The sequence below is a fragment of the Streptomyces gamaensis genome (assembly GCF_042656465.1).
Taxonomy (GTDB): Bacteria; Actinomycetota; Actinomycetes; order Streptomycetales; family Streptomycetaceae; genus Streptomyces; species Streptomyces gamaensis.
The window spans coordinates 1-41,180 of sequence record NZ_JBHSPB010000036.1; the positions used below are offsets into that span (position 1 = coordinate 1).

39 protein-coding genes and 1 pseudogene are annotated in these 41,180 nt (G+C 73.4%); 21 read left to right on the forward strand and 19 right to left on the reverse strand.

Translation table 11 applies throughout. From position 1 onward, the window contains the following. The 4 genes and pseudogenes from ACFP1Z_RS32180 to ACFP1Z_RS32195 form a co-directional block, all read left to right on the forward strand. Positions 1-269 (forward strand): annotated as a pseudogene (locus ACFP1Z_RS32180) (hypothetical protein); the annotation flags it as partial. 83 nt (positions 270-352) lie between these two features. After that, entirely contained in the window at positions 353-1,372 is a 1,020-nt protein-coding gene (locus tag ACFP1Z_RS32185; protein WP_390321332.1) for a segregation and condensation protein A, read from the forward strand. A 269-nt stretch (positions 1,373-1,641) separates the two neighbouring features. Next, positions 1,642-2,208: an SMC-Scp complex subunit ScpB gene (scpB, locus tag ACFP1Z_RS32190; RefSeq protein ID WP_390321415.1), complete on the forward strand. Its 567-nt coding sequence runs from the start codon at positions 1,642-1,644 to the stop codon at positions 2,206-2,208. After that, on the forward strand, positions 2,208-3,377 hold the full coding sequence (locus tag ACFP1Z_RS32195) for a pseudouridine synthase (RefSeq protein ID WP_390321335.1): 1,170 nt from the start codon (positions 2,208-2,210) through the stop codon (positions 3,375-3,377). Before scpB ends, ACFP1Z_RS32195 begins: the two co-directional genes overlap by 1 nt. Before the next feature lie 40 nt (positions 3,378-3,417). On the opposite strand, the gene ACFP1Z_RS32200 is transcribed toward ACFP1Z_RS32195, so the two are convergent. After that, positions 3,418-3,780 (reverse strand): DUF952 domain-containing protein, encoded by a 363-nt coding sequence (locus ACFP1Z_RS32200; protein WP_390321337.1) that lies wholly within the window; start codon positions 3,778-3,780, stop codon positions 3,418-3,420. A gap of 132 nt (positions 3,781-3,912) precedes the next feature. On the opposite strand from ACFP1Z_RS32200, the gene ACFP1Z_RS32205 reads away from it, so the two are divergent. The 4 genes from ACFP1Z_RS32205 (at position 3,913) to der (ending at position 7,993) form a co-directional block, all read left to right on the forward strand. After that, positions 3,913-4,998 carry a prephenate dehydrogenase gene (locus ACFP1Z_RS32205; protein ID WP_390321340.1) on the forward strand — a complete coding sequence of 362 codons (1,086 nt, stop codon included), beginning with the start codon at positions 3,913-3,915 and terminating at the stop codon, positions 4,996-4,998. Positions 4,999-5,110: 112 nt separating this feature from the next. Then, positions 5,111-5,821 carry a (d)CMP kinase gene (gene cmk / locus ACFP1Z_RS32210; RefSeq protein WP_390321342.1) on the forward strand — a complete coding sequence of 237 codons (711 nt, stop codon included), beginning with the start codon at positions 5,111-5,113 and terminating at the stop codon, positions 5,819-5,821. Next, on the forward strand, positions 5,782-6,474 hold the full coding sequence (locus ACFP1Z_RS32215; RefSeq protein WP_390321344.1) for a lysophospholipid acyltransferase family protein: 693 nt from the start codon (positions 5,782-5,784) through the stop codon (positions 6,472-6,474). Before cmk ends, ACFP1Z_RS32215 begins: the two co-directional genes overlap by 40 nt. A gap of 58 nt (positions 6,475-6,532) precedes the next feature. After that, a complete protein-coding gene (gene der / locus ACFP1Z_RS32220; protein WP_390321346.1) occupies positions 6,533-7,993 on the forward strand; it encodes a ribosome biogenesis GTPase Der in 1,461 nt (486 codons plus the stop codon). Positions 7,994-8,000: 7 nt separating this feature from the next. On the opposite strand, the gene ACFP1Z_RS32225 is transcribed toward der, so the two are convergent. Both ACFP1Z_RS32225 and ACFP1Z_RS32230 read right to left on the reverse strand, forming a co-directional pair. Continuing rightward, the gene (locus ACFP1Z_RS32225) at positions 8,001-8,333 is read right to left on the reverse strand and encodes a hypothetical protein (protein WP_390321348.1); all 333 of its coding nucleotides are present in this window, start codon (positions 8,331-8,333) and stop codon (positions 8,001-8,003) included. Between the two features lie 170 nt (positions 8,334-8,503). Further along, complete coding sequence (locus tag ACFP1Z_RS32230; RefSeq protein WP_390321418.1) at positions 8,504-9,310, reverse strand: hypothetical protein; 807 nt, start codon at positions 9,308-9,310, stop codon at positions 8,504-8,506. Positions 9,311-9,554: 244 nt separating this feature from the next. Here ACFP1Z_RS32230 and ACFP1Z_RS32235 point away from each other — a divergent pair, with 244 nt between their 5' ends. Continuing rightward, on the forward strand, positions 9,555-10,805 hold the full coding sequence (locus ACFP1Z_RS32235) for a glycosyltransferase family 4 protein (protein ID WP_390321350.1): 1,251 nt from the start codon (positions 9,555-9,557) through the stop codon (positions 10,803-10,805). Beyond that, positions 10,802-11,749 carry a hypothetical protein gene (locus tag ACFP1Z_RS32240; protein WP_390321352.1) on the forward strand — a complete coding sequence of 316 codons (948 nt, stop codon included), beginning with the start codon at positions 10,802-10,804 and terminating at the stop codon, positions 11,747-11,749. Before ACFP1Z_RS32235 ends, ACFP1Z_RS32240 begins: the two co-directional genes overlap by 4 nt. Positions 11,750-11,834: 85 nt before the next feature. Here ACFP1Z_RS32240 and ctaD read toward each other — a convergent pair whose 3' ends face one another. Next, a complete protein-coding gene (gene ctaD, locus ACFP1Z_RS32245; RefSeq protein WP_390321354.1) occupies positions 11,835-13,520 on the reverse strand; it encodes an aa3-type cytochrome oxidase subunit I in 1,686 nt (561 codons plus the stop codon). A 527-nt stretch (positions 13,521-14,047) separates the two neighbouring features. Here ctaD and ACFP1Z_RS32250 point away from each other — a divergent pair. Beyond that, entirely contained in the window at positions 14,048-14,263 is a 216-nt protein-coding gene (locus ACFP1Z_RS32250) for an I78 family peptidase inhibitor (RefSeq protein ID WP_390321357.1), read from the forward strand. Between the two features lie 70 nt (positions 14,264-14,333). Here the strand turns inward: ACFP1Z_RS32250 and ACFP1Z_RS32255 are convergent, their stop codons facing one another. Both ACFP1Z_RS32255 and ACFP1Z_RS32260 read right to left on the reverse strand, forming a co-directional pair. Beyond that, positions 14,334-15,332, reverse strand: a complete 999-nt coding sequence (locus ACFP1Z_RS32255) for a phosphatase PAP2 family protein (RefSeq protein ID WP_390321360.1) — start codon at positions 15,330-15,332, stop codon at positions 14,334-14,336. A gap of 282 nt (positions 15,333-15,614) precedes the next feature. Continuing rightward, positions 15,615-16,802, reverse strand: a complete 1,188-nt coding sequence (locus tag ACFP1Z_RS32260) for a hypothetical protein (RefSeq protein WP_390321363.1) — start codon at positions 16,800-16,802, stop codon at positions 15,615-15,617. 198 nt (positions 16,803-17,000) lie between these two features. On the opposite strand from ACFP1Z_RS32260, the gene ACFP1Z_RS32265 reads away from it, so the two are divergent. Beyond that, positions 17,001-18,794, forward strand: coding sequence for an MFS transporter (locus ACFP1Z_RS32265; RefSeq protein ID WP_390321365.1), 1,794 nt, complete (start codon positions 17,001-17,003; stop codon positions 18,792-18,794). Positions 18,795-18,840: 46 nt separating this feature from the next. Next, complete coding sequence (locus ACFP1Z_RS32270; RefSeq protein WP_390321367.1) at positions 18,841-20,028, forward strand: acyl-CoA dehydrogenase family protein; 1,188 nt, start codon at positions 18,841-18,843, stop codon at positions 20,026-20,028. A gap of 16 nt (positions 20,029-20,044) precedes the next feature. On the opposite strand, the gene ACFP1Z_RS32275 is transcribed toward ACFP1Z_RS32270, so the two are convergent. Further along, positions 20,045-20,482, reverse strand: a complete 438-nt coding sequence (locus ACFP1Z_RS32275) for a cell division protein SepF (RefSeq protein ID WP_390321369.1) — start codon at positions 20,480-20,482, stop codon at positions 20,045-20,047. Positions 20,483-20,855: 373 nt separating this feature from the next. Here ACFP1Z_RS32275 and ACFP1Z_RS32280 point away from each other — a divergent pair, with 373 nt between their 5' ends. Both ACFP1Z_RS32280 and ACFP1Z_RS32285 read left to right on the forward strand, forming a co-directional pair. Beyond that, the gene (locus tag ACFP1Z_RS32280) at positions 20,856-21,323 is read left to right on the forward strand and encodes a hypothetical protein (protein WP_390321371.1); all 468 of its coding nucleotides are present in this window, start codon (positions 20,856-20,858) and stop codon (positions 21,321-21,323) included. Positions 21,324-21,424: 101 nt separating this feature from the next. After that, positions 21,425-21,643 (forward strand): DUF1684 domain-containing protein, encoded by a 219-nt coding sequence (locus ACFP1Z_RS32285; protein ID WP_390321373.1) that lies wholly within the window; start codon positions 21,425-21,427, stop codon positions 21,641-21,643. On the opposite strand, the gene ACFP1Z_RS32290 is transcribed toward ACFP1Z_RS32285, so the two are convergent. The 9 genes from ACFP1Z_RS32290 to ACFP1Z_RS32330 form a co-directional block, all read right to left on the reverse strand. Further along, positions 21,609-22,667, reverse strand: coding sequence for a CinY protein (locus tag ACFP1Z_RS32290; protein WP_390321376.1), 1,059 nt, complete (start codon positions 22,665-22,667; stop codon positions 21,609-21,611). The genes ACFP1Z_RS32285 and ACFP1Z_RS32290 overlap by 35 nt on opposite strands. 46 nt (positions 22,668-22,713) lie before the next feature. Next, positions 22,714-23,613, reverse strand: a complete 900-nt coding sequence (locus ACFP1Z_RS32295) for an ABC transporter permease (protein ID WP_390321378.1) — start codon at positions 23,611-23,613, stop codon at positions 22,714-22,716. Further along, on the reverse strand, positions 23,613-24,575 hold the full coding sequence (locus ACFP1Z_RS32300) for an ABC transporter ATP-binding protein (RefSeq protein ID WP_390321380.1): 963 nt from the start codon (positions 24,573-24,575) through the stop codon (positions 23,613-23,615). Before ACFP1Z_RS32300 ends, ACFP1Z_RS32295 begins: the two co-directional genes overlap by 1 nt. Before the next feature lie 32 nt (positions 24,576-24,607). Further along, positions 24,608-25,516, reverse strand: a complete 909-nt coding sequence (locus ACFP1Z_RS32305; protein WP_390321382.1) for a Nif11-like leader peptide family natural product precursor — start codon at positions 25,514-25,516, stop codon at positions 24,608-24,610. Positions 25,517-25,562: 46 nt separating this feature from the next. After that, a complete protein-coding gene (locus ACFP1Z_RS32310) occupies positions 25,563-28,799 on the reverse strand; it encodes a type 2 lanthipeptide synthetase LanM family protein (protein WP_390321385.1) in 3,237 nt (1,078 codons plus the stop codon). Positions 28,800-28,905: 106 nt separating this feature from the next. Then, positions 28,906-29,145 (reverse strand): cinnamycin family lantibiotic, encoded by a 240-nt coding sequence (locus tag ACFP1Z_RS32315; protein ID WP_390321388.1) that lies wholly within the window; start codon positions 29,143-29,145, stop codon positions 28,906-28,908. Positions 29,146-29,183: 38 nt separating this feature from the next. Continuing rightward, a complete protein-coding gene (locus ACFP1Z_RS32320) occupies positions 29,184-29,594 on the reverse strand; it encodes a DurN family substrate-assisted peptide maturase (RefSeq protein WP_390321391.1) in 411 nt (136 codons plus the stop codon). A 166-nt stretch (positions 29,595-29,760) separates the two neighbouring features. Next, a complete protein-coding gene (locus tag ACFP1Z_RS32325; RefSeq protein WP_390321393.1) occupies positions 29,761-30,411 on the reverse strand; it encodes a response regulator transcription factor in 651 nt (216 codons plus the stop codon). Beyond that, positions 30,408-31,583 (reverse strand): sensor histidine kinase, encoded by a 1,176-nt coding sequence (locus ACFP1Z_RS32330; RefSeq protein ID WP_390321395.1) that lies wholly within the window; start codon positions 31,581-31,583, stop codon positions 30,408-30,410. The genes ACFP1Z_RS32325 and ACFP1Z_RS32330 overlap by 4 nt, the downstream gene beginning before the upstream one ends. A 173-nt stretch (positions 31,584-31,756) precedes the next feature. On the opposite strand from ACFP1Z_RS32330, the gene ACFP1Z_RS32335 reads away from it, so the two are divergent. The 3 genes from ACFP1Z_RS32335 to ACFP1Z_RS32345 are packed head-to-tail and all read left to right on the forward strand — an operon-like array spanning position 31,757 to position 33,502. Continuing rightward, positions 31,757-32,554, forward strand: coding sequence for a class I SAM-dependent methyltransferase (locus tag ACFP1Z_RS32335; RefSeq protein WP_390321397.1), 798 nt, complete (start codon positions 31,757-31,759; stop codon positions 32,552-32,554). Beyond that, positions 32,551-33,282: a DedA family protein gene (locus tag ACFP1Z_RS32340; protein WP_390321399.1), complete on the forward strand. Its 732-nt coding sequence runs from the start codon at positions 32,551-32,553 to the stop codon at positions 33,280-33,282. Before ACFP1Z_RS32335 ends, ACFP1Z_RS32340 begins: the two co-directional genes overlap by 4 nt. Then, a complete protein-coding gene (locus tag ACFP1Z_RS32345; protein WP_390321401.1) occupies positions 33,272-33,502 on the forward strand; it encodes a hypothetical protein in 231 nt (76 codons plus the stop codon). Before ACFP1Z_RS32340 ends, ACFP1Z_RS32345 begins: the two co-directional genes overlap by 11 nt. 119 nt (positions 33,503-33,621) lie before the next feature. Here ACFP1Z_RS32345 and ACFP1Z_RS32350 read toward each other — a convergent pair whose 3' ends face one another. Further along, positions 33,622-34,467, reverse strand: coding sequence for an AfsR/SARP family transcriptional regulator (locus ACFP1Z_RS32350; protein WP_390321403.1), 846 nt, complete (start codon positions 34,465-34,467; stop codon positions 33,622-33,624). A 329-nt stretch (positions 34,468-34,796) separates the two neighbouring features. Between ACFP1Z_RS32350 and ACFP1Z_RS32355 the strand changes: the two genes are divergently transcribed. From ACFP1Z_RS32355 to ACFP1Z_RS32365, 3 genes are all read left to right on the forward strand, one after another. Next, on the forward strand, positions 34,797-35,708 hold the full coding sequence (locus ACFP1Z_RS32355) for a S1 family peptidase (protein WP_390321405.1): 912 nt from the start codon (positions 34,797-34,799) through the stop codon (positions 35,706-35,708). Between the two features lie 172 nt (positions 35,709-35,880). Beyond that, positions 35,881-37,080, forward strand: a complete 1,200-nt coding sequence (locus ACFP1Z_RS32360) for an SPFH domain-containing protein (protein WP_390321407.1) — start codon at positions 35,881-35,883, stop codon at positions 37,078-37,080. A gap of 355 nt (positions 37,081-37,435) precedes the next feature. Next, positions 37,436-38,518, forward strand: coding sequence for a S1 family peptidase (locus tag ACFP1Z_RS32365; RefSeq protein WP_390321409.1), 1,083 nt, complete (start codon positions 37,436-37,438; stop codon positions 38,516-38,518). Between the two features lie 115 nt (positions 38,519-38,633). Here the strand turns inward: ACFP1Z_RS32365 and ACFP1Z_RS32370 are convergent, their stop codons facing one another. Next, positions 38,634-39,071: a subtilase-type protease inhibitor gene (locus tag ACFP1Z_RS32370; protein ID WP_390321411.1), complete on the reverse strand. Its 438-nt coding sequence runs from the start codon at positions 39,069-39,071 to the stop codon at positions 38,634-38,636. Positions 39,072-39,887: 816 nt separating this feature from the next. Beyond that, complete coding sequence (locus ACFP1Z_RS32375; protein ID WP_390321413.1) at positions 39,888-40,922, reverse strand: terpene synthase family protein; 1,035 nt, start codon at positions 40,920-40,922, stop codon at positions 39,888-39,890. Between the last annotated feature and the right edge of the window lie 258 nt (positions 40,923-41,180).

Sequence of the window (41,180 nt, forward strand, 5' to 3'; positions counted from 1 at the left end):
CCCGCGGCGAGCGACGCGGCGGCCGCGCCCCCGGCCGCGGGGCGGGCCGCCGGCCCACCGGCCGCGAGCGCCGCGACGAGAAGATCACCGTCTTCGTCTCCGCCGAGGAGCTCATGGACCTCGAACACGCCCGGCTGGTGCTCCGGGGCGAGCACGGACTCGCCGTGGACCGGGGCCGGATCGTCCGCGAAGCCGTCGCGGTCGTCCTCGCGGACCTGGAGTCGCGCGGCGACGCGAGCATCCTCGTGCGCCGCCTGCGCGGCCGCTGAGCGCCTTCGCCGGTAGCCTGCCCCGGGCGGGCCCGCGCGCCCGTACGCCCACCGCGCCACCGATTCCCTGGACCGTTCCCCGCATGCCCACACCCGTGCCCGCACCCGCGCCGAAACCGGCCCGCCGCCGGTCCCTGGGGCGCGGCCCCGGCGCGGTGGGGCCAGGGACGGCAGAGCCTTCCGCGGCTGCCGCCGCGGCGGACCCGGGACCGGACCCGGGCCCCGAAGGCGCCGCCCCCGCCGCCCCCGTCGGGACCGCCCCTGCCGGAACCGCCCCCGGCGACGGCCGGTTCACCGTGCGGCTCGACAACTTCGAGGGCCCCTTCGACCTGCTGCTGCAGCTCATCTCGAAGCACAAGCTCGACGTCACCGAGGTCGCCCTCTCCAAGGTCACCGACGAGTTCATGGCACACCTGCGGGCCATGGGACCGGACTGGGACCTGGACCAGACCACCGAGTTCCTGGTCGTCGCCGCGACCCTGCTCGATCTGAAGACGGCCCGGCTGCTGCCCGCCGCCGAGGTCGAGGACGAGGCCGACCTCGCCCTGCTGGAGGCCCGGGACCTGCTCTTCGCGCGGCTGCTGCAGTACCGGGCGTTCAAGAGGATCGCCGAGATCCTCGCCGGACGGCTGGCCGACGAGGAACTGCGCCACCCCCGCACGGTCGGCCTGGAGCCGCACCACGCCGAGCTGCTGCCCGAGGTCGTGCTCGGCATCGGCGCGCGCGGCCTCGCCGAACTCGCCGTCAAGGCCATGCAGCCCCGGCCCGAGCCGCAGGTCTACACCGAGCACATCCACGCCCCGCTCGTCAGCGTGCAGGAACAGGCCGCGCTCGTCGTGGGGCGGCTGCGGGCCGCCGGGACGGCGACCTTCGCCGAACTCACCGAGGACGCCGAGGGCACCCTCACCGTCGTGGCCCGCTTCCTGGCCCTGCTGGAGCTCTACCGCGAACGCGCCATCGCCCTCGACCAGGAGGAGGCGCTGGGCGCCCTGACAGTGCGCTGGACCGGCGGGGAGGGGGCGGCGCCGCTCGTCACGGACGAATTCGACCGGCAAGCGAAGAGCGCTGACGCGCAGGAGAACGAGGACAGCCAGTGCCAGTGAACGACACCGCCGCACAGTCCGCCGCCACCGCGGGCCCCGCCCGCGGTGGCGGGGAAGCCGCCGGGAGCGATGGGGAGCGCGCCGCGAGCCGTACGGAGGCCGCTGGGCGGGGGTCCGTCGTCGGCGCGCCGGTCGTCGAGGGGCTCGCGGGGCCCGTGGTCCCGGCCCGCCCGGAAGCGGAACCCCCCGGGCTCGCCGGTGACGGTCCCGTCCAAGCCTCCGGCGCCGTCTCCGCCCTGTCGCTGCGGCCCGCGCTGGAGGCCGTGCTCATGGTTGTCGACGAGCCCGCCGACGAGGAGCACCTGGCCAAGGTCCTCGGGCGGCCCCGCCGCGAGGTCGCGCGGGCGCTGCGCGAGCTCGCCGAGGAGTACACCGCGCAGGACCGCGGTTTCGAGCTGCGCTGCGTGGCCGGCGGCTGGCGGTACTCCACCCGCCCCGCCTACGCCGCGGCCGTCGAGAACTTCGTCCTGGACGGCCGGCAGACCCGGCTCACCCAGGCCGCGCTGGAGACCCTGGCCGTCGTCGCCTACCGGCAGCCGGTCAGCCGCTCCCGGGTCTCCGCCGTACGCGGCGTGAACTGCGACGGCGTCATGCGCACCCTGCTGCAGCGGGGCCTGGTGGCCGAGGCGGGGACGGAACCCGAAACAGGTGCGATCCTGTACGGGACGACGAACTACTTCCTGGAGCGGATGGGCCTGCGCGGCCTCGACGAGCTCCCGGAGCTCGCGCCGTTCCTCCCGGAAGCGGACGCGATCGAGGGCGAGACCCAGGAAGGCGTGCCGTCGTTCGATCCGGACAGCCCGGATACCGAAGCGGACGACAAGACGGAACTTTGATGCGAAGCAGCGGCAGGAACAGCGGAAGCGGCAACCGGGACCACCGGGGCGGATCCCCCCGCCCGGCGTCCGGCGGCGGGCGCTCGGGCGGCGGACGCTCCCAGGGCGGTCGTGCCCAGGGCGGCCGTTCCGGCGGCGGACGGTACGACGACGGCCGCTCCGGCGCCCGGCGCGACGACCGGCAGGAGCGTCCGCGCCGGCCGCGCCCCGAGGAGCGCCGCTACGACGTGGGCCCCGAGGCGGAGCGCAGCGGCCGCGGCAGCGCGGCGCGCGGCGGCGCCAAGGGCGGCCCCAAGCGCCCCACGGGCGACAAGGCGGGCGCGCCCCGGCGCGGTGGCCGCCCGCAGGCCCCGGCCCGGCCCCGCGAGTACGACGCGCAGATCGAGGAGCGCAACCGCGAGCGGCACAACAAGCCCAAGGTGAAGCTGCCGAAGACCTTCGGCGAGCAGGAGGGCGAGCGGCTGCAGAAGGTGCTGGCCCGCGCGGGCATGGGCTCGCGGCGCGCCTGCGAGGAGCTGATCGAGCAGGCCCGCGTCGAGGTCAACGGGCGCATCGTCACCGAGCAGGGCCTGCGCGTCGACCCGGAGAAGGACGAGATCAAGGTCGACGGCCTGACCGTCGCCACCCAGTCCTACCTGTTCTTCGCGCTGAACAAGCCGGCCGGTGTCGTCTCCACCATGGAGGACCCCGACGGCCGCCAGTGCCTGGGCGACTACGTCACCAACCGCGAGACCCGCCTCTTCCACGTCGGCCGCCTCGACACCGAGACCGAGGGCATCATCCTGCTCACCAACCACGGCGAGCTGGCCCACCGGCTGACCCACCCCCGCTACGGCGTGCAGAAGACCTACCTCGCCGCCGTCACCGGCCCGCTGCCCCGCGACCTCGGCAAGCAGCTCAAGAGCGGCATCGAGCTGGAGGACGGCTACGCGCGCGCCGACAACTTCCGCGTCGTGCAGCAGACCGGCAAGAACTACCTGGTCGAGGTCACCCTCCACGAGGGCCGCAAGCACATCGTGCGCCGCATGCTCGCCGAGGCGGGCTTCCCCGTGGAGAAGCTGGTGCGCACGGCCTTCGGCCCGATCTCCCTCGGCGACCAGAAGTCCGGCTGGCTGCGCCGGCTGACCAACACCGAGGTCGGCATGCTCATGCGCGAGGTCGAGCTCTAGCCGCGCCCCGCAGGGCCCCCGGACCGCCGCTCCGGGGGCCCTACGACCACACCGCGAGGCCCGTGGCCCGCCCCTCCTCGTCGCGCACGATCTCCATCATCCCGTCCACGGCCTCGCGCGGGATGCGCCCGTACACGTGCGGGAAGAGCGTGCCGGGCGCCACCCCGGGCGGCGGGGCCGGCGCGGCCGCCTCCCAGCGCACCAGGACGTCCAGCTTGTCCGGGTCGATGAGCAGGGCCATCAGCGGACCCGGCGTCTCCCGGTAGAACGCGGAGGCCACCGCGAGCGTCGTCTCCTCGTCCGGGGAACAGTGGACGAAACCCTCCTCCGACAGGGAGGCGGGCGAGTACGGGCGGTCGGGAACGGCGAGCCAGTCGTCCAGGGGCACCACGTGGTAGATCATGGGCACGGTTGTACCGGACGGGCCCGCCGGTCCCGTACGGCACCCGCCGGGAGGAGCCGCCCGCTTCGGCTGGCTACGCTGAGCGCGCAGCACGGTGATCCATCCGCACCCGCCTCCCGCAAGGACACGCCAGTGAGAACCGCCCTCGTCATCGGTACCGGACTGATCGGCACCTCGGCAGCCCTCGCCCTCGCGAGCCGCGGGGTCCAGGTCCATCTCACGGACCACGACCCCGCCCAGGCCCGTACGGCCGCCGCTCTCGGCGCCGGCACCGACAGCCTGCCGGAGGAGCCGGTCGACCTGGCGGTCGTCGCCGTGCCGCCCGCGCACGCCGCCGCCTCCCTCGCCGAGGCCATGCGCGGCGGTCTCGCCCGCGGCTACCTCGACGTCACCAGCGTCAAGGGCGGCATCCGCCGGGAGCTGGAGACGCTCGGCTGCGACCTGAGCGGCTACCTGGGCACGCACCCCATGGCCGGGCGGGAACGCTCCGGCCCGCTGGCCGCCACCGCCGACCTCTTCGAGGGCCGCCCCTGGGTGCTCACCCCCACCCACGACACCGACACCGAGGTCCTCAACCTCGCCCTCGAACTCGTCTCCCTGTGCCGGGCCGTGCCCGTCCTGATGGACGCCGACGCCCACGACCGGGCCGTCGCGCTCGTCTCGCACACCCCGCAGCTGGTCTCCAGCATGGTCGCGGCCCGGCTGCGGGACGCCGACGAGACCGCGGTGCGCCTGTGCGGGCAGGGCATCCGCGACGTGACCCGGATCGCTGCCTCCGACCCGCGCATGTGGCTCGACATCCTCGCCGCCAACCCCGGCCCCGTCGCGGACGTGCTGGCCGCCGTCGCCACCGACCTGGACGCCACCGTACGGGCCCTGCGCGCCCTGGAGTCGGCGGACGAGGACAAGCGCGCCGACGGCACGGCCGGCATCGACGACGTGCTGCGCCGCGGCAACGCCGGCCGCGCCCGGGTGCCCGGCAAGCACGGGGCCGCCCCGGCCGCGTACGAGACGCTGACCGTGCTCATCGGCGACCAGCCCGGCGAGCTCGCCCGGATCTTCGCCGACGCCGGCCGGGCCGGCGTCAATATCGAGGACGTGCGCATCGAGCACGCCACCGGCCAGCAGGCGGGCCTGATCCAGCTCATGGTCGAGCCGGCCGCCGTCGCCTCCCTCGCCGCGGCGCTGCGCGACCGGGGCTGGGCCGTGCGCCAGTAGCGCCGGGCGGGCGGCGGCACAGGGGCGCCGTTCGAGCCAGTAACCTTGTGTGCGCCCCATAGGTACCCGTCTGGCTTTTCGCCCGTCGTCACGAGGAAGGTGTCCCAGCACCGTGGACAATGCCGCAACCGCCGCCCGGACCGCACCGGCAGCAGTCGTCGTCGGCATCGACGGACCCTCCGGCACGGGCAAGTCCAGCACCTCCAGGGCCGTCGCCGCCAAGCTGGGGCTGCGCTACCTGGACACCGGCGCCCAGTACCGGGCGATCACCTGGTGGATGCTCGCCAACGGCATCGACGTCGACGACCCGGCGGCCGTGGCCGCCGCCGCCGGCAAGCCGGACATCGTCTCCGGCACCGACCCGGCCGCCCCGGCCATCACCGTCGACGGCGCCGACGCCTCCGGCCCGATCCGCACCCGGGAGGTCACCGCCGCGGTCAGCGCCGTCAGCGCCGTGCCCGCGGTGCGCACCCGCCTGACCGGGCTGCAGCGCTCCATCGCCGCAGCCGCGCCCGTCGGCATCGTCGTCGAGGGCCGCGACATCGGCACCACCGTGCTGCCCGACGCCGACCTGAAGATCTTCCTGACCGCCTCGCCCGAGGCGCGCGCCGCCCGCCGCAGCGGCGAGCTCAAGGGCAAGGAGGCCGTGGGCCTCGCGGCCACCGCGGCCGCGCTCGCCAAGCGGGACGCCGCCGACTCCGGCCGCAGCACCTCGCCGCTGGCCAAGGCCGCCGACGCGGTCGAGGTCGACACCACCGAGCTGACCCTTGAGCAGGTGATCGAATGCGTGGTGACCCTCATCGAGGAGAAGCGCGGGGCGTGAGCGCCTCCGCAGCGGGTGCCGCCGTCGGCCGGCGGATCGGCATCGGCCTGATGTACGGGCTGTGGCGGCCCCGGGTGCTCGGCGCCTGGCGGGTGCCCGCGAGCGGCCCGGTCATCCTGGCCGTCAACCACTCGCACAACATCGACGGCCCGATGGTCATGGGCACCGCGCCCCGGCCCACGCACTTCCTGATCAAGAAGGAAGCGTTCACCGGCCCGCTGGACCCCTTCCTGCGCGGCATCGGCCAGCTGGAGGTGGACCGCTCCGGCACGGACCGCACCGCGGTCACCGCCGCGCTGGAGGTGCTGCGCGGCGGCGGTGTGCTGGGCATCTTCCCCGAGGGCACCCGGGGCGAGGGCGACTTCGCGGCGCTGCGCGGCGGGCTCGCCTACTTCGCGCTGCGCTCGGGGGCGCCGATCGTGCCGGTCGCGGTGCTCGGCAGCACCGGGGCGAAGAGCCGGCTGCTGCCCGGGCTGCCGCCGCTGCGCGGCCGGATCGATGTCGTCTTCGGCGAGGCGTTCACGGCCGGCGACGGCAGCGGGCGGCGCACCCGCAGCGCGCTGGACGCGGCCACGGCCGGCATCCAGCGGCGGCTCGCCGCGCACCTGGCGGACGCCAAGCGGCTGACCGGCCGCGCCACCGACGAGACTTGAGCAGAAGGCCGCAAAGGAGCGCGGCCTTCCGACGACGAAGAACGAGGAACGTGACTTCATGAACGAGCAGATCCACTCCGGCGACGAGCACGGTGAGCTTGGCGACGCCGAGTACGCGGAGTTCATGGAGCTCGCCGCGCAGGAGGGCTTCGACGCCGAGGAGGTGCAGAGCGAGCTCGCGGCCGCGGGCCACGGCCCGCTGCCGGTGCTCGCCGTCGTCGGCCGCCCCAACGTCGGCAAGTCCACCCTGGTGAACCGGATCATCGGCCGCCGTGAGGCGGTCGTCGAGGACCGGCCGGGCGTCACCCGCGACCGCGTCACCTACGAGGCCGAGTGGGCCGGCCGCCGCTTCAAGGTCGTCGACACCGGCGGCTGGGAGCAGGACGTGCTGGGCATCGACGCCTCCGTCGCCGCCCAGGCCGAGTACGCGATCGAGGCCGCCGACGCGGTCGTCTTCGTCGTCGACGCCACCGTCGGCGCCACCGACACCGACGAGGCCGTCGTCAAGCTGCTGCGCCGGGCCGGCAAGCCCGTCGTGCTGTGCGCCAACAAGGTCGACGGCCCCTCCGGCGAGGCCGACGCCGCCATGCTGTGGTCGCTCGGCCTCGGCGAGCCGATGCCCGTCTCCGCGCTGCACGGCCGCGGCACCGGCGACATGCTCGACGAGGTCCTCAAGGCGCTGCCCGAGGCCCCGGCCCAGACCTTCGGCGCCGCGGTCGGCGGCCCCCGCCGTATCGCCCTCATCGGCCGCCCCAACGTGGGCAAGTCCTCGCTGCTGAACAAGGTCGCCGGCGAGGAGCGCGTCGTCGTCAACGAACTGGCGGGCACCACCCGTGACCCGGTCGACGAGCTCATCGAACTCGGCGGCACCACCTGGAAGTTCGTCGACACCGCGGGCATCCGCAAGCGCGTGCACCTCCAGGAGGGCGCCGACTACTACGCCTCGCTGCGCACCGCCGCCGCGGTGGAGAAGGCCGAGGTCGCCGTCATCCTGATCGACGCCAGCGAGTCGATCTCCGTGCAGGACCAGCGCATCATCACCATGGCCGTCGAGGCCGGCCGCGCCATGGTCATCGCCTACAACAAGTGGGACACCCTCGACGAGGAGCGCCGCTACTACCTGGAGCGCGAGATCGAGACCGAGCTCGGGCAGATCGCCTGGGCGCCGCGGGTCAATGTCTCGGCGCGCACCGGCCGGCACATGGAGAAGCTGGTGCCCGCGATCGAGACGGCCCTGGCGGGCTGGGAGACGCGCGTGCCCACCGGCCGGCTCAACGCCTTCCTCGGTGAGCTCGTCGCCGCCCACCCGCACCCGATCCGCGGCGGCAAGCAGCCCCGTATCCTCTTCGGCACGCAGGCGGGCACCAAGCCGCCGCGCTTCGTCCTGTTCGCCTCGGGCTTCCTGGAGGCCGGCTACCGCCGCTTCGTCGAGCGGCGGCTGCGCGAGGAGTTCGGCTTCGAGGGCACACCGATCCACATCTCGGTGCGGGTGCGGGAGAAGCGGTCGCGCAAGAAGTAGACGGCAGTCAGAAGCCGCGCATCCGGCCGTCACGCGGAGCGGGCGGCAGCGCGGCGGGCACATGCCCGCCGCGCTGCCGCCCGTAGTACGGCTCCCAGCCGCCGTATCCCGGGTGGCCCGGACAGGCGGGCTGCCCGGGCAGCTGGCCGAAGTGGCCGCCGCCGTACGGCCCGTAGCCCACGAGCTGATGGCCGAAGCCGACGAACCGCAGATCCTCCTCGCCCGAGCGGTCGAAGGGCAGCGCCCGGAACGCCCGGCGGTACTCGGAATAGAGCGCGTCGTAGATCGGGGTCACCGAGACGGGGTGGCTCTGCGGGGCGGCGTCGCGGGGTGGCCGCATGCCGGGGATGTGGTTCGGATACGGAATCCGGGACGCGGGCTCGTATGAGTGCACATCCGGGCCAACGATCGCGCGGCCCGGGGGATGCGGGCCCCGCGGGGAAAGCTGCACGACGTGCCCGTACGCGGGCAGCGGGGCGGGCAGATACCGGACGGGGCGCGCGGGGCCGCTCATGTGCCCGCCAGCGGCATGGACGCCGCGACCAGCCGCCCCCGGGCGGCGGCCCGGTCCAGCGCCTCCCGCAGCATGTCCTCCCGGGGCTGCTGCCCGATCGTGCCCACCGGTGCCGCGAACACCGCGATCCGCCGGGTGCGGTTCACCGCCGACCGCCAGTCGTCGTTGACCTGCATCGCCTGGTGCGCCTGCCACCACGCGGTGGGCTTGGCGCCCGGGCCGGTGCCGGGCTGCAGGATCGCGTGCAGCTTGCCCATGGCCAGCAGCACCGACCAGCCGGCGTTGGGCGGCGGCACCTCGTCGACCGCGGCGACCGGGGCGAAACCCTGCTCGATGAGCAGCGGCAGGAAGACGTCGACGGGGCCGTTCGTGCCCGGGCGGGCGATCGCGCTCAGCGGCTCGACGACCAGCGAGGGGAACAACTCGCCCTTGATCAGCACGAGTCCGCTGGTGACGCCCAGCTCGGCCTGGAGCGGCAGGTCCTCCGGGGCGAGCCGGGGGGACTGCGCGGCGGACGGGGCGGCGGGGCCCGCGCCCTGGCCCGTGATGGACCGCACGGCGCCCTGGAGCTGCTCCTCGGAGACCGGGACGACCTGGGACGGTACGCACGCGGCGTGCGCGAACGCGAGCACCGCGGTCTCCTCGCCGACGAAGAGCACGGTGCTGGTGCGCTCGCGCTCGGTGCTGCCGGGGGTGCGGCAGGAGGTGCAGTCGTAGCTGTCCGGGGCGTTGTCGCCGCCGAGCAGTCGGTCGGCTTCTTCGTCGCCGATCTCGGCGCGGACGTCGTCACTGACGTCGAGCATGCGCGGCACGGGTGGCTCCTCGATCTCGCTGGGACGGGGCTGGTCGGTGGAACATCTCGGTGAGGACCTCTTAAGAGCACAACGGACGATCCGGGGCAGGGGTCACGGCACGGCCCGCCGCCGGTCCCGCGAATCCGTGGGGGAGGGGAGCCAACCCGCGAGCTCTCCCCACGGTCTAGTCTCTCGGTAGGCGGGCCGCAGGGAACGTCCGCAAACCGGGCCAAAGAGCTGCAGACGGGTACGCATGCATATCTCATTCCTCATTCACAACGCGTACGGCATCGGCGGGACGATCCGCACCACGTACAACCTCGCGGGCACCCTGGCCGAGCAGCACGACGTGGAGATCGTCTCCGTCTTCCGCCACCGCGAGGACCCCGTCTTCGCCCCGGGCCCCGGGGTGCGTCTGCGCCACCTCGTCGACCTGCGCAAGGACAGCCCCGGCTACGAGGGCGAACACCCCGACTACGAGCGTCCCGCCACCGTCTTCCCCGCCGCCGAGGGCCGCTACAAGCAGTACAGCGCGCTCACCGACCGGAAGATCGCCGAGCATCTGCGGGGCCTGGAGTGCGACGTGGTCGTCGGCACCCGCCCCGGCCTGAACGTGCACATCGCCCAGCAGGCCCGGCGCGGCCCCGCCCGGGTGGGCCAGGAGCACCTCACCCTCAGCACCCACAAGGCGGCGCTCAAACTCGCGCTGCGCACGCACTACCCGCGCCTGGACGCCGTCACCACCGTCACCGAGGCCGACGCGCGGACCTACCGCAAGCTCATGCGGCTGCCGGGCGTACGCGTCGAGTCCGTGCCCAACAGCGTCCCCGCCCCGCCCGTCAGGCCCGCCGACGGCAGCGGCAAGTGGGTCGTCGCCGCCGGCCGGCTCGCCCCCGCCAAGCGCTACGACCTGCTGATCCGCGCCTTCGAGAAGGTCGTCGCCGAACGCCCCGACTGGCGGCTGCGGATCTACGGGGCCGGCGCCGAGCGCGCCAGGCTGCGCGCCCTGATCGACAGGCTCGGCCTGTACAACCACGTCTACCTCATGGGCCCCGCCCACCCCCTGGACCCCGAGTGGGTCAAGGGCTCCATCGGCGCCGTCACCTCCAGCCTGGAGTCCTTCGGCATGACGATCGTCGAGGCCATGCGCTGCGGCCTGCCCGTGGTCTCCACCGACTGCCCGCACGGCCCCGCCGAGATCATCACCGACGGTGTCGACGGACTGCTCGTGCCCACCGGCAAGGCCGACGCCGTCGCCGCCGGACTGCTGCGCCTGATCAACGACGACGCGCTGCGCCGCACCATGGGGCAGGCGGCGCTCAAGGGCTCCGCCCGTTTCGACCCGGCCGAGATCGCCGGGCGCTACGAGGCCCTGTTCACCGACCTCGTCTCGCGCGGCTCCCTGCGCGGCTCCCTGCACCGCACCCGCGGTGCCCTGCTCAGCGGCGCGATCCAGGCCAAGGACGCGAGCCGCGCCGCCCTGCGCCGGAAGGGGGCCGCATGACCCCTCCCCGCGCGAGTGCCCCCACCCCCTTCGAACCGCCCCACGCGGGCACGACCTTCGAGGAGCCCACCGCCGTGTCTGCCCCTCTCCCGGCCTCCGGCACGGTGACCCCCGCCGCCGACTGCATCGCGGACTCCGCGGGCGGGCTCACCTTCGACCTCGACGCGCCCGGCGCCCCCGACGCCTCCGGCGACTGGTCCGCCGCGCTCGTGCTGCGGCTGCGCGGCGGCGGCGAGGCCGACGAGGTCCGTCTGCCGCTCGCGCCCGGCGGCGAGGGGAGGCTGCGTGCCGTGCTGCCCAGCACCGTCGCCCTCCCCGAGGGCCGCTGGGACGTCCATGTCGCCTGCGGCGACGCCGCTCCGCGGCGGCTGCGGCCCGGCGTCGACGACCTGCGCGCGCTCGTCGACCGCAGGCCCGGCCCGGGCACCTCCCCGCTGTCCGTGCGCATCCCCTACACCACCAAGCACGGCAACCTCTCCCTGCGCAGCTGGCTGCGGGCCCCGCACGCCGAGGCCGGGGACCTGCGCCCGGAGGCCGCGGGGCTCACGGTGCGGGGGCGGCTGTACCGGGCGCCGGATGCCGCGGCCTGGCTCGCCGGAGCCGTCGCCGAGGCCCGCTGCCGCCGGGACGCGGACCTCGTGGTCACCGCCGACCTCGGCCCGGGGGAGGGACAGGAGTTCTCCTTCACCCTCGACTGGGCGAAGCTGACCGAGCACTGGCGCGGCGGCCTGGACGTGTGGGACCTGTGGCTGCGCCCCGCCGACGGCTCCGGGCCGGCCCGCCTCGCCCGCATCCTGGACGACGTCGTCGACAAGCAGCAGGTCTTCGCCTACCCCGTGCTGCCCGTCGACGCCGGGTACGCGCCCGCGCGGGCGACGGCGGCCTACGACGCCGACAACGACCTCGTCGTCCGCATCGACGAGCGCCCGCCGGCGGCGAGTTGACCCCGCCTGCGGCGAGTCGACGCCGGCCGCGAGGAGTTGGCCCCGACCGCCCCCGTCCGCCGGTACGCGGCCGGGGGCGGCGCCGCTACGGACCGGCCGGTTCCGGCTCCCCGGCGGCCGTCTGCCCGGTGGTGTGCGTGAGCTCCGGGTGGTGCAGGTCGAAGGCCGGGGACTCGGAGCGGATCCGGGGCAGGGAGAGGAAGTTGTGGCGCGGGGGCGGACTGGAGGTGGCCCACTCCAGCGAACGCCCGTACCCCCAGGGGTCGTCCCGCTCCACCCGCCGCCCGTACTTCGCCGTCTTCCAGACGTTGTAGAGGAACGGCAGCGTCGACAGGCCGAGCAGGAACGCCCCGATCGTGGAGACCGTGTTGAGCGTGGTGAAGCCGTCGGCCGCGAGGTAGTCCGCGTACCGCCGGGGCATGCCCGCCACGCCCAGCCAGTGCTGCACCAGGAACGTGGTGTGGAAGCCCACGAACAGCGTCCAGAAGTGGATCCGCGCGAGCTGTTCGTCCAGCAGCTTGCCCGTGAACTTCGGCCACCAGAAGTAGAAGCCCGCGAACATCGCGAACACCACCGTCCCGAACACCACGTAGTGGAAGTGCGCCACCACGAAGTAGGTGTCGGTGACCTGGAAGTCCAGTGGGGGCGAGGCCAGGATCACGCCCGTGAGCCCGCCGAACAGGAAGCTCACCAGGAAGCCGATCGCCCACAGCATCGGCGACTCGAACGACAGCGAGCCGCGCCACATCGTGCCGATCCAGTTGAAGAACTTCACTCCGGTGGGCACCGCGATCAGGAAGGACAGCAGCGAGAAGAAGGGCAGCAGCACCGCGCCCGTCGCGAACATGTGGTGGGCCCACACCACCACCGACAGCGCCGTGATCGCCATGGTCGCGCCGACCAGCATCACATAGCCGAAGATCGGCTTGCGGGAGAAGACCGGGATGATCTCCGTGATGATGCCGAAGAACGGCAGCGCGATGATGTACACCTCGGGATGGCCGAAGAACCAGAACAGGTGCTGCCAGAGCAGTGCCCCGCCGCTCGCCGACTCGAAGACCACCGCCCCGAACCGCCGGTCCGCCTCCAGCACCAGCAGCGCCGCCGCCAGCACCGGGAACGCCAGCAGGATCAGGATCGAGGTGAACAGTACGTTCCAGGTGAAGACGGGCATCCGGAACATCGTCATGCCCGGGGCCCGCATCCCGATGATGGTGGTCAGGAAGTTCACGGCACCGAGGATCGTGCCGAAGCCGGACAGCGCCAGCCCCATGATCCACATGTCGGAGCCGATGCCCGGTGAGCGGACCGCGCTGTTGAGCGGGGCGTAGGCGGTCCAGCCGAAGGTCGCGCCGCCCTCGGGCAGCAGCAGGCTGCCGACCACGATCAGGCCGCCGAAGAGATACAGCCAGTACGCGAACATGTTCAGCCGGGGGAAGGCCACGTCCGGCGAGCCGATCTGCAGCGGCATGATCGCGTTGGCGAAGCCGGCGAAGGCCGGGGTCGCGAAGAGCAGCAGCATGATGGTGCCGTGGGCCGTGAACGCCTCGTTGAACTCCTCCGTGGTCAGGAACTGCAGCCCCGGACGGGCCAGTTCGGCGCGCATCAGCATCGCCAGCAGCCCGGCCACCAGGAAGAAGCAGAACGAGGTGATCAGATAGAGATGACCGATCGTCTTGTGGTCGGTGGTCGTCAGCCAGCTCACCAGGATCCGGCCGGGCCGGCGCTCCCGCGCCTCACCGACGGCCGCTTGCGCGGTGTCCGTCCCCATCTGCGCTCCCTCGATTCGACGTCGACGGGCTTTCGGGCTCACGCCATGATGCTCGCCGCGCGGTGCGCGCGCGAGGGCGCGTCGGCGTGCGCCGGGCCGCGTGCGCGGCACTTGGCGGTTTTGTCGGCCAATATCCCGTCATGTACCGGGAATCCGGCGGCCCGTACGGCATTCGGAATCCCGTATTCCGTGCGGGGCGGGGTTTTTGACGGGCCGGAATTCGCGCGGATGACGGTGGCTGTCGAGGGCGGGCGGGAAGCCGTGCCCGGCGTGAATTCCCGGCGTGCTCCGGCGGGCGCGTGCGGATATTCGGGAAGAGTGCCGTGCAATTACCTTCGAGGCCCTGTGAAGGCGCTGTGCGCGGGGAACGGAAGGCACGGACGAGTGATCTTCCGAGCGGCAAACCAACAGCCGTTTTCTGTGACAGAAGTGTGACCCCGGGGGTCCGGGAGGCGGGGCCGCACCCGTGTGGGGCGGGCACGGCGTGCCCCTTCCGCCGACGGCCGGCCGCTGCCTACCGTGAAGCCATGGAAGCCACGGCGGACCTCCCCCCGGAACCCGACGAGCCGCCCGGGACCTACGTGGGGCTCGGCGCCGAGGAGGCGGCCGGGCGGGCCCGGGCCCGGGGCTGGACCACGGTGCGGGCCCTCGCACCCGGCACGGTGATCACGCTGGAGTACGTGGTCGGACGGCTCAACTTCGAGGTCGTGGACGGCACGGTGCGGCGCTGCTGGAAGGGCTGAGCGAGCGGTACGCGAACGGCCCCGGATCCCCGCGAAAAGGGGATCCGGGGCCGTGCCGTACGCGATCGCGTCAGGTGCCCGCCGTGCGGCCGCGGCCCGTGGCCGGGGCGAGCGGGGCGCCGCGGGGCACCCGCTCGGGGACGGGCGGGCGGCGGCTGCCCGTCGGGGTGAGCGGAGTGCGCTCGGAGCGCGGCCGGGGCGCGGACAGATGCGGCCGTCCCTCCGGCAGCCGCGCCGTACGGCCGCCGACGCCCGCCGGCTCGCGGACGGGCCGCCGCCCGTCGGCGGCGGGACGCGGGGCACCGATCGCCAGCGGCGTGACCGGCACGGCCGGCACCGCCCGGCGCTCGCGGATCCGCCGCCACAGGGCCAGCAGCAGCTCCTCGGCGCGGGCCATCGGCGCCTCGAACCACGGCAGGACGAGCAGGACCAGCAGCCCCGCCGTCCACCCCAGCGTCACGTCGCTCATCCAGTGCGTACCGAGGTAGACGGTCGTCATTCCGACGCCGAGGGCGAGCAGCGCCGCGCTGACCGAGGCGATCCGCCGGGCCCGGGGCGTGGTGGCCAGATAGGCGAGGACACCCCAGGTGACCACGGCGTTCGCGGTGTGGCCCGAGGGGAATATGTCACCGCCCGCGAACATCTCGTTGGAGCCGATGGCGGTGGCGTAGTGCGGACCGAGCCGCCCCATGCCGATCTTGGCGGCGCCCACCGTGGCGTTGAGCAGCAGCAGCGAGGTGCCCAGCACCAGCAGGGGGCGCAGGGTACGCAGCTTGTAGGTGCGCCAGCCCAGCCAGGCGGCGACCGCGACGGCGGTCGGGCCGCGCTGGCCCAGCACCACGAAGTAGTCGAGGAAGGTGTGGATCTCCGGCCACTGCTTGTACGGGCGGAAGAGCATGACCTGCCAGTCGAACCGCACCGGCCAGGACGTGGTGAGCACGCCGACCACGATCGCCAGGTAGACCACGGAGGTCGCCAGCAGGATCCCGATGCGGGTCCGGGTCATCCGTGGCCGCACGGGCTCGGTCGGGCGCTCCTCCGCTGGGACGAGCTCGTCGTTGGTACGCACTCAATCGACGTTACATTGCGTGACGGGAAGCTTCGGCCGATCAGGTCTCTTTGTGATGACGATGTGATGTGCAATGCGTCTCAAAGGCGGCCCGCCGGGCCTTTGTGCCAGGGGAAAACCAGCGAAATAAGAAGCGTCTAAAGAAACGCCGCATTGGCGGTTCTTGACGCTTCGGAAGATCCCGGTTCCCTTTTTGTTCCGGTCGCCGCCTTTGTTTATCGGTGCTTGGCCGCCGCGTTCCGCGGAGTTTCCCGGCCGGGCCGCCGCACCCGGAATCGGCGGTCACGGCGGGCCGGAACCGCCCAGCCAGAACGCCCCGTAGAGCGCCGAGCCCACCGCCAGGACGGCCAGCACCGGCACCGCCGCACGCGACCGCGGCCGCGCCAGCCACAGGGCCACCGGCAGCAACAGCGGGAACGCGGGCATCAACAGCCGCGGCTTGGAACCGAAATACCCCTTCGCGGTCAGCGCCAGCGCCACGATCACCCCCGCGTACACCAGCAGCGGCAGCGGCTGCCGGGCACGCACCCCGGCCGCGTACAGCGCCAGCACCAGCGCGACCCCGGCCAGCAGGCCGAGCCCTGCGGGCCACGCCGGTCCGCCCAGCTGCCCGGCCACGAACCGCGCGAAGGCCAGCCCCCCGTCGGAGCCGTTGCCCCAGCCGCCCTGCACGTCCAGATAGCCGGTCACGCTCCCGGTCCGCACCCCGACCCAGGCGACGTAGCCGAGCCAGCCCAGCGGCGCGAGCACCACCCCGAGCCACAGCCGTGCCCGGCCCGGGGCCCGGCGCTCCCCGCGCCCGCGCCACAGCGTCACCGCCGCCGTCAGCCACAGCGCGGCCACGACCGCCGCCCCCACCGGACGCGTCAGCCCGGCCGCCGCCGCGCACCCGCCCGCCCACACCCACCACCCGGTGAGCACCGCGTACAGGCTCCACGCGGCCAGCGCCGTGAACAGCGACTCCGAGTAGGCCATCGACTGCACGACCCCCACCGGCAGCGCCGCCCACAGCGCGACGAGCACCACGCCCGCCCGCCGCCCGTGCAGCACCTCGCCCACCGCGAAGATCCCCCACGCCGCGCCCAGCGAGGACAGCGCGGAGACCACGAGCCCGGCATCGGACACCGACAGCGGCAGCAGCGCCGACAGCGCCCGCTCCAGCCACGGCAGCAGCGGGAAGAACGCCAGGTCGGAATGGACGGCCCCGTCGGCCAGGCGCAGCGTGAAGCCGTAGCCGTCCTCGGCGATACGGCTGTACCACACGGAGTCCCAGCGGGCGGAGAGCAGATGGTGCGGGCTCGACCCCCTCACGCACCCCCACAGCGCGAGCGCCACGATCCCCAGCGCCCGCACCGCCGCGTACACCAGCAGCGCCGGCGCGGCACGGCGCAGCGGGCCGCGCGCCCGCGGGGCGGGGGCGGCCCCGGCCGTACGGGCCTCCGGGACGACGGGCGAAACAAGATCGGTCACCGGCCAATTGTCCAGCATGCGGGGGGTGCCCCAGGATCGGGCGGAGCTGCGGACGGGGGCACGGAACGATGCCCGGGACTCGCGTACGCTGTCGACTCACTCGTCCTTCCACGCCGCCGGGCCCTCATGTCCCCGGGCCCGGTCCGGCGGCGACGCGAACGCAGAAGACGGACGAGCGCAAGACACGGAGGTGTGCGGATGTCCGGCACGACCACGGCCGGCCCCCCGAGGGCGGCGGGCGTCCCCCGGCAGCGGTCCCGGCCCGGGCAGTGGCGGCGCCGCGCGGGGCAGCCGGCCGGGGCCGGCGCGAACCGCTGGACCGTGCTCGTCGTCCTGTGCGTGAGCCTGCTGCTCGTCGCCGTCGACGCCACCGTGCTGCACGTGGCCGTCCCCGCCGTCAGCGAGGACCTGCACCCCAGCGCGGTGCAGCTGCTGTGGATCGTCGACGTCTACCCGCTGGTGTGCGCCTCGCTGCTGATCCTCTTCGGCACCCTCGGCGACCGCGTCGGCCGCCGCCGCGTCCTGCTGCTCGGCTACACCCTGTTCGGGCTCGCCTCCGCGCTCGCCGCCCTCGCCCCGTCCCCCGGGGTGCTGATCGCGGCCCGGGCCCTGCTCGGCGCCGGCGGCGCGATGATCATGCCCGCGACGCTGTCGATCCTGCGGCAGGTCTTCCCCGACCGCCGCGAACGCGCGCTGGCCGTCGGGGTGTGGAGCGCGGTGGCCGCCGTGGGCGCGGCCGTCGGCCCGCTCCTCGGCGGACTGCTCCTCGAACACTTCTGGTGGGGCGCGGTCTTCCTCATCAACATCCCGCTGATGGCCGTGAGTCTGCCGGTCGGCCGGTGGCTGCTGCCGGAGTCGACGGGCGAGCGCGACGGCCCCTGGGACGTGCTCGGCGCGCTGATGGCGGCCTTCGGCCTGTTCGGCGTGGTCCTCGGCGTCAAGCGGGCGGGCGGCGGCGAGCCGCTGGCCCTGGACACGCTGGTGCCCGCGGCCGTCGGCGCCGCCCTGCTCGTCCTGTTCGTCCGCCGGCAGGGGCGGCGCAGGCACCCGCTGGTGGACCTGCGGATGTTCGCGCGGCCCGCCTTCGGCACCTCGGTCGGCTGCATCGTGCTGGCGATGCTCGCGCTCGTCGGGCTGGAACTGATCGCCGCCCAGTACCTCCAGCTCGTCCTCGGCCTGACCCCGTTCCAGACCGGGCTGCGGCTGCTGCCGCTGACCCTGGCCGCGATGGCCGCGGGCCTCGTCGGCTCCCGCATGCTGCACCGGCTCGGCCCGCGCACGATGGTCACCGCCGGCTTCGTGCTGACCGCGGCGGCCGTCGCCTCGCTCACCGCGATGGGCACCCACGACCGGCCCGCGGTCCTCCTCGTGTGCTTCGTCGGCCTCGGCTTCGGCCTGGAGACCACCCTGTTCGGGGCCTACGAGTCCATGCTCAGCGAGGCGCCCGCCACCCGCGCGGGCGGGGCCGCCGCGATCGGCGAGACCTCCTACCAGCTGGGCGCCGGCATGGGCATCGCCCTCCTCGGCAGCGTCATGAACGCCACCTACGGGCCCGGCGTCAGCGACACCCCCGGGGTACCGGCCGCCGCCGGCCTCGCCGCGAGCCGCTCCCTGGGCGAGGCGTACGAGGTGCCTGCTGGGCACGGCGGCCCGGCCGGCGGCGCCCTGCGGGACGCCGCCCGCGCCTCGTTCGTCCACGGACTGCACGTCACCCTCCTGATCAGCGCGGGCCTGCTGGGCGCGGGCGCGCTCGCCGCGCTGCTGCTGCCGCGCGCGATGGACTGCGCCGCTGCGCCACCGGAACCGGCCGCCGCGCTGCTGCCGGCACCGCCGGACGGAGCGGGCCGCGGGCCCGGCGCCGGGCCCGCCGGGCGGGGCGGGCAGCGCGCCGGGGAGTGCCCCGCGCCGGCGGACCCGGCCGTGCCCGGGCAGCCCGCCGGGAACCTACGGACCGTCAGGGAGGGGCTGGACGCCGGGGGCACCCGGCCGTAGCGTCGGGGCGACCGGATGATCACGCCGACCGTCCCGGAGGCGCCCGATGCCCGCACCCGCCCTGCCCCCCTTCGACCCCCGCGACCCGCTCGGCCTCGACGACCTGCTCTCGCCCGAGGAGAAGGCGGTGCGCGACACCGTCCGCCGCTGGGCCGCCGACCGGATCCTGCCGCACATCGCCGAGTGGTACGAGCGCGGCGAACTCCCCGGTATCCGTGAGCTCGCCCGCGAACTCGGCGCCCTGGGCGCCCTGGGCATGCAGCTCAAGGGCCACGGCTGCGCGGGCGCGAGCGCCGTGCAGTACGGACTGGTCTGCCTGGAGCTGGAGGCCGCCGACTCCGGGGTGCGCTCCCTGGTGTCGGTGCAGGGTTCCCTCGCGATGTACGCGATCCACCGCTTCGGCTCCGACGAACAGCGCGAGCGCTGGCTGCCGGGCATGGCCAAGGGCGAGACCATCGGCTGCTTCGGACTGACCGAGCCCGACCACGGCTCGGACCCCGGCGGCATGCGCACGTACGCGAAGCGGGACGGCGGCGACTGGGTACTGACGGGCCGCAAGATGTGGATCACCAACGGTTCGGTGGCGGGCGTCGCCGTGGTCTGGGCGCGCACCGACGAGGGCATCCGAGGCTTCCTCGTCCCCGCCGGCAGCCCCGGCTTCTCCGCGCCCGAGATCAGGCACAAGTGGTCGCTGCGCGCCTCGGTCACCAGCGAGCTGGTCCTCGACGAGGTACGGCTGCCCGCCGACGCGGTGCTGCCGGGCGCGAGCGGGCTGCGCGGGCCGCTGAGCTGTCTGAACCACGCCCGCTACGGCATCGTCTGGGGCGCGCTGGGCGCGGCCCGCGCGAGCTTCGAGGCGGCCCTCGACTACGCGTGCGCCCGCGAGCAGTTCGGCAGGCCCATCGGCGGCTTCCAGCTCACCCAGGCCAAGCTCGCCGACATGGCGCTGGAACTGCACAAGGGCATCCTGCTCGCCCACCACTTGGGGCGGCGGATGGACGCGGGGACGCTGCGGCCGGAGCAGGTCAGCTTCGGCAAGCTCAACAACGTGCGCGAGGCCATCGGCATCTGCCGGACGGCGCGGACGATCCTGGGCGCCAACGGGATCTCCCTGGAGTACCCGGTGATGCGGCACGCCACGAATCTGGAGTCGGTGCTCACCTACGAGGGCACCGTCGAGATGCACCAGCTGGTGCTGGGGAAGGCCCTCACGGGCGTCGACGCGTTCCGCTGACGGCCCGGGCCGGGGCTCAGCTCTGGTTGAAGAAGCCCCCGTTCGCCCGCCGCACGGGCTCGCCGCTGACGACCTGGTAGTCGGCGGGCGTCAGCAGGAAGACGCGGTTGGCGACACGCTCGATCGAACCGCGCAGGCCGAAGGTGAGACCGGCGGCGAAGTCCACGACGCGTTTGGCGTCGTTGGGCTCCATGGCGGTGAGATTGACGATGACCGGGACGCCCTCGCGGAAGAGCTCGCCGATGCCGCGGGCGTCCCGGAAGCCGTCCGGGGTGACCGTCGCGATGCGCGTGCCCTGCTCCTTGGCGGTCTCGTCGGCCACCCGCACCTTGGGGTTGGTCGCCCAGGCGTCGCCGGGCTCGGGGCCCTCCGCGTACTCGTCGTCGTAGTAGCGCTCGTCATCGCTGTCGTCGACGAGGCCGAGCCAGGCACTCGCCTTGCGCACCGATCCCATGGACGCCTCCTCTCACGTGCGGGGTCTTCCGTCCGCTCCTCTATCGTCGTCCATGATGCGGAGGGTGTGCCAAGTGGATAGCGGCCACACGAGGATTTCGTGACGCATCTGGTGCAAACGCCCTGTCGTTGCGTCAGAAACCACGGGAGGTCCGCCACACGCCCTTGACCTGGGCATTCGAGGGACGGATCGGACCGGTGGGGCGGCCTGCCGGAGGGGATTCCGGTGGGTCGTCCGGTGTCCAGTCTGCCCAGGGCGCCGGGCGCCACACACGGAGAGCGCGTGACCGCGGAGAGTGTGTTCATCGAGGCTGCGGTGACTGCTGCGATTGCTGCGACAGCAACTGCCCCGAACCGTATGCGAAGGTGCGGTCATGAGCACAGAAGCGCAACAGCAGTGGCAGCAGTGGCGCAAGAGCCGCACCGAGACGGTCGCCGAGCCGTACGGGCCCCTCGCCCTCACCGGCACCCACTGGCTCGCCGACCACCCCGACGGCAGCGTCCCCGGCGTCCCCGGCCACTGGGCGCGGAGCCCGGACGGCGACGCGGTGCTGCTGACGGCCGCGCCCGGGGACGGGCTGACCCTCGACGGCACCCCGGCCTCCGGGGAGACCCGGCTGACCGCCGACCCCTCACCCGCCGCGGCCCGTGTCGCCCACGGCGGACGCCACCTGGTCGTGCTGTGCCGCGAAGGACTGTGGGCGGTACGGGTCTTCGACCCGGCGGCACCCGCCCGCCGCGCCTTCTCCGGCATCGACGCCTTCGCGTACGACGAGCGCGGTACCCGGCTTTGCCGGGTAACTCGGTTCTGCTGTCGCTACGTTGGCCGGGCGTGTGGTTGAACCGGTGATACAATCCTTGTACCTGGTCGGCGATAACCAAGCTGGCCAGGCCTACCGCCGGGCTGGCGGGATGTCAGGTCTGTGGAGCTGGCGTAAGACCGATGGTTGGCACTCCAACCTCTACCGTTCGTTCGGGTCGGCAGCTGTCATTGAAGCAGAAAGCGCGACTCGCGAGGGTTGCATTCCCTGCCTCAGTCAGGGGAGAAGTCAACTGCCCCTTCCCGCCGCCCGGCAACCGGCTGCCGTTCGCCGTGACGGCGGGGGAGCGGGATCTGGCCGCCCAGGTCAGCGGCAGTCGGCGACGGGGTTGTCGTGGGTGAGGGCGCAGACGATGCGGGCGCCCTTCTCCTGCCCGTAGGCCTCCTTCAACTGCGCCTGGAAGTCCCGCCACTGGCGCTGCGTCTCGGCGATGGCGCCGTGCACGGCACGGTCGAAGTTCCCGGCGACCTTGCCGCGCGGGGAGGCCGGGTCGGAGGTCGCACCGGTCTTCGGGTCGATCTGCCCGGAGTCCTTGTGCATGTCGTCGTAGTGCTGGATCCGGCCCGTGCAGCCGCCGCTCAGCGAGAAGCAGCCGGTCGAGAAGTCCTTCGGCACGTCCGCCGGGGACGGGGGCTCGTCGGCCGTCAGGTCGAGCAGCGGCGAGGGCCCCTGCCGGTTCAGGCCGGGCGGGTTGTGGATGCCCACCGGCTTGCCGGGGTCGGGCCTGTCGGTCCAGTTGCCGTGCGCGTAGAAGTCCTGGACGCCGTGCAGCGCCTCCCCGAAGCCCTTGAACGCCTTGCACTTGGCGCGCTGTTCGTAGCCGCTCTGGATGACGTTGCAGTCGTCCTTGGTGACATCGACCTGGTCCCCGGCCACCGCGCCGGAACCGGTCAGCACCCCGCCGGCCAGCTCGGCACCGTCCTTGAACCGCGTCTGGAGGTTCTCGACGCAGCCTTGCAGCTTCTTCGTGGCGTCGGCCCGGCTGACCGGGTACGACGGGTCGTCGAAGTAGTCGGCGTTGTCGCAGTGCGCGGTCTCCTGCATGATCTGGGTGCGGTCGGGCGCGCCGACGGCCCCGAGTCCCTTGCCGGTCAGCAACTGGGCGTTGTTGCCCGCGACCTGGTCCATCGACCGGGCCTGGAAACAGCTGCCCTTGTCCGCGAGGGCGCTGTCGCACGACAGTGCCGCGCGCGTGATGCGCTCGTGCTCGTGGCTCTGCCCGTTCGACCCGTACGTGCCGAACGCGCTCGCCGACTGCGTCGGCGCCAGCAGCAGCGCGGCGCTCACCGAACCCGCCACCGCCAGGAGCTGTACGGGCCGCCGTGCGCCCTTGAGCCGGCTCCGGGTCCGTATGGTGCGCGACATCAAACGTTCTCCTTCACTCATGTACCAACGTGTTTGAAAAGGGACGTCAATCGGTCTTGCAGAAACGGCGGTTGGCCACCCACAGCCCCACCACCGTGGCCAGGGCCACCAGCCCCAGCGACACCGCCGCCGGTACCTGCCAGCCGCCCCAGGTGATGTGGTCGAAGTAGTCGGCCGTACCCCCCTGGTGAAAGGCCATCACGGTCTGCCGCATCGCGTCGACCGCGTAGCTGAGCGGATCGACCAGGGCGAGCGCCGCCATCCAGCCCGGCATCGCGCTCAGCGGGAACATCATCCCCGACAGGAACGTCAGCGGCAGGAACAGCGCGGTGAGCACGACGTTGAAGGTCTGCACCCGCCGGATGCTCACCGCGAGCGCCGCCGCCAGCACCGTCATCGACAGGGCCACCAGCAGCAGTTCGGCCAGCAGCGCCGCGAACAGCTCCGGGCGGTAGGGGACATGGGCGAGCCCGGCGCTGGCCAGCACCACCACCGCCTGGCAGGTGGCGACCGTGGCCCCGCCCAGGCACTTGCCGATCAGCAGGGACGCCCGGCTGACCGGCGCCACCAGCATCTCCCGCAGGAAACCGCTCTGCCGGTCCCACACGATCGACGAGCCGACCGCCACCGCCGGCTGCTGGATCGACATCACCAGCACTCCGGGGAAGAGGAACAGCAGATAGTCGTCCGAGGCGTGCGAGCCCGCGACGAGCCGGGCGAGGCCGATGCCCAGGATGTACAGGAACAGCATGGGCTGCACCAGCGAGGCCGCGACCCTCGGCAGATCGCGCCAGAAGTGCTTCATCTCCCGGCGCCAGACCATCCGCCCGGCCCGCACCTCGCTCCGCAGCCGGCCGGTACGGGCCCCGGCGCCTTCCGGTACGTCCGGCGCGTACGGCTCCACGCGCCGCGCGGCCGCCTCCGGGCCGGTGGTGGCGTGCGTCATCAACTGCCTCCTGCCGCCGCGTCGTCGCGCAGCCCCCGGCCGGTGTGGTGGAAGAACACGTCGTCGAGGGTGGGCCGGGTGACCGTCACCTCGTGGACGAGGACACCGAGCCCCGCGCACAGGGCGGGCACCGCCCGCGCCCCGTCCTCGGCCATCACCCGCAGACCCCCGCGCACCGCCACGGGCTCCAGCCCGAAGCCCTCGCGCAGGGCCCGCGCCGCCGCCTCGTCGTCCTCGGTGCGCAGCTCGATGCGGTCGGCGCCCACAACGGACTTCAGGGCGGCGGGAGTTCCCTCGGCCACGATGCGGCCGCCGTCGACGATGGCGATGCGGTCGCAGCTCTCGGCCTCCTCCAGGTAATGCGTCGTCAGGAAGATCGTGGTCTCCTCGCGCTCCCGGATCTCCGACAGATACGTCCACACATGGGCCCGGGTCTGCGGGTCGAGGCCGATGGTGGGCTCGTCCAGGAAGAGAAGGCGCGGCCGGTGCAGCAGCCCGCGGGCGATCTCCAGACGCCGCCGCATGCCGCCGGAGAACGTCCGCACCAGGCTGTCGCGCCGCTCCGTCAGCCCCACCAGCTCCAGCATGGCGTCGACGCGCTCCGGGAGCGTGGCCGTGGGCAGCGCGTACAGGTCGGCGTGGAAGCGCAGGTTCTCCGCGGCCGTCAACTCGCCGTCGAGGGTGCTCTCCTGGAAGACCAGCCCGATGGTGCGGCGCACCTCGTGCGGCTTCGTCCGCACATCGTGGCCGGCGATCTCGATGCTGCCGCCGCCCGGGGTGGCCAGCGTGCACAGCATCGAGATCATGGTGGTCTTGCCCGCGCCGTTGGGGCCGAGGAACCCGAAGGTCTCGCCCTGGGCGACGGTCAGATCGATGCCGCGGACGGCCTCGACGCTCCCGTACGCCTTGGTGACCCCCCGGGCGCGGATGGCGGGCGGTGCCCCGACTGCTGCCGGCACCATGTGTCCTCTCACCTCGCTGTCGCGGACGGGTGTCACTGTCCGGCCGGGGGCAGGTGGTCCATCCAGTGGTCGGGCACGGCGAAGCCGAAGCTCCAGCGGTGCCGGTCGGTGGGGTTGACGATGCAGTGCCAGAACAGCCGCGCGGGATCCTGCTCGATCCTGAAGAACCGCACGGTGCGCGGGCTCTCGTGCAGCGTGACGATCTCCTGGGTGCGCGGGTTCATGTACCGGAAGAACGAGGTCTCCCGCGGCCCGGCGAACGGCCGGTCGCTGTCGACGACGTACATGCGCCAGCCGGGGTGGTCCTCGTTGGTGTGCCACAGCCGGTAGCTCGTCGGCGGGTACCACAGCGAGCCGGAGAAGCGCACCTCGTCGCCGAAGACGTCCTCCAGGGCGGCGACGACGCGGCGCTTGGCGGCGAAGTAGTCCGCGTAGCCGTCGTGGTCGACGTGCTCGTCGAGGTTGAACAGGTGGAAGCCGCGGTTGGCGGGCAGCCCGGAGGGGCCGGTGCGCCACGGCTCGGCACCGGTCCGCTCGTTCCAGGCGCGGAATTCGGCGCTCGCGGGGGACAGCGAGGTCGAGGCGAGGTCCTCGGTGCGGAAGTCGGCCTGGAACTGCGCCATGTCCGCCGTCGCCGGCCGGATCTTCAGCCGGGGCAGCTCCGCCGCCACGGGCTCGAAGCCCGGCAGTTCGTCGATGCGGTACTCGTAGTGGTGGAACGCGGTTTCCGCGGCCGGCCGGGAGAGGGCGGGGGCGCTGCCGCCCAGGGATCCGGAGAGCGCGGCGGACGCCGTCATCAGCTCCCTCGCGCTGAAGGAGTAGCCGGAGCGGCGGCCGAGCAGGACGATCTCCTCCAGCCCGGTCATCGCCTTGAGCTGCTGTCCGAGGTCGTCCGAGCCGTGGACCTCGCGCAGGAATTCCGTGCACGCTGCGACGGACATGCCGTGGTTCTCCTTACGTCTTCGGGCTGTTGCGGGCGGCGGAGGGTCAGAGTCCGCGCCGGGGAGGGTCGAGGAGCAGGACGGACGGGACGCGCCCGGGGTCCGCGAGCCGCAGGCAGTGCATGCCGAATCCGGAGATGCCCAGCATCAGCCCGGGGAAGAAGTTGGCGCTGCCCTCGGCCGCCCCGTCGCGGGGATTGTCGAAGTCCTGCCACAGCGAGCGCACTTGGACGTTGGCCTCCACCCGGAACGTCGGGTCGTCGCGCAGCAGGGACAGCCGCAGCAGCAGTTCGGCGTTGCCGGACGTGCCGTGGCACAGGGTGTGGTTGCCCAGCCGGGGGAAGTTGCGGACGGTCGTGTGCAGCGCCCGGTAGGCCTCACGCAGCAGGGCCTCGTCGTCCTTGCCGAGCTCGGCCCAGCTCGCGATGCGGCTCAGCCCGATGCCGGCCGCCCCGTTGCACCAGGCGTTGGCGTAGTGCCGGCCGCCCTTGGAGATGCCGCCGGAGCCGGTGCGCAGGTCGTACCAGTCCTGCGCGGCCTCGTCGAAGTGCCGGGCCTCGTAGGCGAACGCCTTGTACCCGGCGTCGACGCAGTCCTGGCGGCCGGTGCGCTGCCCGAGCGTGATCAGGGCCCAGCCGATGCCGCCCGCGCCGTGCGCGAAGCCGGTGAGGTTGGCGCGGGCGTCCCCCGCGGCGTACGGGGGCCAGCTGAGCGTGTCCCCGTCGGCCTCGGCGTGCGCCAGGACGTGGTCGGCGCAGCGGTGCGCGAGGTCCAGTCCGTGCCCGCCGGTGACGTCGGCGAGGGAGAGCAGCACGGGGATGAGCCCGGCGGCCCCCTGGAAGACGTCCAGGTGCCGGTCCTCGCCGATGAGCGCGGGCAGTTCACCGGTCAGCCGCACCGCCTCGTCGAGGTACCGCTCGTCCTTCCACAGGTGGTGCAGGTGGTTCAGCAGATAGACGGCGCCGCCGATGCCGCCGAAGACCCCGGGCCGGTCGTGCCGTACGTGCGACAGCGCGTGCTCGGCGGCGCGTTCGGCGGCCGTCCGGAACCCCTCGCGCGGCACCGCGTCGTCCAGGTACGCCAGGAACAGGGCGATGCCCGCCGTGCCCAGATAGAGGTCGGCCTCGATGTCGACGGCGGTCACGGTCGCGTCGACCAGTTCGTAGGAGGTCCACGGCGAGGGGGCGTCCGCCGCGCGCAGCTCGCCCAGGAGCCGCTCGCCGATCCGGGCCGCGTAGTCCGTCGCCGAGGCGGTGAACGCCTCGCTGGCCACGCCGCCGGTCTCCAGGCTCGCGGCGATGTAGTGCCGCTGCTGTTCGCGGTTGGCGTCGGTCAGCCGCCGTATGCGGCGCAACGCCTGCTCCAGCGGGGCGAGTTCGAGGGGCGAGGACAGGGGCTCGGTGTGGTCGTGGACCAGACGGCTGCCGCGGGCGGGCGCCGAGAACAGCGGCACGTCCAGCTGCCACAGCGAGCGGGCCTCGCGGTCGGCGAGCACGTTGTCGCGGTCCCAGGTGCGCGGGAAGGTCCGTACCGTGTTGGCGAGCAGGTCGATCTCCAGCGGTTCGGCCAGGCACTTGGGGTGCCGGGCGGCGACCAGGAGCTGCTGGTAGATCTGGGTGCTCCAGTTCACGAAGCGCACCGGGGCGTCGCCGAAGGCCTCGGCGACCCGGCGCGCCGCCCGCTCCGGGTGCCGCTGGAACCAGGTGTAGACGCGGTCGAAGCCGTCCGTGACGGCGTCCGCGTGGTCCTCGGGCCGGACCAGTGCGCCGTCGAGGAAGACCCGGTTGCCGGTCCGGGCCGGGACGCGCACGCCGGTGACGTGCCCGACGGACGCGCCGAAGCCGAGCCGGTCGCCGCCGATGCGGGGCACCGGCATCGGCACCTCGTACTCCTCGCCGCCGGCATAGCCGCTGATCTTCATCGCGCCCGGCCCGTCGGGCATGGACGTGCCGCGCGGCCGCTCCAGCAGCCCGGTCTTGAACACCGAGTCGATGAGCGTGCCGTCGGCGGTGCCCTGCCCCCGGGGAGTGACGCCCAGCGCCGTCTCGGCGTCGCACACGAAGGCGTGCCCGTCGGCGACCAGGATGTTCTCGTGGTGCAGGTCGCTGCCGCCCAGGACGTAGAAGATGCCGAGGTAGCCGCCCAACTCCCGGTAGACGCCGGCTGCCTGCTCGCGGGTGGCCACCTCGTTGCGGCCCGAGGGGATCAGGGCCTCGTAACCGTAGCCGCCCATCGGCAGCACGGGACGGGTGGCGAAGTCCAGCACCCCCTCCTCGGCGAGGGCGCGCAGCAGCTCCTGCAGGCCGGCCTCGGCACGGACGCTGCGCGGCTTGTAGCAGAAGGCGGCGTCCGTGCCGTCGGCGAGCCGGGCCCGTACGGTCGCCACGCTGCGGGCGCCCGCGTGGAAGTCGCCGCTGCCCGGCTCGAAGGCGGTGTACTCGGCTACGGGCTGTCCCAGGAAGGACTCCGCCATCAGGTCGGCGTCGTCGGCGAGGTGGCGCAGCACCTCCTCGCCGTAGGCGCCCAGCAGGGCCGTGACGTGGGCGAGGTGGCGGCCGAGCACCGGGAACCTCAGGAAGAAGGCGTGGCAGGCGGCCCGGCCGCCGAACGTGGCCTCCAGGTAGGCGAGATACTCCTCGCGGCTCGCGGTCGCGCCGTCGATGCCCCGGGCGCGGCAGTACACCTTGGCGTCGGCCTCCACGGCCCAGGCCAGCGCCATCTCGAAGCGCTCCAGCAGATGACGCTGGAAGTCCGCCACGAGACCGGCACTGAGGGCGGGGCGGCCGGGGCCGGTGAGCGCGGTACGGGCGCGGTGCAGCCGACGGCCGAGCTCGGCCAGGAACGGGGCGCACGCGATGGCCAGCCGCCCGTGGTAAACGTCGGTTTCACGCCAGAACTCGCCGCCTGCAAGGGGGACTTCGCCGAGCTCGTCGAGGGCCGCCCGGTAGGTGGGCAGCCACGCCTCGTGCAGCCGGGTGAGGACCTCGCGCGCGGCCTCCGGGGCGCCCGACGGCCCGGTCAGGGCGCGTTCGTGGTGGCGGTAGGCGGTCAGCAGGGCGACGAGCGTGTCCTTGGTGTGCTGCGGGGGTACCGCACGCTGGGCGGACTCCTGGGCGAACTTGTCCGCCAGCCGCTCGGCCAGCCGGCCGGTCTTCCAGGTCTCGAAGGCGTCGGGCGCCGGGGCGCCGTCCGGTACGGGGCCCAGCGCGGCCACCACCTGGGCGCGCTCGGACAGATTGCAGGCCCTCGCGGCGAGGTCCAGCGGGTATGCGGCAGTGACCATACGGCAAGTTCTCCTGCGGGCGGGGGAGTTCACGGGACGGTGCGGTGTGCGGCCGGGCCGCACACCGCACCGCTGTTCATCCGGGGTCAGTGATCCCGGCAGTGCGTCACTTCTTGGTGGAGCCGTCGCACAGGATGGTCAGCGGGCCGGAGCTGCAGGTGCTGCCGCACTGGAGGGCGTCCACCGCGGCGAAGCCCTCGGTCCAGTAGTCCAGCGACTCCTGGTCGAAGGACTCCACCGGCGCGGGCAGGGCCTCGGCGGAGACGCCGAACGCGGCCGGGTCGGCGAGCACCGCGCTGCGGAACTCGGCGTCCACGACGGCCTGCTGCAGGACAGAAGCGGTCATGATGACTCCTCGGTGTGGTGAGTGTGGTGAGTCGGTCCTCACTCCGAACGCCGGTCGTCCCGGCTGCCGGCCGCCCTCAGGTGGTGCTGCTGCTTGTCCAGCAGCTGAGCGGCCAGCACGACACCCATCTGTTCCTCGGCGTTCTGCAGTTCGTGCAGGGCCGGGGTCATGGAGTCGGTGTCGTTCTGCCAGTCGACCAGCTCCCTCTCCGCTGCGGAGAGGTCGTCCCGGCCCCACAGTGCTTCGAGCCAGGACTTGGCCTCGAACGGGTGCAGCCCGGTCTGCGGGGTGATCCGCGCGAGCAAGGGCTCCTCGTGCAGGGCGAGCGCCTTTTCCAGCACCTTCCGCAGCGTGCCGTCGGGCGGCAGCAGCGCGCACAGGACGACGAGTTCCTGAATGCGCCGGATGGTGTCGACCCCCGGGTAGATCACGTTGTTCGCGCTTTTCATGGACCACCCCAACGTTCCGTCCGATGTCCTGGGAACGACCCTAGGGAGCGGTCCTTGCACCGCGCTCTCAGCCGGACTTCACGGTGCTGTCATCGCCCTTTCATTGCGCTTTCACGGACTTGCGGACAACGACTTTACGCATAAAGGGGCTTGTGGGGAGGGCGGCTCAGCCGGTGAGCCCCGCGTCGCGGGCGTACAGCGCCGCCTGCACCCGGTTGCCGACCTCCAACGCGGCCAGGATCCGGCTGACATGGGCCTTCACCGTGCTCTCCCGCATGCCCAGCGCGGCGGCGATCTCCGCGTTGGAGGCGCCCTCGGCGAGCAGCACCAGCACCTCGCTCTCGCGCGGGGTGAGCCGGTCCAGCCGGGAGCGGGCGGCGGAGGTACGGCGCCGCGTCGTGGCGTGACAGTGCTCGATCAGCCGGCGCGCGGCCGAGGGGTGCAGCATCGCCTGGCCGTCCGCGACGACCTCCACGGCCCGCACGATCTCCGCCGGGTCGCTGTCCTTGAGCAGGAAGCCCACGGCCCCGGCGGCCAGCGCGTCGTACACGTACTGGTCCAGGTCGAAGGTGGTCAGCACCACGACCTTCGGCGGCCGCGGCAGCGCCAGCAGCCGCCGGGTCGCCTCGATACCGTCCACGCGCGGCATCCGCACGTCCATCAGCACCACGTCCACGTGCTGCGCGCGCGCCCGCTCCACCGCCTCCGCGCCGTCGGACGCCTGCGCGGCGACCGTGATGCCGGGGGCGTCGTCGAGGATGTCGGCGAGCGCGAGCCGCACCAGACGGTCGTCGTCGACGAGCATCGTACGGATCATGCGGCGCCCTCCGTGCCCTTGTCGCCCACCGCGTCCTCTTCGTCCTCCGCAGCGCGAACGCGCTTGTCCTGCGCGGGGATCGACGCGGTCACGCCCCAGCCCCCGGAACCCGTCGGCCCGTACTCCAGCCGCCCGCCCAGCGCGCCGACCCGCTCGGCCAGCCCGACCAGCCCGTACCCGGAGCCCTGCGCGGCGGTCCCGTCGCGCTCGCCCGCCGGATTGCGCACGCTCGCCGTCGACTCCGGCGGCCCGTACCGCACCTCGACGCGCACCGGCGCCCCGGCCGCGTGCTTGCGGGCGTTGGTCAGCGACTCCTGCACCAGCCGGTGCACGGCGAGCCGGTGACTGGCCGGCACGGCCGTGTCGTCGCCCTCGATACGCGCCTCGATCTCCTGGCCGGCCGCCCGCGCCTCCTCCAGCAGCGACGACAGCGCCCGCAGCCCCGGCGCGCGGGACGCCTCCGCCTCCCGCGCATCCGTGGACCGCAACGCCCCCAGCACGTCCCGCAGATCGCCGAGGGCCTCGGTGGAAGCGGTACGCAGCAGGGCGATCCGGTCGGCCACCGGCTCCGGCAGCGCGGCACCGCGCCGCTGCAGCGCGCCGGTGTGCAGGGCGATGACCGTCAACCGGTGCGCGAGCACGTCGTGCATCTCGGAGGCGATCCGCGTGCGCTCCTCCAACCGGGCCGCCTCCGCACGCAGTTCACGCTCCACCCGCAGATGGTCGACCTGCTCGGCCAGCGAGGCCACCAGCCGGCGCCGGCTGCCCGACCACAGGCCCAGGGCGAGCGCGAGCAGCAGCACCAGCAGCGGCCCGTACGAGCGCGTCGCCCACAGATCCTGCTGCGCCGGCACCAGGGCGCTGCCGACCATCGCGGCCCCCACGCACACCGCCCCCAGCACGAGCCGGCCCAGGGACGCCAGCCGGAACAGCACGAGCAGCAGCGGCAGCATCGACCCCAGCGCCACCGCCCCGGCCGTCGCGAGCACGGCCGCGAGCACGGGCCAGCGGTACCGCAGGGCCGTCGACAGACCGAGCGCGACCGCCAGGGCGACGCGCGGGCTCAACAGGGTTCCCCCCGCGCCCACGTACGCCTCCTGCCCCGTCCCGAGGACGACGACGCCCACGAGCAGGGCCTCCGCCCACGCCCGCCACGGCCGCCGCGCTGCCACGTCTTCTCGACCGGTCCGACTCCGCCCTGGTGTCTCGCTCACGCGCTCATCGTAAGCGGCCAAGAACGTGCGCCCCCGGGACAGTTGTCGATCACCACCCCCTACTTTCGTCGGGGGTCAACATCGCAGGAAGGCCGAGGGAGGGCCGCCGTGAGATCCCTAGCGTGGCGACCATGACGAATGACCAGCCCACCGCAACCCGGTCCGAGACCGCCGTACCGCCCTCCGCCCGGCGGGAGTTCAGTGTCATGACGTTCCTGCGGGAAGCCCGCCACAGCATGCGCACCACCGGCGCGATCGCGCCCAGCAGCGGCCGGCTCGGCGAAGGGCTCGCCGCCCCCCTGCCCGCCCCCGGCACCCGCGGCCCCGTCCGCGTCCTGGAAGTGGGCGCCGGCACCGGCACCGTCACCCGCGCCATCGCCTCCCGCCTCGGGCCCGGAGACCGGCTGGAGACCGTGGAGTTCAACCCCGCCTTCGTCCGGGTGCTGCGGCAGGCGCTGCGCCGCGACCCGGTCCTCGCGGCCGCCGCCGACCGTATCCGTGTCGTCCCCGAGTCCATCACCGAACTCCCGCTGACCGAGCACGGCTACGACGTCATCGTCTCCTGCCTGCCGTTCACCAACTTCGAGCCCGAGGTGGTCCGTTCCCTGCTGGAGCGGTACCTGACGGCGCTCGTGCCCGGCGGGCACCTCACCTATTTCGGTTATCTCGGCACCCAGGGACTGCGGAATCTGACGAGCCGCCGGGCCGAGTCCGCACGGCACCGCGCCGTCGGCGCCGTCCTCGCCGAGTTCTCCGCCCGCTACGGCAGCGGCGGCGGCAGCCGCGTCGTCTGGCGCAACCTGCCGCCCGCGCGCGTACGGCACCTGCGGGCGCCCGAGCGGTGCGCGGTGCCGGTGGGCGCGCAGGCCGACGAGCAGCTGTCCGCCTCGCCCTCGGGGGCCCCCGAACGCCCCTGGCTCCGCCGGTGATCCTCCCCGCCGGACTCCTCGCGGACCTCCCGCCGGCGGCGGCGTACCCGGTGATCGCCGGGGTCGTGGCCCTGGAATCGGTCCTCCTGCTCGGCCCGTTCGTCCCGACCCTGACCCTGCTGCTGGTCGCGGGCGGCCTCGCGCAGGCGGGCACGCTGGCCCTGCCCGCCGTGATCGCCTGCGCGGCGGCGGGCGCGGTCGCCGGCGACCTCCAGGCCCACCGCACCGGCAGCCGCCTCGGCGGCGGCCTGCGCACCGGCCGCCTGGGCCGCCGCGTCCCGGCCCCGGCCTGGGACCGCGCCTGCGCCGCCGTCCGCCGCCGGGGCCGCTCCGCCGTCCTGCTGTGCCGCTTCGTCCCCCTGGCCCGCACCCTCGCCCCGCACGCGGCGGGCGCCGCCGGCCTCCCGTACCGCGTCCTGGCCCCCTACAGCGTGGCCGCCGCCGCGGTCTGGGCGTGCGCGGAGGCGGGAGCGGGCTACGCGGGGGCGGCCACGCTGCGGCGGACGATCGCGGAAATTCCGGGCGGGGCGGGGGTGTTGGCGGGGGTGGTGGTGCTGGTGCTGACGGGGCTGGGCGTACGCTGCGTACGGGCACGGCGCCGGCTCGCGGACGTACCCGCGCGTGCCGTCAAGGGGGTTGATGATGACGAAACTGCTGGTCGACGTGCGTCCCTCGTGGGTGGCCCGGCCCTTCCACCGGATCTTCACCAGGCCGCTGGTGAACGTTGACGGGGCCGAGACGCGGGCGCGATGGGGCAGGACGGAGATCCCGGTCACGGCCGGACAGCACCAGATCGCGGTGTACTTCCGCTACCGGGGCCAGCGGACCGCCCGGCTGGGGGAGGGGCGTGGGGAGTTCACGGTGGGGGACGGCTCACCGGAGCGGATGAGGGCATCGGCGGCGTTGGGAGTGCGGAACGGAAGCAGCTTCCGGCTCGCTGTGGACTGAGCGGACCGCGCCAGGCGCCGCCGGCCCTGTGGACAACCCTTTCACGGGTGAATTGACGACGTTTCGCCTACGTCGGCGGGCCCGGTACGTAGGCGAAGTCCCCCCACGTCGGCCACGGCCTACGATGCCCGCCGTTCGTACGGCGCCTGAAGCCTCACCGGCCCGCCGCCTGATGGAACCGGCCAGCTCCTCGTGGTAGTGAGCTCCCTGTCCGAGCGGAGCATCGCCGTGTGCAGCAGCCGGGCTTCCTCGCCCGGCTCCACGCCCAGCTCTTCGTGGAAGGAGCGGCGCATGGCCGCGTACGCCTGCAAGGCCTCGCCGCGGCGGCCGCAGCGGTACAGGGCGAGCATCAGCTGGGCCCAACGGTGCTCGTGGAAGGGGTACTTGTGGGTCAGTGTGCGCAGTTCGCCCACGATCTCGTCGTGCCGGCCCAGGGTCAGGCACACGTCGTGGTAGCGCTCGCTCGCGGTGAGCCAGCTCTCCCGCAGGAGGGGGGCCACCTCGCGGTGCAGGGACTCGGACTCGATGTCCGCGAGCGGCTGCCCGCGCCACAGCGCGAGCGCTTCGGTGAGCAGATCGGCCTCCCCGGCAGGATCGCCGCGGTCGCAGGCGGAACGGGCGAGGCGCGTGAGTTGGGTGAAACGTCCGAGGTCGAGCCGGTGCGGGGCGACCTCGATCGCGTAACCGCCCGAGGCGGTGCGGATACATCGCGCCAGCCCGGCCCCGTTCGCGTCGAGGGTCCGCCGCAGCCGGGTGACGAGCGTGTGCAGGGCACAGCGCGGGCAGGCCGGCAGCGCGTCGCCCCATATTCGGTCGACCAACTCGTCGACGGGTACGACCTCGTTCGCGTCGACCAGCAGTGCGGCCAGCAATACGCGTTGCTTGCCGGCGGGAATGGAAACCGGTTGGTCGCGGGCCGAGACCCGTAAGGGGCCCAGCACGCAGAAACATTCCTCGTCGATCACGGTGCTCCCTTCGGCAACTGCCTGTCCAGCCCAACAACACGGTAAACGCAGCGAGTTGGGTAGCAGGGGGTTGCGAGGCGCGAAACCGGCCACCGGTCGGTTTCCGGGTGGTAGCCGGTGCGCCGTGCCCACCCGCACCACACCGCACACCGTACGCACCCGTACTCACCCGTACCCGCGCACGTCCGAAACCGGCCCTTGCCGCCGCGCTCCCCGCACCCGAATACTCCCGGCAAGTGCTTGTCAGGGGCATGGCGAAAAGCGGAACCGTACGGCACCTTTTCCGGCCGCCCCCGGCGGGCCCCAACACCCCCCAGGAGGAAACCGACGTGAGGATCAAACACCGTAGCGGCGTCGCCAGACGCACCCGCCGCATCGCCGTGGTCACCGGCCTGCTCGCGGCCTCCGCGCTCACCGCCACCACGGCGCAGGCCGAAAGCGCGGCCGGCACCTCCGCCGCGGCCGGCGAGCAGCGGCTGACCGCCGCGAGCGCCGCCGTCGAGACGGCGGACGTCGCGGGCACCGCGTGGAGCACGGACGAGGCCACCGGCAAGGTCGTCGTCACCGCCGACTCCACCGTCACGCAGTCCGACCTCGCTCGGATCACCCGCCTCGCGGGCGCCGACGCGATACGTATCGAGCGGACCCCCGGCACCCTCAGGCCCCTGCTCGCCGGCGGCGACGCGATCTACGCCCCGCGCTGGCGCTGCTCCGTCGGCTTCAACGTGCACAAGGGCAGCACCTCCTACTTCCTGACCGCAGGCCACTGCACCCAGGGCAAGCCGCCGTACTACACCGACTCCGGGCACCGCACGAGCATCGGCCCCACCACCGGGAGCAGCTTCCCCGGCAACGACTACGGCATCGTGCAGTACACCAACCGCTCGATCGCCCACCCCAGCGCGGTCGACCTCTACAACGGCCGCACGCAGCGCATCACCTCCGCCGGCACCGCGCGCGTCGGCCAGTCCGTGCAGCGCAGCGGCTCCACGACCCGGGTGCACGGCGGCACGGTCACCGGCCTGAACGCCACCGTCAACTACGGCAACGGCCAGGTGGTCCGCGGCCTGATCAAGACGAACGTGTGCGCCGAGCCCGGCGACAGCGGCGGCGCCCTCTTCTCCGGCTCCGCCGCCCTGGGGCTGACCTCCGGCGGCAGCGGCAACTGCCGCTCCGGCGGGACGACCTTCTTCCAGCCGGTCGGCCCGGCCCTGCGCGCGTACGGCGTGACCATCGGCTGAGGCCGAGAGGCCGAGAGGCCGAGGCTGAGGCCCGTTCCCCCGCACAGCCCGTCCGGGAGCGCCGCGTGACCACTCGACCCCGCTCCCGGACGGGAATACCGTGGACATAACACCTGCTGAGTACAGCCCGGGGTGACCCCCGGGACCCCGGAGCAGCCCAAGGGGCCTGGCCATGGTCGAGGAACTGGTGGGGGCACTGGTCGGAGTCGCGTCCGCGGGGGCCGTGTACGCGATGGCCGCGGCACGGGTGATCAAGCAGTACGAGCGCGGCGTGGTGCTGCGGCTGGGCCGGCTGCGGCCCGCGGTCCGGGCGCCCGGCTTCACCATGATCGTTCCGGGTGTGGACCGGCTGCGCAAGGTGAACATGCAGATCGTCACGATGCCCGTGCCCGCCCAGGAGGGCATCACCCGCGACAACGTCACCGTGCGCGTCGACGCCGTCGTCTACTTCAAGGTCGTGGACCCGGTCGAGGCCGTGATCGCGGTCGAGGACTACCGCTTCGCGGTCTCGCAGATGGCCCAGACCTCCCTGCGGTCGATCATCGGCAAGAGCGATCTGGACGATCTGCTCTCCAACCGCGAGAAGCTCAACCAGGGCCTGGAGCTGATGCTCGACAGCCCGGCCGTCGGCTGGGGCGTGCACATCGACCGCGTCGAGATCAAGGACGTGTCGCTGCCGGAGACGATGAAGCGCTCGATGTCCCGGCAGGCCGAGGCGGAGCGGGAGCGCCGGGCCCGTGTGATCAACGCGGACGCGGAGCTGCTGGCGTCGAAGAAGCTCGCGGAGGCCGCGAAGACCATGTCGCAGGAGCCCTCCGCCCTCAACCTGCGGCTGCTGCAGACCATCGTGGCGGTCGCCGCCGAGAAGAACTCCACGCTGGTCCTGCCGTTCCCGGTGGAACTGCTGCGCTTCCTGGAGCGGGCGCAGCGCGGGCAGGAGGGCGGTGCGCGGACCGAGGCCGGCGAGGGCCCGGCTCCGCAGCGGATCGCCGTCGACGAGGAGTCCCCGGAGCCGGGCGGGCCGGAGGACGAAGAACGGAGCGTCCCGGCCGCGCCGGACAGGACCGCCCTGGGCGGGGAGATCCCGGCACCGGACGAACTGGAGGCGCCGCGCGGGCAGCGGCCCGCCCTCGGCGAGGAGGACCCGGCACGGGATGCCGCCGGGAGCGGCGGTACGGCCTTCGACGACTCCGCCCTGAGCGCCCTCGACCGGGCCGAGGGCCGGGAGACCTCCGGCGGCGTCCGGCGCGGTGGGTCCGGCGGTTCCCGTTCCCGGAGCCAACGGGTGCCTCTCGACGAGGAGTCGGCCCCGGACCGGCCGCCGCGCGGTGCCTCCGGTGTCTCCGGGGGACAGGATCCGGGTACGGCCTAGCCGCCGCGCCGTCCGGCCGGTGCCGGGTCGCCCCGGGGGAAGAGCGGGGCCCGGGTGACGTAGCGGCACCCCGCCCGTGAGGACGGCCCCTTGGCGTGCGAGTCGCGTCAAGGGGCTCACGTATGCCCGCAGTTGATCCCGTAGGCCACTCGACACGGCGCAGGGGCGCGTGCATGGGCATGCGCGCGACCGGAAGCCGCCCTTGTGCACTCCCCGTCAGGGCCGGGACACTCGACGCACCGCTTGGCATGGACGCGCCCCGCGTAAAGCCGGGCCGCGGGTCCCTGCCGGCGTCTGTCCTCCGGGCCCACACGGCACCCCACGGCCGGGCCCGTCCCCCACAGGAGGTGCCGAGTTGAAACCTCGACGGATTCGCCTGCGGGCCTCGCTGGCCGCCGCGGCGCTCGCGCTCGCGACCGTGACCCTCCATCCGCAGTCCGCCGGCGCGGCCCCCGCCGCGCCCCGCGCCCTCTCCGCCGCCTCGGCGGGCCGGCTCGCGACCGTGCTCGCGGGAGCGCTGGAAGAGGCGTCGGCGGGCTCGTACTACGACACCGACACCCGCAGGCTCGTCGTCGACATCACCGACCCGGCGGCCTCGGCCCGGGTCCGCGCGGCGGGCGCCGAGCCCCGGCTCGTCAAGCACTCGAAGGACGAACTGGAAGCGGCCCGCGCCGAGTTGGACTCGCGTGCCGCGATCCCCGGCACCACCTGGGTGGCGGACCCCAGACTCAACAAGGTCGTCGTCAGCGCCGACCCGACCGTCACCGGCACGAAACTGGCCCGGCTCCAGGAGGCCGTGCGCCGCCTCGGCGACAAGGCGGTCGTCCGGAGAACGCCCACCCGGCTCACCCGGTATCTCGCGGGCGGCGACGCCATCTACGGCAGCCGTTACCGGTGTTCGGTGGGGTTCAACGTCCAGGGGAGGGAAGGGAATTATTTCCTCACCGCCGGGCACTGCGGCAACGTCGAGAAGCACTGGTCCGCGCGGCAGGGCGGCCCGGAGATCGGACGGACCGAGGATTCGCGGTTCCCCGGCACCGACTACGCCCTCGTGAAGTACGTCTCGCCGCAGGTCCAGCACGAGTCGAGCAAGGTGGACCTGTACAACGGCAGTTACCAGAACATCACGTCGGCCGGTGACGCCTACGTCGGACAGCCCGTCACCCGCAGCGGCTCGACCACCCATGTGCGACAGGGCAAGGTCACGGCGACGGACGCCACCGCCAACTACCCCGAGGGCACGGTCCATCACCTGGTCGAGACCGACGCGTGCGCCGAGGGCGGCGACAGCGGCGGCCCGTTCTTCGACGGTACGGTCGCGCTGGGGACGCTCTCGGGCGGCACGGGCAACTGCGGTCCGCTGTCCCTGTCCGAGTCGAAAACCTACTTCCAGCCGGTGAGGGCGGCCCTCGCGGCGTACGGTGTCTCTATCGGCTGAACCTGAGGGCCCCTCAGGCCGGCCCCCGAAGCGGCGGCCCCCGGACACACCTCCACGGTGTCCGGGGGCCGCTTCACGCCTGAACTGTCGGAGCTGTCAGGGGGCTGTCAGGCTGTCAGAACTCGAAGACGGTGCCCTTGCCCGCCTTCAGCTCGCAGCTGTTGCCGAAGACCTTCTCGAAGTGGATGCGCTTGCCCTGCCACACGCCGTCGGCGGTGACGAAGCGGGGGTCCCACTCCATGGTGCAGATCGTGCCGTCCTTGATGGCGGTGATCTTCTTGAAGTCGCCGTCGGTCTTGCGCAGTTGCTCGCAGGCTCCGGCGGCGTTGGGGTGCGTGCCGCCCGCCTTCGGCATACAGGTCAGCGTGACCGCGCGCTGGACGCCGGACTCGCTGGGCTCGTCGCCCTGGCCGACCGTCAGGACCAGCGCCGAGGGCGCGTACAGGCTCTCGACGTGCGCGGGCGCGGCGCTCGCGGCCGAGGTGCCGGCTCCCACCAGGCTGCCGAGGGCCAGCGTGGCGCCGAGCGCGATCCCCCCAGTGACGTACCGCATTCCGAACACTCCCTTGTTCGTGGCCAGATAACGGACGGCAGTCTTACCGAAGTTGGGCAAGAACGCACCCCCAGCGGACACTTTCGGTCGACGGTTGAAAACCCTGTGTAATTGCCCGCGCCGTGGCCGGATTGTGTGTGAGTCAGGTCTCCTCCACCGCCTCGGACCGAGCGGTCGCTTCCGCTTCGCGTCCGGTTTGCGGGGAAAGGGTGGGGATTGATGTTTCAGGGATGTTGACCAGCGAGGATTCCTTGTAATCGACGAGAGATTTTCAAACAAGCCTTCAAAAGAATGGTTTGCGGTGTACTCAATCTTGGGATCTAATGAGCCGCGCGTCGGCGTGGGAGACCCTCACCGTCCGGCCGAAAAGAGGCCCGCCCGATGACCCCGCGGCGGTCGGAGTGATTCAGGAGCGTCACAGCAAATGGCCGAAGTGCACCCGGAACCACCTCCCGGAACGCCCACCACAGGCCCCCTGCGCACCACTTGGCACACCCCGCGCCGGAACCGTACGGGTTCGGCCGCCTTCGCCGCCGGTGCGAGCGCCGGTCGCCCCGGCGGCCGCGCCGACCGGGCCTTCGGCGTTGTATGCAATGCGCCGCACGTTTTTCCGACACGTCCGCGGCCTTCTGCCGCGGGCTGTGCGTGATGATGCTGCGCACCGCCGTACGCTCCCCGCGCGAGCGGGAGTTCGTCGAGGCCGCGCGGGTTGTCGGCGCGAGCCGCCGGCGCCGCGCGACGAACTCGTCCTGTCCCCGCTGTTCGTCTCGCACGACCTCGCCGTGGTCCGCCGCGAAGTCCCGCTGCGCGCGCGAGCTACGGGCGGCCGCCCTGTAATGCCTCCGTGCCGCCGCCCGTGGAGGGGGCGGGCGGCGGCACGGGACGCCGGGGGCGCAGCACGTCGAAGACGCCACGGGGGGAAGCGGCGTCCTCGACGAGGCTGAGCCTCCGGCCGTGGGCCGGGCCCCGGGCCGTACCCCCGGGCCCGGGCCCCGGCCCGCCGCGCAGGGCCCACGCGAGGTGCCCGGCCAGCCAGGATTCGAGCGCGACGGCGTGGGCGGCGACGGCGGCGACGTCCTCGACCGGGAAGTCCCCGGCGGCCACGCCCTGTCGGAGCTCCGCGAGCGCGGAGCAGAAGCCCTCCAGCCGGGCCTCGTGCGCGTGACCGTCCCCGTCCGGGGCGGCCCGGGGCGTACGGGCCCCGGGCACCCGGAGCCCGTGGAGGCCGGCGAGCACGTCACCGGCCGCCGCCTGTACGACCCGGAAGGACGGCAAGTCCCGTACGTTCCCGGGAACTTCGCACCGCGCGGCGTACTCGACGAGCCCGGGCAGCGGCCCGCGCGCGGCCGCCCCGAGCGCCGGTACCGGTGCCGTCACCGGCCCGTACGGCCCGTACCTCCGGTCCAGGAACGTACGGAAGTCGGCGACGAAGCGCTGCCGCCACGCGAGGGACATCGCGGGTGCCGTCATCCGCCAGACCTCGGCCAGGGCCCGCTGCCGGGCGGTGCGGGGCGGCGGGGTGCGGCCCGCGTCCAGGGGCAGACAGGGCAGCAGTTCGGCCTGCGGGTCCGCGAAGGGGTCCGTGAACGGGCCGGGGCCGCCGTGTCCGTCCCGGTCGTCGAGGGCGAAGAACCACACGAACCAGACCGCGACCCGCCGCAGCCGCTCACCCCCGGCATCCGGCACGGCCCGCGCCGCGAGCTCGACGCACCCGGCCCTGCGCAGCCGCTGCTGCGCGGAGAAGGACGGCAGCAGCCCGGTCCGCCGCACCCAACGGTCGAGGAACACGGCGGCTTCACCGGCGTGGGGGTTGACACGGTCTGCCGGGGCGGGCGGCCCAGTGCGGGACATGGCCTCAGGTTCCAGCCCGCGACCGGGCGGGGGCCATGTTCCGGTACGTGCCACCGGAATCGTCAGCGCACGGAAGGGTGCGTACTGCGGCGCCCGTGCGCGGTCTGCACCACGAATAACAGCCCGTCCGGCGTTTGAGGACGAGCGGCGCAGCCGCGATACGGGGTCTGGGGCGGAGCCCCTGGGGGCACCCCCGGACGGAGTCTGGGGGAGGGAAGGGGCGGGGAGGGGGAAGGCCCGCCGCAGGCGCCCCGAACC

Coding starts and splice junctions, on each gene's coding strand:
- ACFP1Z_RS32290 (WP_390321376.1), bottom strand. CDS start 22,667: ATGTCGCGCACCATACGGACCCGGAGCCGGCTCAAGGGCGCACGGCGG.
- ACFP1Z_RS32320 (WP_390321391.1), bottom strand. CDS start 29,594: ATGAAAAGCGCGAACAACGTGATCTACCCGGGGGTCGACACCATCCGG.
- ACFP1Z_RS32360 (WP_390321407.1), top strand. CDS start 35,881: ATGGTCGAGGAACTGGTGGGGGCACTGGTCGGAGTCGCGTCCGCGGGG.
- ACFP1Z_RS32225 (WP_390321348.1), bottom strand. CDS start 8,333: ATGCGGCCACCCCGCGACGCCGCCCCGCAGAGCCACCCCGTCTCGGTG.
- ACFP1Z_RS32280 (WP_390321371.1), top strand. CDS start 20,856: ATGAGCACAGAAGCGCAACAGCAGTGGCAGCAGTGGCGCAAGAGCCGC.
- ACFP1Z_RS32195 (WP_390321335.1), top strand. CDS start 2,208: ATGCGAAGCAGCGGCAGGAACAGCGGAAGCGGCAACCGGGACCACCGG.
- ACFP1Z_RS32230 (WP_390321418.1), bottom strand. CDS start 9,310: ATGCTCGACGTCAGTGACGACGTCCGCGCCGAGATCGGCGACGAAGAA.
- ACFP1Z_RS32305 (WP_390321382.1), bottom strand. CDS start 25,516: ATGTCCGTCGCAGCGTGCACGGAATTCCTGCGCGAGGTCCACGGCTCG.
- ACFP1Z_RS32285 (WP_390321373.1), top strand. CDS start 21,425: ATGGTTGGCACTCCAACCTCTACCGTTCGTTCGGGTCGGCAGCTGTCA.
- ACFP1Z_RS32315 (WP_390321388.1), bottom strand. CDS start 29,145: ATGACCGCTTCTGTCCTGCAGCAGGCCGTCGTGGACGCCGAGTTCCGC.
- der (WP_390321346.1), top strand. CDS start 6,533: ATGAACGAGCAGATCCACTCCGGCGACGAGCACGGTGAGCTTGGCGAC.
- ACFP1Z_RS32265 (WP_390321365.1), top strand. CDS start 17,001: ATGTCCGGCACGACCACGGCCGGCCCCCCGAGGGCGGCGGGCGTCCCC.
- ACFP1Z_RS32240 (WP_390321352.1), top strand. CDS start 10,802: ATGACCCCTCCCCGCGCGAGTGCCCCCACCCCCTTCGAACCGCCCCAC.
- ACFP1Z_RS32310 (WP_390321385.1), bottom strand. CDS start 28,799: ATGGTCACTGCCGCATACCCGCTGGACCTCGCCGCGAGGGCCTGCAAT.
- ACFP1Z_RS32300 (WP_390321380.1), bottom strand. CDS start 24,575: ATGGTGCCGGCAGCAGTCGGGGCACCGCCCGCCATCCGCGCCCGGGGG.
- ACFP1Z_RS32370 (WP_390321411.1), bottom strand. CDS start 39,071: ATGCGGTACGTCACTGGGGGGATCGCGCTCGGCGCCACGCTGGCCCTC.
- ACFP1Z_RS32275 (WP_390321369.1), bottom strand. CDS start 20,482: ATGGGATCGGTGCGCAAGGCGAGTGCCTGGCTCGGCCTCGTCGACGAC.
- ACFP1Z_RS32335 (WP_390321397.1), top strand. CDS start 31,757: ATGACGAATGACCAGCCCACCGCAACCCGGTCCGAGACCGCCGTACCG.
- ACFP1Z_RS32295 (WP_390321378.1), bottom strand. CDS start 23,613: ATGACGCACGCCACCACCGGCCCGGAGGCGGCCGCGCGGCGCGTGGAG.
- ACFP1Z_RS32270 (WP_390321367.1), top strand. CDS start 18,841: ATGCCCGCACCCGCCCTGCCCCCCTTCGACCCCCGCGACCCGCTCGGC.
- scpB (WP_390321415.1), top strand. CDS start 1,642: ATGGTTGTCGACGAGCCCGCCGACGAGGAGCACCTGGCCAAGGTCCTC.
- ACFP1Z_RS32325 (WP_390321393.1), bottom strand. CDS start 30,411: ATGATCCGTACGATGCTCGTCGACGACGACCGTCTGGTGCGGCTCGCG.
- ACFP1Z_RS32375 (WP_390321413.1), bottom strand. CDS start 40,922: ATGTCCCGCACTGGGCCGCCCGCCCCGGCAGACCGTGTCAACCCCCAC.
- ctaD (WP_390321354.1), bottom strand. CDS start 13,520: ATGGGGACGGACACCGCGCAAGCGGCCGTCGGTGAGGCGCGGGAGCGC.
- ACFP1Z_RS32200 (WP_390321337.1), bottom strand. CDS start 3,780: ATGATCTACCACGTGGTGCCCCTGGACGACTGGCTCGCCGTTCCCGAC.
- ACFP1Z_RS32250 (WP_390321357.1), top strand. CDS start 14,048: ATGGAAGCCACGGCGGACCTCCCCCCGGAACCCGACGAGCCGCCCGGG.
- ACFP1Z_RS32215 (WP_390321344.1), top strand. CDS start 5,782: ATGCGTGGTGACCCTCATCGAGGAGAAGCGCGGGGCGTGAGCGCCTCC.
- ACFP1Z_RS32185 (WP_390321332.1), top strand. CDS start 353: ATGCCCACACCCGTGCCCGCACCCGCGCCGAAACCGGCCCGCCGCCGG.
- ACFP1Z_RS32235 (WP_390321350.1), top strand. CDS start 9,555: ATGCATATCTCATTCCTCATTCACAACGCGTACGGCATCGGCGGGACG.